At 63.2% G+C, this 56,021-nt stretch carries 53 protein-coding genes (2 of these 53 running past the window's edge); 30 read left to right on the top strand and 23 right to left on the bottom strand.

Going from position 1 to position 56,021, the window contains the following annotated elements; translation table 11 throughout:
- From ACEWQ0_RS09725 to ACEWQ0_RS09695, 7 genes are all read left to right on the top strand, one after another.
- Window positions 1-2,378, top strand: partial view of a TonB-dependent receptor domain-containing protein gene (locus tag ACEWQ0_RS09725; protein WP_476482197.1) — the 3' portion only. The gene continues 679 nt to the left of window position 1, outside the view; only the last 2,378 of its 3,057 coding nucleotides appear in the window; its start codon lies off the left edge, out of view; its stop codon occupies window positions 2,376-2,378.
- Window positions 2,379-2,457: 79 nt separating this feature from the next.
- A complete protein-coding gene (locus tag ACEWQ0_RS09720) occupies window positions 2,458-3,906 on the top strand; it encodes a M20/M25/M40 family metallo-hydrolase (RefSeq protein WP_476485221.1) in 1,449 nt (482 codons plus the stop codon).
- Window positions 3,903-5,186, top strand: a complete 1,284-nt coding sequence (locus ACEWQ0_RS09715; RefSeq protein ID WP_476485220.1) for a M24 family metallopeptidase — start codon at window positions 3,903-3,905, stop codon at window positions 5,184-5,186. The genes ACEWQ0_RS09720 and ACEWQ0_RS09715 overlap by 4 nt, the downstream gene beginning before the upstream one ends.
- A gap of 60 nt (window positions 5,187-5,246) precedes the next feature.
- Entirely contained in the window at window positions 5,247-6,608 is a 1,362-nt protein-coding gene (locus tag ACEWQ0_RS09710; protein ID WP_476485219.1) for a M24 family metallopeptidase, read from the top strand.
- Window positions 6,609-6,641: 33 nt separating this feature from the next.
- Complete coding sequence (locus ACEWQ0_RS09705; protein ID WP_476482193.1) at window positions 6,642-7,901, top strand: M20 family metallopeptidase; 1,260 nt, start codon at window positions 6,642-6,644, stop codon at window positions 7,899-7,901.
- 91 nt (window positions 7,902-7,992) lie between these two features.
- Window positions 7,993-9,312 carry a M24 family metallopeptidase gene (locus ACEWQ0_RS09700; protein ID WP_476485218.1) on the top strand — a complete coding sequence of 440 codons (1,320 nt, stop codon included), beginning with the start codon at window positions 7,993-7,995 and terminating at the stop codon, window positions 9,310-9,312.
- A gap of 112 nt (window positions 9,313-9,424) precedes the next feature.
- Window positions 9,425-10,837, top strand: coding sequence for a M24 family metallopeptidase (locus ACEWQ0_RS09695; protein WP_476485217.1), 1,413 nt, complete (start codon window positions 9,425-9,427; stop codon window positions 10,835-10,837).
- A gap of 158 nt (window positions 10,838-10,995) precedes the next feature.
- Here the strand turns inward: ACEWQ0_RS09695 and ACEWQ0_RS09690 are convergent, their stop codons facing one another.
- Together ACEWQ0_RS09690 and ACEWQ0_RS09685 are read right to left on the bottom strand one after the other, a co-directional pair.
- Entirely contained in the window at window positions 10,996-11,901 is a 906-nt protein-coding gene (locus tag ACEWQ0_RS09690) for a ZIP family metal transporter (protein WP_476485216.1), read from the bottom strand.
- Between the two features lie 15 nt (window positions 11,902-11,916).
- The gene (locus tag ACEWQ0_RS09685) at window positions 11,917-12,555 is read right to left on the bottom strand and encodes a hypothetical protein (protein WP_476482189.1); all 639 of its coding nucleotides are present in this window, start codon (window positions 12,553-12,555) and stop codon (window positions 11,917-11,919) included.
- Between the two features lie 231 nt (window positions 12,556-12,786).
- Here ACEWQ0_RS09685 and ACEWQ0_RS09680 point away from each other — a divergent pair, with 231 nt between their 5' ends.
- The 7 genes from ACEWQ0_RS09680 (at window position 12,787) to ACEWQ0_RS09650 (ending at window position 20,311) form a co-directional block, all read left to right on the top strand.
- Window positions 12,787-13,296, top strand: a complete 510-nt coding sequence (locus ACEWQ0_RS09680) for a YcnI family copper-binding membrane protein (RefSeq protein ID WP_476485215.1) — start codon at window positions 12,787-12,789, stop codon at window positions 13,294-13,296.
- A 92-nt stretch (window positions 13,297-13,388) separates the two neighbouring features.
- The gene (locus ACEWQ0_RS09675; RefSeq protein ID WP_476482187.1) at window positions 13,389-14,987 is read left to right on the top strand and encodes a copper resistance CopC/CopD family protein; all 1,599 of its coding nucleotides are present in this window, start codon (window positions 13,389-13,391) and stop codon (window positions 14,985-14,987) included.
- 68 nt (window positions 14,988-15,055) lie between these two features.
- Complete coding sequence (locus ACEWQ0_RS09670) at window positions 15,056-17,104, top strand: TonB-dependent receptor family protein (protein WP_476485214.1); 2,049 nt, start codon at window positions 15,056-15,058, stop codon at window positions 17,102-17,104.
- Between the two features lie 81 nt (window positions 17,105-17,185).
- Window positions 17,186-18,403 carry a GGDEF domain-containing protein gene (locus ACEWQ0_RS09665; RefSeq protein WP_476485213.1) on the top strand — a complete coding sequence of 406 codons (1,218 nt, stop codon included), beginning with the start codon at window positions 17,186-17,188 and terminating at the stop codon, window positions 18,401-18,403.
- 57 nt (window positions 18,404-18,460) lie between these two features.
- Window positions 18,461-19,264, top strand: coding sequence for an RNA polymerase sigma factor (locus tag ACEWQ0_RS09660; protein WP_476485212.1), 804 nt, complete (start codon window positions 18,461-18,463; stop codon window positions 19,262-19,264).
- Window positions 19,265-19,319: 55 nt separating this feature from the next.
- Window positions 19,320-19,742 (top strand): hypothetical protein, encoded by a 423-nt coding sequence (locus ACEWQ0_RS09655; RefSeq protein ID WP_476483489.1) that lies wholly within the window; start codon window positions 19,320-19,322, stop codon window positions 19,740-19,742.
- Between the two features lie 5 nt (window positions 19,743-19,747).
- Entirely contained in the window at window positions 19,748-20,311 is a 564-nt protein-coding gene (locus ACEWQ0_RS09650; protein ID WP_476485211.1) for a plastocyanin/azurin family copper-binding protein, read from the top strand.
- A 25-nt stretch (window positions 20,312-20,336) separates the two neighbouring features.
- Here ACEWQ0_RS09650 and ACEWQ0_RS09645 read toward each other — a convergent pair whose 3' ends face one another.
- Together ACEWQ0_RS09645 and ACEWQ0_RS09640 are read right to left on the bottom strand one after the other, a co-directional pair.
- Window positions 20,337-20,936 (bottom strand): YceI family protein, encoded by a 600-nt coding sequence (locus tag ACEWQ0_RS09645; protein ID WP_476485210.1) that lies wholly within the window; start codon window positions 20,934-20,936, stop codon window positions 20,337-20,339.
- Entirely contained in the window at window positions 20,933-21,652 is a 720-nt protein-coding gene (locus ACEWQ0_RS09640) for a CDP-alcohol phosphatidyltransferase family protein (RefSeq protein ID WP_476485209.1), read from the bottom strand. Before ACEWQ0_RS09640 ends, ACEWQ0_RS09645 begins: the two co-directional genes overlap by 4 nt.
- Before the next feature lie 128 nt (window positions 21,653-21,780).
- On the opposite strand from ACEWQ0_RS09640, the gene ACEWQ0_RS09635 reads away from it, so the two are divergent.
- From ACEWQ0_RS09635 to ACEWQ0_RS09615, 5 genes are read left to right on the top strand one after another with little or no spacing between them, the layout of a single operon-like run.
- Window positions 21,781-22,806, top strand: a complete 1,026-nt coding sequence (locus tag ACEWQ0_RS09635) for a zinc-dependent alcohol dehydrogenase (RefSeq protein ID WP_476485208.1) — start codon at window positions 21,781-21,783, stop codon at window positions 22,804-22,806.
- A 19-nt stretch (window positions 22,807-22,825) separates the two neighbouring features.
- Window positions 22,826-23,224, top strand: a complete 399-nt coding sequence (locus ACEWQ0_RS09630; protein WP_476485207.1) for a 6-pyruvoyl trahydropterin synthase family protein — start codon at window positions 22,826-22,828, stop codon at window positions 23,222-23,224.
- A complete protein-coding gene (locus tag ACEWQ0_RS09625; protein WP_476485206.1) occupies window positions 23,221-24,297 on the top strand; it encodes a glycosyltransferase family 4 protein in 1,077 nt (358 codons plus the stop codon). The genes ACEWQ0_RS09630 and ACEWQ0_RS09625 overlap by 4 nt, the downstream gene beginning before the upstream one ends.
- On the top strand, window positions 24,297-25,160 hold the full coding sequence (locus ACEWQ0_RS09620; RefSeq protein WP_476485205.1) for a class I SAM-dependent methyltransferase: 864 nt from the start codon (window positions 24,297-24,299) through the stop codon (window positions 25,158-25,160). Before ACEWQ0_RS09625 ends, ACEWQ0_RS09620 begins: the two co-directional genes overlap by 1 nt.
- The gene (locus ACEWQ0_RS09615; protein WP_476483481.1) at window positions 25,153-26,070 is read left to right on the top strand and encodes a lysylphosphatidylglycerol synthase transmembrane domain-containing protein; all 918 of its coding nucleotides are present in this window, start codon (window positions 25,153-25,155) and stop codon (window positions 26,068-26,070) included. The genes ACEWQ0_RS09620 and ACEWQ0_RS09615 overlap by 8 nt, the downstream gene beginning before the upstream one ends.
- Window positions 26,071-26,092: 22 nt before the next feature.
- Here ACEWQ0_RS09615 and ACEWQ0_RS09610 read toward each other — a convergent pair whose 3' ends face one another.
- The gene (locus tag ACEWQ0_RS09610) at window positions 26,093-27,013 is read right to left on the bottom strand and encodes a RibD family protein (protein ID WP_476485204.1); all 921 of its coding nucleotides are present in this window, start codon (window positions 27,011-27,013) and stop codon (window positions 26,093-26,095) included.
- Window positions 27,014-27,046: 33 nt separating this feature from the next.
- Here ACEWQ0_RS09610 and ribA point away from each other — a divergent pair, with 33 nt between their 5' ends.
- Window positions 27,047-28,162: a GTP cyclohydrolase II gene (gene ribA, locus ACEWQ0_RS09605; protein WP_476485203.1), complete on the top strand. Its 1,116-nt coding sequence runs from the start codon at window positions 27,047-27,049 to the stop codon at window positions 28,160-28,162.
- Between the two features lie 24 nt (window positions 28,163-28,186).
- Here ribA and ACEWQ0_RS09600 read toward each other — a convergent pair whose 3' ends face one another.
- Complete coding sequence (locus tag ACEWQ0_RS09600; RefSeq protein ID WP_476485202.1) at window positions 28,187-28,963, bottom strand: creatininase family protein; 777 nt, start codon at window positions 28,961-28,963, stop codon at window positions 28,187-28,189.
- A gap of 330 nt (window positions 28,964-29,293) precedes the next feature.
- Between ACEWQ0_RS09600 and ACEWQ0_RS09595 the strand changes: the two genes are divergently transcribed.
- The 3 genes from ACEWQ0_RS09595 (at window position 29,294) to ACEWQ0_RS09585 (ending at window position 31,387) form a co-directional block, all read left to right on the top strand.
- Entirely contained in the window at window positions 29,294-30,208 is a 915-nt protein-coding gene (locus tag ACEWQ0_RS09595; protein ID WP_476483477.1) for a glycosyltransferase family 2 protein, read from the top strand.
- Window positions 30,209-30,221: 13 nt separating this feature from the next.
- Window positions 30,222-30,998, top strand: coding sequence for a hypothetical protein (locus ACEWQ0_RS09590; protein WP_476483476.1), 777 nt, complete (start codon window positions 30,222-30,224; stop codon window positions 30,996-30,998).
- Window positions 30,999-31,114: 116 nt separating this feature from the next.
- Window positions 31,115-31,387 (top strand): hypothetical protein, encoded by a 273-nt coding sequence (locus ACEWQ0_RS09585; RefSeq protein ID WP_476483475.1) that lies wholly within the window; start codon window positions 31,115-31,117, stop codon window positions 31,385-31,387.
- Here the strand turns inward: ACEWQ0_RS09585 and ACEWQ0_RS09580 are convergent.
- Window positions 31,377-31,940, bottom strand: a complete 564-nt coding sequence (locus ACEWQ0_RS09580) for a SixA phosphatase family protein (protein WP_476485201.1) — start codon at window positions 31,938-31,940, stop codon at window positions 31,377-31,379. The two genes, ACEWQ0_RS09585 and ACEWQ0_RS09580, sit on opposite strands and share 11 nt — an antisense overlap.
- A 99-nt stretch (window positions 31,941-32,039) precedes the next feature.
- Window positions 32,040-33,929 carry a S8 family serine peptidase gene (locus tag ACEWQ0_RS09575; RefSeq protein WP_476485200.1) on the bottom strand — a complete coding sequence of 630 codons (1,890 nt, stop codon included), beginning with the start codon at window positions 33,927-33,929 and terminating at the stop codon, window positions 32,040-32,042.
- Window positions 33,930-34,246: 317 nt separating this feature from the next.
- Between ACEWQ0_RS09575 and ACEWQ0_RS09570 the strand changes: the two genes are divergently transcribed.
- Together ACEWQ0_RS09570 and ACEWQ0_RS09565 are read left to right on the top strand one after the other, a co-directional pair.
- Entirely contained in the window at window positions 34,247-35,632 is a 1,386-nt protein-coding gene (locus ACEWQ0_RS09570) for a tryptophanase (RefSeq protein ID WP_476483472.1), read from the top strand.
- A gap of 27 nt (window positions 35,633-35,659) precedes the next feature.
- Window positions 35,660-37,048 (top strand): aldehyde dehydrogenase family protein, encoded by a 1,389-nt coding sequence (locus tag ACEWQ0_RS09565; RefSeq protein WP_476483471.1) that lies wholly within the window; start codon window positions 35,660-35,662, stop codon window positions 37,046-37,048.
- A gap of 87 nt (window positions 37,049-37,135) precedes the next feature.
- Here the strand turns inward: ACEWQ0_RS09565 and bfr are convergent, their stop codons facing one another.
- Together bfr and ACEWQ0_RS09555 are read right to left on the bottom strand one after the other, a co-directional pair.
- Window positions 37,136-37,621 carry a bacterioferritin gene (gene bfr / locus ACEWQ0_RS09560; RefSeq protein ID WP_476483470.1) on the bottom strand — a complete coding sequence of 162 codons (486 nt, stop codon included), beginning with the start codon at window positions 37,619-37,621 and terminating at the stop codon, window positions 37,136-37,138.
- 73 nt (window positions 37,622-37,694) lie between these two features.
- Entirely contained in the window at window positions 37,695-37,922 is a 228-nt protein-coding gene (locus tag ACEWQ0_RS09555) for a (2Fe-2S)-binding protein (RefSeq protein WP_476483469.1), read from the bottom strand.
- A 129-nt stretch (window positions 37,923-38,051) separates the two neighbouring features.
- Between ACEWQ0_RS09555 and ACEWQ0_RS09550 the strand changes: the two genes are divergently transcribed.
- Window positions 38,052-39,179 carry an EAL domain-containing protein gene (locus tag ACEWQ0_RS09550; protein ID WP_476483468.1) on the top strand — a complete coding sequence of 376 codons (1,128 nt, stop codon included), beginning with the start codon at window positions 38,052-38,054 and terminating at the stop codon, window positions 39,177-39,179.
- On the opposite strand, the gene ACEWQ0_RS09545 is transcribed toward ACEWQ0_RS09550, so the two are convergent.
- From ACEWQ0_RS09545 to ACEWQ0_RS09495, 11 genes are read right to left on the bottom strand one after another with little or no spacing between them, the layout of a single operon-like run.
- Window positions 39,146-40,219, bottom strand: a complete 1,074-nt coding sequence (locus tag ACEWQ0_RS09545; RefSeq protein WP_476485199.1) for a lipid A deacylase LpxR family protein — start codon at window positions 40,217-40,219, stop codon at window positions 39,146-39,148. The two genes, ACEWQ0_RS09550 and ACEWQ0_RS09545, sit on opposite strands and share 34 nt — an antisense overlap.
- Window positions 40,203-41,207, bottom strand: a complete 1,005-nt coding sequence (locus tag ACEWQ0_RS09540; protein ID WP_476483466.1) for a tetratricopeptide repeat protein — start codon at window positions 41,205-41,207, stop codon at window positions 40,203-40,205. The genes ACEWQ0_RS09545 and ACEWQ0_RS09540 overlap by 17 nt, the downstream gene beginning before the upstream one ends.
- Window positions 41,204-41,581 carry a cytochrome c-type biogenesis protein gene (locus ACEWQ0_RS09535; protein WP_476485198.1) on the bottom strand — a complete coding sequence of 126 codons (378 nt, stop codon included), beginning with the start codon at window positions 41,579-41,581 and terminating at the stop codon, window positions 41,204-41,206. Before ACEWQ0_RS09535 ends, ACEWQ0_RS09540 begins: the two co-directional genes overlap by 4 nt.
- 38 nt (window positions 41,582-41,619) lie before the next feature.
- Complete coding sequence (locus tag ACEWQ0_RS09530) at window positions 41,620-42,159, bottom strand: DsbE family thiol:disulfide interchange protein (RefSeq protein WP_476483464.1); 540 nt, start codon at window positions 42,157-42,159, stop codon at window positions 41,620-41,622.
- On the bottom strand, window positions 42,156-44,117 hold the full coding sequence (locus ACEWQ0_RS09525) for a heme lyase CcmF/NrfE family subunit (protein ID WP_476483463.1): 1,962 nt from the start codon (window positions 44,115-44,117) through the stop codon (window positions 42,156-42,158). The genes ACEWQ0_RS09530 and ACEWQ0_RS09525 overlap by 4 nt, the downstream gene beginning before the upstream one ends.
- A complete protein-coding gene (ccmE, locus tag ACEWQ0_RS09520) occupies window positions 44,114-44,563 on the bottom strand; it encodes a cytochrome c maturation protein CcmE (protein WP_476483462.1) in 450 nt (149 codons plus the stop codon). Before ccmE ends, ACEWQ0_RS09525 begins: the two co-directional genes overlap by 4 nt.
- Window positions 44,547-44,717, bottom strand: a complete 171-nt coding sequence (gene ccmD, locus ACEWQ0_RS09515) for a heme exporter protein CcmD (RefSeq protein ID WP_476483461.1) — start codon at window positions 44,715-44,717, stop codon at window positions 44,547-44,549. The genes ccmE and ccmD overlap by 17 nt, the downstream gene beginning before the upstream one ends.
- Window positions 44,714-45,484, bottom strand: coding sequence for a heme ABC transporter permease (locus tag ACEWQ0_RS09510; RefSeq protein WP_476483460.1), 771 nt, complete (start codon window positions 45,482-45,484; stop codon window positions 44,714-44,716). Before ACEWQ0_RS09510 ends, ccmD begins: the two co-directional genes overlap by 4 nt.
- Window positions 45,481-46,149: a heme exporter protein CcmB gene (ccmB, locus tag ACEWQ0_RS09505; protein WP_476483459.1), complete on the bottom strand. Its 669-nt coding sequence runs from the start codon at window positions 46,147-46,149 to the stop codon at window positions 45,481-45,483. Before ccmB ends, ACEWQ0_RS09510 begins: the two co-directional genes overlap by 4 nt.
- Window positions 46,146-46,763 carry a heme ABC exporter ATP-binding protein CcmA gene (gene ccmA / locus ACEWQ0_RS09500; RefSeq protein ID WP_476483458.1) on the bottom strand — a complete coding sequence of 206 codons (618 nt, stop codon included), beginning with the start codon at window positions 46,761-46,763 and terminating at the stop codon, window positions 46,146-46,148. The genes ccmB and ccmA overlap by 4 nt, the downstream gene beginning before the upstream one ends.
- Window positions 46,763-47,236 (bottom strand): DUF3293 domain-containing protein, encoded by a 474-nt coding sequence (locus ACEWQ0_RS09495; protein WP_476483457.1) that lies wholly within the window; start codon window positions 47,234-47,236, stop codon window positions 46,763-46,765. The genes ccmA and ACEWQ0_RS09495 overlap by 1 nt, the downstream gene beginning before the upstream one ends.
- Before the next feature lie 121 nt (window positions 47,237-47,357).
- Here ACEWQ0_RS09495 and gor point away from each other — a divergent pair, with 121 nt between their 5' ends.
- The 4 genes from gor (at window position 47,358) to ACEWQ0_RS09475 (ending at window position 55,290) form a co-directional block, all read left to right on the top strand.
- Window positions 47,358-48,713 (top strand): glutathione-disulfide reductase, encoded by a 1,356-nt coding sequence (gene gor, locus ACEWQ0_RS09490; RefSeq protein WP_476483456.1) that lies wholly within the window; start codon window positions 47,358-47,360, stop codon window positions 48,711-48,713.
- 104 nt (window positions 48,714-48,817) lie between these two features.
- The gene (locus ACEWQ0_RS09485) at window positions 48,818-52,828 is read left to right on the top strand and encodes a S8 family serine peptidase (RefSeq protein WP_476483455.1); all 4,011 of its coding nucleotides are present in this window, start codon (window positions 48,818-48,820) and stop codon (window positions 52,826-52,828) included.
- A 102-nt stretch (window positions 52,829-52,930) separates the two neighbouring features.
- Window positions 52,931-53,644 (top strand): glycosyltransferase family 2 protein, encoded by a 714-nt coding sequence (locus tag ACEWQ0_RS09480; protein ID WP_476485197.1) that lies wholly within the window; start codon window positions 52,931-52,933, stop codon window positions 53,642-53,644.
- Window positions 53,629-55,290, top strand: a complete 1,662-nt coding sequence (locus ACEWQ0_RS09475) for a glycosyltransferase family 39 protein (RefSeq protein WP_476483453.1) — start codon at window positions 53,629-53,631, stop codon at window positions 55,288-55,290. The genes ACEWQ0_RS09480 and ACEWQ0_RS09475 overlap by 16 nt, the downstream gene beginning before the upstream one ends.
- Here the strand turns inward: ACEWQ0_RS09475 and ACEWQ0_RS09470 are convergent.
- Both ACEWQ0_RS09470 and kynU read right to left on the bottom strand, forming a co-directional pair.
- A complete protein-coding gene (locus tag ACEWQ0_RS09470; RefSeq protein ID WP_476483452.1) occupies window positions 55,253-55,960 on the bottom strand; it encodes a TVP38/TMEM64 family protein in 708 nt (235 codons plus the stop codon). The genes ACEWQ0_RS09475 and ACEWQ0_RS09470 overlap by 38 nt on opposite strands.
- A gap of 5 nt (window positions 55,961-55,965) precedes the next feature.
- Window positions 55,966-56,021 carry the 3' end of a kynureninase gene (gene kynU / locus ACEWQ0_RS09465; RefSeq protein ID WP_476483451.1) on the bottom strand. The gene runs 1,213 nt beyond the window's last position, so only the last 56 of its 1,269 coding nucleotides appear in the window; the start codon falls outside the window, past its right edge; it ends in the stop codon at window positions 55,966-55,968.

Below are 56,021 nucleotides of genomic sequence, written 5' to 3'. Positions count from 1 at the left end.
GTGCGGAATACTCTGTTGTCATGGGCACCAATACTGCAGGTGGGCGCGGCAATATCACCGCCTACGCCAGTTATCGCAAAGTGGATCCCATCATCCAGAGTGATAGAGACTATTCCTCCTGCGCCCTGGGCACGACCGGTAGCAGGGGTGAGCAGCTCTCATGTAGCGGATCGGGCTTCGCCCACCCGGCAAACCTCTCCAATTCCCTGGGTATTCCCGATGTGCCGACAGGGTTCCGGGTTAACGATGGTCGGTTTGAAGAAGGCAGCCACGTCTTCAACTTTGCGCCCTTCAACTACTATCAGCGCCCGGATGAACGACGGTCGATGGGTGCGATGGGGCATCTCGAACTGAATGAATATGCCAGACCGTATTTCGAGATGAGCTTCATGGATGACCGCTCGGTAGCCCAGATTGCGCCCGGCACGGTCTCGGGTGGAATTCAGGGAAGAAGAGGTGGCCTCAATTGTGACAACCCATTGCTGAGTGATCAGCAGGCCGATTTCCTGTGCTCGGCTGCCGGCTTTTCCACTGGCAGCAATTATGATGCCGATGGCAACTATCTCGGGCCCGATGATATCGCCCAAGGCATTCTGTTGCGACGCCGCAACCTCGAGGGTGGTCCGCGGCAAGATGACCTCCGCCACCAGACTCACCGTCTTGTGCTTGGCAGTACCGGCAAGTTGTTCGGCAACTTCGAGTATGACTTTTTCGGCTCGTATTCGAACGTTTCATATCGTAGCCGCTTCACTGGGGATGCCAACTTCGAGCGCCTTGGTAACGCCTTGAATGTGGTCACCGACATGCGGCCGTCATCTTCCACCTTCGGGCAGCCGGTGTGCTCGATCAACGCTGATGCCAATCCGAATAACGACGACCCGGCGTGCTTCCCCCTGGACTATTTTGGTCCTAACGGCGCTTCGCAGCAGGCGACCCAGTATGTCCTGGAAAACAAGGGAATTACCGGCGATACGTCTCTCACCAACATCGTATTGTCAGCTAATGGTGACCTGGGTGATTATGGTGTTCAGATGCCATGGAGCGATTACGGGGTCGGTGTTGCGGCAGGCTTTGAATACCGCAAGAACTCGCTCGAGTATGTGCCCGATGAAATCTACCAGAACGCTGGCACCCCGGAGATGCCAGTCGAAGGCGATGTCGATGTGAAGGAGTTCTTTGCAGAGGTCAATGTGCCCCTCGTGACTGACATGCCTTTGATCTATTCACTCGGGTTTGAGGCAGCCTATCGCTATTCGGACTACAGCACTGATTTCACTACTGATACCTACGGCTTCGGTCTGGACTGGTCACCCACGGACTCGCTGCGAGTTCGCGCGAGCTACCAGCGAGCGGTGCGTGCGCCCAACGTGATCGAGCTGTTTTCCAGCCAGAACAAGTTCGAGGTCGAGCTGACAGAATTGCCCAACGGTAGCTTCGACCCCTGCTCAGGCGCAAACCCTTATGCGTCAATGGAAGAGTGCGCGCGCACCGGTGTCACGCCAGCGCAGTACGGGAATATTCAGGACAACCCGGCTGGTCAGTTCAACACCATTGTCGGAGGCAACCCTGATCTGCAGCCGGAAAAAGCAGACACGTATTCCCTGGGATTGGTCTACAGTCCTTATTTTCTCGAGGGCTTGACGTTGTCAGCCGACTACTTTGATATCTCGGTGAGCGACCTCGTTGGTAGCGTCAACCCCAATCTGGCAATGAATAACTGCCTTGAGACTGGCGACCCGTACTTCTGCGGCCTGATTCAACGCGGTCAGGGTGGGTCGCTGTTCCTGTTCGACGACGGATACTTCGAGCGATTCAATATCAACACCGGATCGCTTGACACCACTGGCGTGGACCTTTCAGCCGACTATCGTTTCGGGATCGGGGATATGGGTGATATCGGATTGAACTTCGTAGGCACCTATGTGGATGAGTTCAAGTCGACACCGCTGCCCAACTCCCCCAGCGAGGACGTTTACGACTGTAAGGGATTGTATGGTGGTCTGTGCGGCCGACCACGCCCCGAGTGGCGGCACAAGATCCGCGCCGGATGGACAACGCCAGTTGATCTGTCGGTGTTTCTCACATGGCGCCATACGAGTTCTGTGGATATTGCCCAGACCAGTTCGCAACCTGCACTGGAAGGTAGCTACGCTGAAGTCAACAAGTCCCTGGGTTCCAGGAACTACTTTGATCTTTCCGCGAACTACTACTTCTCGGACCAGGTTTCGCTTGTCCTTGGTGTGAACAATCTGCTGGACCGTGATCCACCGTTGACTACGACGGCGGCTATCGAGGATGGCGGTAACGGCAATACGTATCCGCAGTTCTATGATGCCGTGGGCCGAACCGTGTTCTTCGGTATCACCTATCAACCGTAAGTAGCGGTAACGGTGAGGGAGCGGAGTGTTCATGCACTCCGCTCCCTTGCTTTAATCATCAAGCTTTGGAGGACCCGTCATGCGATTGTCTTGTCGTGCTACAAGCCGGCTTCTGACCCTTGTTGCTCTCGTTTCACTTGCATTGGCACTGCCGACGGCAGGTTTCAGTCAAGTCAGCAAGCAGAAAAAGGATGAAGCGTTATCTTTACTTAAAGATATGATTCCCTATCGCACTGCCAAGGGGTACGGCCAACTTCCTGCCCTGGTAGATCACCTGACGTCCATATTGCGTGAGGCGGGTTTTCCGGAGGAGGACATCATCGAAGTTCCTCTGAACATCGATGGAGAGGATGTCAGTGGTTTGATTGTCCGCTATCGAGCTTTGTCAGAGTCGCCCGAGCTTGATCCCGTTGTTTTCATGGCGCATATGGACGTTGTTGACGCCTTGCCAAAGAACTGGGACACCTCTCCCTATAGCCCGGAGATGATCGATGGCTATCTCTACGGTCGCGGAGCGCAAGACAACAAGTTCGGCGTAGCTTTGCTTGTGTCAACGTTTATCAATCTCAAGCAATCCGGATTCGAGCCCGAACGTGAGCTGGTGCTGGCGTTCTCAGGTGACGAAGAAACCGGGATGTTGACAACCCGCAAGATTCTCGAAAACCCCGTGGTCAAGAGTGCTGATTTTGCGCTCAACTCCGATGCCGGCGGGGGCAGTATATCCGCCGATGGAGAACCCCTGGCGTTTACCATGCAAACCGCAGAGAAGGCATACGCAACTTTCTCCTTGTCAACAACGAACCCGGGTGGACATAGTTCAGCGCCCAAGCCCGAGAATGCTATCTATGACCTTGCGCGTGCTCTGCTCGCAGTTGAGACGCTGCAGTTCCCTGTGCAGTTCAACGAGATCACTCGCTCCATGGCCAAGGCAACGGCAAAGCGCGAGGGGGGCGAGGTCGAGCGTGCACTTGACGCACTGCTGCAGGACCCGGCCGACAAGGGCGCAATCGAAACCATGAAGCGCTATCCGCAGTTTTCCAACATGTTGTGGACAACCTGCGTTGCGACCATGTTGGAGGCAGGGCATGCGGAAAATGCGCTCCCTCAAGACGCTCAAGCAACGGTCAATTGCCGAATCTTGCCCGACACCGGTGGCCTCGATCACGTGCGTTCGGAGCTCGCTCGAGCAATCGATAACCCAGAGGTCAGGATCACCGAGCTTGGTGAAACGGTCGAGAGCCCAGCGTCTCCCATTCGGGCAGATGTGCTGGAAGTTCTCCAGCAAGGCGTAGAGGTGAATTACCCGGGAATGACGCTGCAGCCAGTCATGTCTTCCGGCGGCACCGAGGGCCGAGAGTATCGAGTGGCAGGAATACCGACATATGGCGCTGGCAGTCTGGCTCTGGTTCGACCGGATGACAGCCGTGCCCATGCTCCTAATGAAAGGATCCCGGTTGAGTCCTTTTATCGGGAAATGGACTATTGGGATTACGTCATTCGAACCCTGGGCGGCGGTACAGTCCAATGACTGCTGAATCACGACGAAGATTTCTTAAATCCAGCGCTGTTCTGACGCTGCTGGGTAGCGGCGTAGCCGGTTGGGGAGCGCTGAGGGCAGCAGAGTCCAGCCCGCCAAAGTCGGGCCTGGAAGGGCTCAAGCCGATGACCGATGGCGCCACTTTCATCAGCGGCGCTGAACGAAAAGCACGGCGAAGAAAACTGCGTGCGCTGCTGCGCAAACAAGGCCATGGCATGGCGTTGATTGAACCAGGCAGCACGCTGGAATACTTTACCGGCGTCAAATGGTGGATCAGCGAGAGGCTGACAGCGGCGATCATTCCGGCTGAAGGCGAAATGACGTTCATTACTCCGTCTTTCGAGGAAAGCCGGCTCAAGGAGATGCTACCCGGATCAGCACAAATCATTACCTGGGAAGAGGACCAGGACCCATTCAGGCTGCTGTCTGACTGGCTGAAAAAGCAGTCGCTTTCGGATAGTGATATCGCCCTTGATGAGTCCGTTCGTTATTTCGTCGCTCATCGATTGGCCGCAAGTGCTCCCGATGCGACGCTGACATCGGCCCGTGACGAGGTCAATGCCTGCCGTATGATCAAGTCCAGCGCGGAAATTGCGCTCATGAAACTCGCCAGCGACATAACCATTCGCGCTTATCAGGCCGTATATCCGCTGGTTGAACGCGGTATGACGCGCGAAGACATCATTCGGTTGATGTATCAGGCGCAGACAGCTCTTGGCAGTGACCAACCCGGCGGTGGCGCGCAGATCGGTAAAGGCAGCGCCCTGCCGCATGGTTCCAAGGTGCCCGAGCAGATCGACGATGGCTCAGTCGTCTTGATGGACTTTGGTTGTACGGTAGGCGGATATCATTCCGATATATCCCGCACATTCGTTTTCGGTGAGCCTGACGCGGCGCAGAGAAAGTTATGGAACCATGTGCACCGAGGCCAGCAGATAGCTTTCGAGGCAGCGCAGGCCGGGACCCCGGCAGGGGTCGTGGATGACGCGGTGCGCGAATATTACGAAGAACTTGGTTATGGCCCCGGTTACAAGCTTCCAGGACTTTCTCATAGAACAGGTCATGGCATTGGTCTTGACATCCATGAGCCGATCAACTTTGTTCGCAACGAGAGAACTCCATTGCAGCCGAATATGTGTCTGTCAAACGAGCCGGGGCTCTATATTCCCGGTCGATATGGAGTGCGGCTCGAGGATTGCCTGTATATAACGGAGCAGGGGCCCCGCTGGTTTTCCGAGCCGCCATCGAGTATCGATGATCCAATGAGCTAGCACGCCAGGCTTCAGGACAGCCCCGTTGAGTAAGCATCATTACAACAAGAGATGAAGATTATGAGATTTCGTATTGAACTGGTATTGCTCTGCATCGGCATGGCGTTGGCTTGCAGCGGTGGATACGCTGCAAACTCATCCATGCCCGGGCTGCCCGATCTGCGGGATCGTGCGGAGGTTCAGAACCGGTGGCTGGAACAGAGACTGGACCAACTGGTACCTGAACTGATGCGTGAAAACGGCGTGGATATGTGGATCATCATCGCCCGTGAATATAATGAGGATCCGGTTCTCGAGACCATGTTGCCGGCGACCTGGATGTCGGCACGCAGGCGGATGGTGCTGATCTTTCATGATCGTGGCGAGAGCGGCGGGGTCGAGCGGATGGCGATCGCAAGATATCCCGTAGGCAATATATTCCCATCGGCCTGGGATCCGGATGCGCAGCCGGATCAGTGGGCGCGCGTCGGCGAGATTGTGCGTGAGCGAAACCCGGATCAGATAGCCATCAATGTCTCCGAGACATTTGCTCTCGCTGACGGCCTGTCGGTCAGCCAGTATCGTCAATTGCAATCCGCCCTCGGAGCTGAGTATTCCAGGCGGCTGGTCTCTCATGATGCGCTGGCCATCGGGTGGCTGGAGACACGCATAGCCGCTGAGATGAACACCTATCAAAGCATCATGCGCGTAGCGCATCGCATCGTTGAGCGGGGTCTGTCAGAAGAAGTGATCACGCCCGGGGTCACTAGCACGGACGATGTGGTCTGGTGGTATCGAGAGACATTGGCAGATCTGAAGGTTCAGCCATGGTGCCAGCCCAGCGTGAGTATTCAGCGCCAAGGAAAGTCAACATTCAAGATCGGAGAAATGGTTTTTGACAACACCAACGTGATCCAGCCAGGTGACCTGCTGCACGTTGATTTCTGCATGAGTTATATGGGGCTCAAGACGGACACCCAACAGATGGCCTACGTTCTCAAGCCGCGTGAAAGCGAAGCACCCAAGGGCCTGCGCGAGGGGCTTTACGCGGCAAACAAGGTACAAGACGCGCTGATAAACAACTTCAAAGAAGGTCGCAGCGGTAACGAAATTCTTTTTGCAGCACGCAAGGAAGCGATCGATAACGGCCTTGATCCCACGATCTATACGCATCCGATCGGTTACCACGGCCACGGTGCCGGGCCTGCGATCGGCTCCTGGGAGCAGCAAAATGGCTCGCCGGGGACCGGTGACTATCCGCTGCGTGCAAATACCGCGCATTCCATCGAGCTGAACGCAATCGAACCTGTGCCGGAGTGGGGAAACCAGGAGGTTCGCTTCATGCTGGAAGTGGATGGGTTTTTCACCGGGGAGGACTTCTATTACATCGACGACAGGCAAACAGAATTGTTGCTGATTCCTCGGCTGAACAATACAAGGTAGTTTCCACCAAGAAAACAATGTGAGAATGCAACAATGAGTGCTACTGTCAAGAGTTTACTGTTCACTGCGTTGATGGGTATGCTGCTTGCGGCGCTGCCGCTTGGCGCTGCCGAAAAGACCGTGCTCGATGAGCCGGTCAGCAAGGAAGTGTTGAACGCCGTCGTCGATTGGCGTGACCAAGCGGTGGGCTTGTTGATTGATATCGGCGGCATCGAGTCGCCATCGGGGAAAGAGCTGGAAAGAGCCACGCGCGTGGCTGCTGCAATGCGCGAGATCGGTCTCTCTGACGTGCGTGTGACTGATGCGCCCAATGCCGTCGGCAGGATAGCAGGACGCTCCGGCAAAGCCATCGTATTTGTTTCAACCTTGGATGATCTCAAGACAGTAGCAGAGCATCAACGTGAACGGGGTAGACCGCCGGCAGTGGAGGGCAATCGGGTCGTAGGGCCGGGAACCAACACCTCCTCGACCACCGTAGCGATGCTGACGGCGGCACGTGCTCTGATCAGTTCCGGCGTAGAGCCGGAACATGATCTGATCTTCGCCGCCGTTGCGCAGGAAGAAACCGGAATGGTCGGCATGCGTGAGCTCTACGATGAGTACAAAGGACGGGCCGAAGCATTCGTCGACATTCTCGGCGACGGGCGCAGCATAGCGTACGGCGCGCTTGGAATTCACTGGTGGAGGGTCATCGCTACCGGCCCGCCCGGGCATACGCTCAGAGGGGGCTTGCCGAACGTCAATCTGGGTATTTCACGTGCAGTGGACCGAATCCTCGGACTGCCACAACCGGCGCGCCATGATGATCGCATGACCCGCATCAATATTGCCATGTTGCAAAGCGGCGCGGTGTTTAATCACAAACCCCCAGAAGGCTGGTTCTCACTGGATATACGCTCGCTTGACGCGGCGATAATTTCGGAAATTGAAGACGCCGTCGATGAGATTCTGGATGACGTTGCTCAACAGACCGAGACCCGGTTCAGGCTGGAGCCGGTCAACAAGGTACCCGGTGGGCAAATTCCGGGAGCGCTCGAAAGTGACCTCGTGAGGTGGTCGAAGGCCGTTTCCATGCGGATCGGGGTGTCGCCCGAGTACACGGATGCCGGCTCAGCCAACCTCAATGTTGCCATCGCGGCCGGAACGCCGGCGATCGGTCTGGGCGGCGAGCGCGGCGGGCGTCGCGGATTTGCAGATGAGTGGGCTGATATCGAGACCATGCTCAGATCTGCAAAAAGCGTAGCACTGCTGGGCGTGACCTTGGGCTCCGGAGATTCGGCACCCTCACCTTGAGCGCCGGCTCGGCAGGCCGTTTTTGCGTTGCTGCGCTCACCTGCTGCCTCTAGTAGTCAACATATTTATCTGAAAATCCAGGAGCATGTCCATGAGAATCTTGATAGCTGCACTTTCCATTCTTCTGCTAACCAGCGCAGCAATGGCAGATACCAGAATCAAGGGTGAAGCTCAGTTACGCTGGGAGCGCATGAATCAGATTCGTCAGGACAAGTTTGACCTGGTGCTGCCAGAGGTCATGCGTGAAAATGACGTTGATATGTGGATAACAGTTAACCGTGAGGGTTATGAGGATCCTCTGACGGAAGACTTCGGTCGTGGTTACACGGGTGACTGGGGATACTATATTTTTACCGATCGGGGTGGCGATCGGATCGAACGGGCCGCTTTGGGCATTGGCACCTATCTGGTTGAGGAAAATGGTGCTTATGACATCTACAGTTCTGATTTCGACCTCAAGAAATTTGTCTCCGAGCGTGACCCCCAGACCATTGCTCTGAATTTTGCCGAACACATCGGGGGTGCTGACGGTTTGACCACTACGGCGAAGGCGAAACTGACCAGAGAGTTGGGTGACAAGTATGCAGCCCGTTTTGTGTCGGCACAGAAGCTCGCTTCGGATTTTCGCTCGCGTCGCGTTGCTACCGAGATCGCTGGCTTCGCTACTGCTGGTGAAATGTCGCGCGTGATTGCCGAGCGTGCTTTGTCCAACGAGGTGATCACCGCCGGAAAAACCACGTTGGAGGAGGTGGCCTGGTGGATCCGCGAGCAGCAATTCGCGCAAAATCTCGGTACTTCATTCGGCATGCCGTCTGTATACATAACCGGTCCGGATGGGATTGAAGCGACCTCGACTGGTCGGATCATCCAGCCCGGAGACTTCCTGTCGCTGGATTTCGGCGTCGGCTATCTGAACTTCTATACCGACATGAAACGCCACGCCTACGTGCTCAAGGATGGCGAAACCAGATTGCCTGAAAGTTACCAGAAGGCATTCGATAATGGGCGTCGGGTTCGTGAGGTGATCAGGCGCAACATTCACGTGGGCAAGACAGCTGGGGAAATTTTTGACCTGGTCAACAACGAGATCAACAACGCCGGGTTTTCGGTAATGGCTAAGGCCAACTCGCCAACAGATGACCCTGCTGATATCGATGTGATCATCGGTTGTCACTCAGTCGGCAATCTCGGACATGGTATCGGTCCGTCCATCGCTTGGTTCAACCCCGAGCGCATGACCTATACGATTCAGCCCAACACCTTGTTCGCAATCGAACTGTTTGCCTACACCGCCATTCCTGAATGGGGTGGAAAAAAGCTGCGGATTCCTCTGGAAGACGACGCAATCGTCACTGAGCGTGGTGTCGAGTGGCTTTATCCGATCAATCAGCGGGTTCTGTTGATACGCTGAGAGAGTACTGGTGGCTGACTTGGCAGCTACCTTGGTCGTCGGGCTGACCTTGTTGTTTACCTGCAGCAATCTGGCCAGACCGGCCCTGGTGAGTCATGTGGAGTAGTTCCGAATGCAGAGATTGTTCAGATGGCGTCCGGTTGCCGGGGGCTTGGTAGAAGCCCGCGGCGCGTGGCGCTCGAGACTGTTGGCATGCAAGGCGCTGCGCTTTGGCGTATTGCTGGTTGGCCTCGCACTTATGGTTCCTCAGGCCGTTGAGGCTCAGCTGGCCCAGGAGCGCACGCAGCGTGAGCTGGCTGTCAAGCTGGAAAAGCTGGAGACGACGTTGCAGCCCCTCATGCAGAAGCACGGTGTGGATATGTGGATTATCTATACCAGGGAGAATGACCCGGACCCCCTGATTCAGCTTTTCGGTGACTATATCAATACCGCTTCGGGCCACCGAAACGCCTATATCTTCTACGATCCGGGCACCGGAGAACCCCTGGAAAGGACTGTGCTGGGCACCCATGTGCGCGGTCATGTATTGCCCTTTTTTCCTGATGTCACGGAATCGGGTCACGGTTACGGGCAGGAGGGACTGGCCCCCCACCTCCGGGAGTATGTCAAGAGTCGGGCGCCCGAGACTATTGCGATCAATCGCTCCCGAACCATCACCATGGCCGACGGGCTCTCGTTGGAGGGGTATAAGTACCTGGTGGATGCATTGGGGTCGGAGTACGAAGCGCGGTTTGTCTCCGCCGAGCCGCTGGCGATTGACTATATCTCTCATCGAACACCGGCCGAGCTGGAAATCAGCATCGAAGCCAGCTGGATTACCTGGAATCTTCTCCGCCGCGCGTTTTCCAACGAGGTCATCACTCCCGGCGTCACTACCAACGAAGATGTAATGTTCTGGCTCAACGATCAGGTACAGAAGCAGCAGCTGAGCCTGAACTTCGCAACTTCGGTGACGATCCACAGACAGGGGGTGGAAGGGGGCTTGAGTGAGCATCAGGCAGTGGTTATCCAGCCGGGTGACATGCTGCACACCGATTTCGGTATTCAGCTCATGGGGATTGGTACCGATCAGCAAAAACAGGTTTACGTGCTCCGACCTGGTGAAACCGAGCCCCCGGCAGGGCTGCAGGCTCTTTTCGCGCAGTCAGCGCAGATGGCCGAAATTATCGCCGCGGAGTTGAAGCCCGGTGTGGAGGGGCGGGATGTGAAGGCCAGGGCCGAGGCTCGAGGGCGGGAAGCGGGGATCACCAATCTTGTTTATTCTCACTCTCAAGGCAACTGGGTACACGACGCTGGTGCTTGGGCGATCGCTGATTGGCCCGAGCGGTATGGGAATCACCCTCGGGAACCGGTGCGGCCCACAGAGTTCTGGTCCATTGAGTTTTCAGTCACGGGAGAAATTCCCGAGTGGCAAGGCCAGACCCTCAGCATGGGGCGGGAGGAAGATGGCTGGGTGGACAAGGATGGCACCTTTCGCTGGATGACCGGGCCGCAGACCGAGATCTGGACCGTACGAAGCTATTAACCCGGCATCAAACCAGGTTGCATTCAGCTGCGCTGTGCATCCCGACAGCAAGTTTCGGTAACGCCGTCTGGCGGGATGCACAACGCCGCCTGTCGTTCAATATCAATATGTCAGGCTCACGTGTCGTGAGTATGGTCGAGCGGCTCTCCGGTCCGATTTCAACCCATGGCGGTATCGAGCAGCATCATCAGCACGAATCCGATCATCAGGCCGGTGGTGGCGGCGGCTTCGTGGCCCTTGCGGTGTGATTCGGGAATGATTTCGTGGCTGATGACAAACAGCATGGCCCCGGCCGCCAGGCCCAGGCCCCAGGGCAGCAGCGCCCAGGACAGGCCGATGACGGCGGCGCCGAATACCGCCATGACCGGTTCAGCCAGGCCCGAGAGCATGCCGATACTGATCGCGATGCTGCGACGATAGCCGGCTGCCAGCAGCGCCACGGCCACCACCAGCCCTTCTGGAATGTCCTGGATGGCGATGCCCGCCGCCAGCGCGTGGGCGCTGGCGATGTCCTGTGCGGCGTAGGCCACGCCGATGGCCAGGCCTTCGGGCAGGTTGTGCAGCACAATCGCGATCACGAACAGCCAGGTGCGCCTGAGCTTGCGCGCGCCGGGCACGTCCAGACCCTCGCGCCCCTTGATGAAGTGTTTGTGCGGCAAAAGCTGGTCGAGCAGCATCAGCGCCGCCGCTCCCAGCAGGATCGAGGCACCGATCACCGATCCGGCCGCCCACGGTCCGCCGCCCCACAGGCCCTGCTGCTGTGCCGCCTCCAGGCCGGGCAGAATCAGCGAGAACGAGCTGGCGGCCAGCATGACTCCGGCGCCAAAGCCCAGCAGGGTGTCCTGCAACCGTTCCGACAGGGTCTTTGAAAACAGCGCCGGCACGGTACCCAGGGCGGTGGCGAGCGCTGCAACTGAACCTCCCAGCAGCGCGTTCCAGACCGGCGGTCGTGCCCGCACAAAACTCCAGAACGGGCCGGCCAGCGCCACCAGGGCAATGGCCGCGACGATTGTCACCGGCCAGAACCAGCGGCGGGTGTGCAATGCTGCCGTGCGTGGACTCATGCTTGCGCTACGGCATCACAGCAGTAGCAGCACCAGCCGGTAGGCAAAGTAGAAGCCGATTGTGAATACGGCGGCCGTAGCGATCCGGTTCCTTGTCGTATGGAGATAGCACAGGAGGAAAATGCCGACGTAGACCATGGTCATCTCGACGTTGCGGAACCACGAGTACAGGTTGAAGTCGACAATCCTCAGTATCAGGGCGGCGGCCAGCAACAGGCTGGGAAGGATCAGGATAGCGCCCACTTTTTCAGCAAAGAAGCCCGTGCTTCGGGCCGGGCTGTCGTTGCGGCCGGCGAGCCAGCGCAGGGCGTAAGTCGCGACCACCAGTGGTATGCCGATGGCCAGCACCGACCGCAGGCCGGAAGTGATGTGGCCGAACTTGAACGTCCAGCTGCTGAAACGGGTGACCTGCGCCATGAAGATGTAGACAAAGGTGATGCCCAGAAAGACGCCAAGATTGATCAACCCCAGTCCGAGCGAGGCGCCGTTGTCGCGATGAAAGTACTCATCGGGCTGCATGATCACTTTGCGCACATGGTCGATGTAGGTGTTTGCAGCGTCGGAGCCGCCTGATTCAGGCCCCGCGCTGGCCGGCTTGCTGCCCGGGTCACTCTCCGGCGGCGCGGTCTGGTCTTCGTGTTCTGGTCTGTTCATTTTCAACCACCTCCCGATTGAATCATGGATTCCTGCTCCATCGATACTAACCCGGCCACTGAAGGGAATGGGTTGCGCGGCTCCGGACGGGGTCTTCTCCCTGAGAACGGTTCGCTATAATGATGGCACTTGCGCCCGCAAGGTCATTTGCGAGATGTCGAGCAGGTCCTGAGGTTCGATTCTGCACCGCCCGGTGCGCCAGGGCAAACTCACCAGAAGCAGGAAGCCGAAATGCAAGCGAAGATTTTTTTGCAGGCGGGCCTGGCGGCTGTCGCCATGGTCGTGATGCACACGGCATCAGCACATGTGACGCTCGAGACGGCTCAGGCAGCAGCCGGGAGCTACCACAAGACGGTTCTGCGTGTTCCGCACGGCTGTGGCGGTTCGGCCACGGTCAAGCTGCGCGTGCAGATCCCCGAAGGCATGATTTCGGTCAAGCCGCAGCCCAAGCCCGGGTGGCAGCTGGACATGGTGCAGGGCGACTACGATCAGGCCTATCATCTGCACGGTGCCCGCATCACTTCGGGCGTCAGGGAAGTTGTCTGGACCGGCGGGCCGCTGCCTGATGACCAGTTCGACGAGTTCGCCTTCATGGTTTATCTGGCCGAAGATCTGGCCGAACAAGAGCGGGTGTATCTGCCCGTGGTGCAGGAATGCGAGCAAGGCGTCGAGCGTTGGATCGACAAGGATGAAAACTCCGACTCGCCCGCGCCCCTGCTGCGCATCGAATCCGGCGCGTGACCGGCGCGGCGCGCCTGCCGCCAGCCCCTGAATGCAAATGTTCAGAGCGATTCCCCGCCCATGGCCCGAGGTTGCTGGGCTGGAAGCTGCTGATGCTGGCCACCGGCCTGCTTGGCCTGGTGTCGGCTTTGTCGTGGGCGCCGCCGGCACTGGCGCACGCGGGGCTGATCGAATCGCAACCCGCGCACGACGCGCGACTGGCCGCTTTTCCGGAACAGGTTGTTCTGCGCTTCAACGAACCGGTTTCACCGCTGAAGGTCAACTTGCTCACGCCGGCGGGTCAGAGCATCGAGCTTGCAGATATCGCCCATGAGCAGGCAACCGTGCTGGTTTCACTGCCCGAGAGCCTGGATGAGCGCGGAACCTACGCGCTGAGTTGGCGCGTGGTGTCGGCCGATGGTCATCCGATCGGCGGCAGCCTGCTTTTCTCGGTCGGCGCGCCAACCACGGCAGTGGAGGTTTCAGAACAGAGCAGCACCGCTCGGGGGTTCGCGATCTGGCTGAGCCGGCTGCTGTTGTATGTCGGTCTTTTCCTTGGCCTGGGCGGCGCAGTTTTTTTCGCGTTGTTTGACCTCGACGATGCTGCCGCCCACAAGGCATCGCGCCTGACAAGCGTGCTGATCTGTCTGGGCGCTGGGGCGGTGGGGTGTTCTCTCGGGCTGTTCGGTCTGGATGCGCTCGACCTGCCGCTGAGCGAGGTTCATCGCTGGCAGGTCTGGCGCATCGCCGTCGGATCCGGCCCCGGTGCCTCGGCGGGCCTGGCCCTGCTTGCCCTGGGGCTGGCCCTGAGTGCGCGGCTGGGCGGGCGGCGCTGGCAAGTCCTGGCCGTGCTGATGGCACTTGCCCTGGCCGGGTTTTCGCTGGCTGTCAGCGGCCATGCCAGCATCGCACCGCCGCAGTGGCTGGCGCGTCCGGCGGTCTGGCTGCACGGGGTGGCGGTGGTGTTATGGGCCGGCGCGCTGCTCCCGCTCGGGCGGCGACTGGCCTCGCATCATGGCGGCCGCAGGTCGGCGTTGGCCCGGTTCTCTGGTGTCATCCCCTGGGTACTGGTGGTGCTGGTGGCCAGCGGTGTGGTTCTCGCTTTTCTGCAGGTCGATCATCTGCGCTCGCTGGTGAGCACGCCTTACGGGTGGATACTGCTGGGCAAGCTCGCCCTGGTAGGTCTGCTGATGGGCCTGGGAGCGTTCAATCGTTACCGCCTGACGGCGGGCGTGGTGCGCGGTGACACGGGTTACCAAGTGCGAATGCGACGCGTTATCATGTTGGAAGTCATGGTGGTGGTGCTGGTGCTTGCGTTGGTGGCGCTGTGGCGCTTTACCCCGCCGCCGCGCAACCTGGCGCCGGCGCTGCCCGTGACGACCATGGCCAGCCACCTCCACAGTGCTGGAACCAGCGCTGAAATCGAGATTCGTCCGGGCGACGGCGATGCCGCCGGAACGCTTCGCCTGCAACTGTTTGGCGAAGACGGTTCACCCCTGGAGGCGCAGGAAGTACAGGTCGCTTTCTCCAACGAAAGGGCCGGCCTGGAGCGCTTGCGCTTCAAGGCTCATCCAGGCGCCGACAAGGGAAGCTGGCAGGTGCCCGAGCTCAAGCTGCCGGCGCTGCCGGAGTGGCAGGTCGAAGTCGAGGTGCTTGTCACGGACTTCGAGCGTACGCGGATATCGGGCGAGGTTTCCATGCCAATGAACTAAAAAGGAGCAGCGTGTCAGTGAATCAGCCAGTGAGTCGCGCAACCGGCGGCCGTTGTATCAGCCCAACGGTGACCAGTGTTTTCCCGGCCGTCATTTTGGTCGTAGCGTCTTCAGCCTTGTGGGCCGCCGAAGGGCTGGATGAGGGCGACACGCTGGACCGCATCGAGGTCGAGGGTCGGCAAGGCTCGTCCCTGACCGTACAGAGCACGCAGCAGGCGCGGGAGGCCATCGAGCGCATTCCCGGTGGTGTGGCGCTGGTCTCCGATCTGGAGTGGCGCGAAACCCAGGCCGCCACCATGAAGGACATGCTGGATTTCACCCCCGGCGTATTCGTGCAGCCCAAGTGGGCCGGCGACTCCCGTTTGTCGATTCGTGGTTCGGGCCTGTCGCGCTATTATCATTTGCGCGGGATCAGCCTGTATCAGGACGGCGTTCCCATGAACAACGCTGACGGCAGCAGCGACTTTTCCTGGGTGGATCCGACGGCATATCGCTATACCGAAGTCTACAAGGGCGCCAACGGCATGCGCTATGGCTCGGGTACGCTGGGTGGCGCAATCAACTTCGTCACTCCCGGCGGCGCCGACGCTGAGCGTTTCCGCGGCCGCGTGGATATTGGCAGCTTCGGCTGGCTGCGGACCCATGCCAGTTCGGGCATGGAGTTCGACGGGGGAGATGGTTTCATTACTGCCTCGGCCCAGCGACAGGACGGCTTTCGTGACCACAGCCGCGGAGATTCACAGCGCCTCAGCGGCAATATCGGCTGGCAGCTGGGTTTGCAGGCCGAGACCCGGTTCTATCTTTCCGGGCTGCGGGCCCGCCAGGAATTGCCCGGCTCGCTGACGCGCAGGCAGGCGCTGGCGCACCCCGAGCAGGCCGCAGCTGTCAACATCGTCGACGACTGGCAACACAATGTCGATGGTGCCCGCCTGGCAAACCGAACCGTGATGGAGCGCGGCAATACCCGCTATGAGCTCGGCGGCTGGCTGTCGTATAGCGAGCTCGATCATCCGATCTATGAGTACCTGGACCACGACCGGACCGACTATGGCCTGTATGCGCGCCTGGAAAATCAGTCTTCATGGGCCGGCCGTGAAAATCATGCCGTGCTCGGGCTGACTCTGTCGGGCGGCGATGTTGAAGCCCGGCAGTTCGAGAATCACGGTGGCGTCAAGGCTGCGCCTACCGACCGCGTGCGCAACAAGGCTGCCAGCGCCACACTGTATGGCGAAAACCGGCTCGAGCTGGCGCATGATCTGTCTCTGATTGCCGGCCTGCAGTATCTGCATACCCGACGCAAACGCACCGATCAGTTCAAGCCGGTGCCCGAGTCCGGCAGCAAGAGTTATGCGTTGTTCAATCCGAAGCTCGGCATGTTGTGGCAGCCGAACCAATCGCTTGCCGTGTACGGCAATATCTCGCGCAGCGGTGAGCCGCCCACGTTCGACGATATGCAGTTTGACAGTCGGGCGGCGCTCGAACGCCTGAAGGTTCAGCGCGCCACCACGTTCGAGCTGGGTACTCGCGGGGGCAACGACCGCCTGTCGTGGGATGTCTCCGTGTATCACGCGCGCATCAGCAACGAGTTTCAGTGTGTGTCGACGGCCTGGAACATCTGTGACCGAACCACCAACCTCGACCGGACCGTGCACCAGGGCGCAGAGGCCGGTCTGGGCTGGAAGCTGGCGGAGAGTCTACTCACCCCGGCCGACGGCCTGGAGCTGCAGCTGGCCTATACCTATAACGATTTTTACTTCGACAGTGACCCCGTCTGGGGCAATAACAGAATTCCGGGCGTTCCGCGTCATTATCTGCGCAGCGAATTGCTGTATACCCATACCAGCGGGCTGTTCATCGGCCCCGGACTCGAGTGGGTGCCGAAGCCCTTCCATGTGGACAACGCCAACAGCCTGCAAACCGCCAGCTATACGCTGCTCAACGCCCGGGCAGGCTGGCGCTCGGACGCGCTGTCGCTGTTCATCGAGGGGCGCAATCTCGCTGACAGGAACTACATAGCGAGCGCCAGCATCACCGATGTGGCTGCACCCGATGCCGCCCTGTTCGAACCCGGAAGCGGCCGCAGCGTTTATGTAGGCATCGAGCTGACGTATGATTGATCCGGTGCGAATCTGAACCACATTCTTGCCGGGCCAGCAGTCCGGTGGCCTTGACCCGGACGTCGGATGGAATATGCCTTGATGACCCTGCCGTCGATCGATGTGCCGACGCTTGCGGTGGCGAGAGCCATTATTCAGATAACGCTGGCCGGCCTGATAGTCTGGACGGGCAATCGTCAGGAGCACCGATCAGGGACGCACTGGTGGGCCTGGGGCCTCGCCTTGCACGGTCTGGGGTTGTTGCTGTTCATCGTTGTCACCGAGCATGGCGTGCTCGACAGCATGCTCATTGTCGGCAATCACCTGTGTTTCGCGTTCAGCTCGGTCTGTATTCTGGTCGGCTTCTGGCGTTTTGCGCAGCAATCGCCGCACCGGTGGCTGATTGCCTTGATCATCGGCATTTCGGTCGCCAGCCTGCTGTTGTGGGAGTGGGCTTATCCGAACGCGCGCTGGCGAGTGGTGACGACGGCGTTCGGGCAGGCGGTTTTCCTCGTCGCCCTGCTTGCTGCCCTGGCAAGGCCGCCGCGCCGGGAAATGGCCGGCATCTATCGCGCCCTGCGATGGGTTGCCGCGGCGTACCTGCCGCTGCTGCTGTGGGCCTACGGCAGCGCCGTCGAGCTTCTGCCGACCACGGCAAGAATACCGGCAACCTATCATGGGGTGACCTTCAGCGTCGGCTCCATGCTGTTCATGCTCGCGTTGGCCGTCGGTTTTCTGGCGCTGCAGTATTCATTGCTGGCCTGCCGACACGTTGATCAGGCTCGGCGGGACCCACTGACTGGCCTGCTTAATCGACGCGGCATCAGAGAGGTTGTCGACGACTGGGCCGAGCAGGGCACGCAACAGCCAGTGCTGGGCGTCATTGCGGTCGATATCGATCACTTCAAGTCGATCAACGACCGCTGGGGGCATGAGGCCGGCGACGCTGTGCTCTCCGAGCTGGCCGGTGAGCTGGAGCGACTGGCGGATGCCGCAGCTGTTGTTGGCCGCGTCGGCGGGGAAGAGTTTCTGGTGCTGCTGCCTGCCGCCGATGAACAAGCCGTGCGTCTGGGAGCTGAGCGCCTGCGCCGCGAAAGCGAACACTTTTCGATTCACGTTCCCAATGATGTCATCAGCGTGACCATCAGCGTCGGTTACGCTGCCGGATGCCGTGGCGAAGCCTTTGAAGCAATCTTGCAGCGCGCCGATGCAGCACTCTACAGGGCCAAAAGCGAGGGCAGGAATCGTGTTGTCGCAGCTGATGGTTTTGACCGACGCGGCAGCGGAGGCCGCGGCGCGTTAGCGCGTAAGTGGCGCTGACCAGCGGACGCAGACCGCGTTGGCAGCGCCCTGCCACCAGCAGCATCTGAACAGCTTTTGACGCTCGACGGGCAAGTGTCCGCAGAAGTGTACGCTGAGTTGCGGGAACCCTTTTGCCTGCAGCTGCATCAATGGGGTGTCAAATACGAGCCTGGAAGCATAGCGATGCCTCGGACAAAGATGGATTCTTCCAAACCCCGGCCCAGCCTGGACTGCCTGTCCGACGTTGAAGTCGTGGCGCGCATCCGTGCCGGTGAGCAGGCGTTGTTTGAGCTGATCATGCGGCGTTACAACCAACGACTTTTCCGCGTGGCGCGCAGCATTCTCAGAAACCCTCCGGAGGCCGAGGATGCCGTTCAGAACGGCTATATCCGTGCTTTTCAGTCTCTTGCCCAGTTCCGGGGGCCGCATGGCTTCGGTGCCTGGCTTTCGCGAATCGTTGCAAATGAGGCGCTGATGACGATCAGGAAGAATGGAAACAAGGTGGTCCGATTCGATGATGAGCGAACGCCGTCAGGCCACTCGGCCGATGAGCGGAGCGTCGAGACAAGAACGCCTGAACACAGCGTTCATGAACGCGAGCTTCGGCGTTTGCTTGAAAAGGCTGTTGACACACTGCCGGATAACTTTCGCGCCGCCTTTGTGCTGCGCGAGATCGAGCAGCTCTCGGTGGCGGAAACTGCCGAAGTTCTGGAAATTGTGCCGGCTACCGTCAAGACGCGGGTTTACCGGGCGCGACAGCTTATCAAGAAGAGTATTTCCCATGATCTCGAAGACGTTCTGGGATCGACTTTCAGCTTTGCCGGACACGACTGCGACCGAATGGTGCGGGTCGTGTTCGAAAAGCTGAACATTGCCTGACGCAAGTAATCAAGGGCCACTCACAGCAAGCCGATACATACTTTCCAAGGAGAACATGATGAAAAACAATCTGATCATTGCCACTTTTGCAGCTGCGCTTCTGGGCTTTGCTGTTCAGGCTGGCGCAGACGAAAGCCCGGTTTCGGATACGGATCTGCGTGCCGATTATGACCAGGTAAGCGACCTGGTGCCGCTGCCGGATTTCATTCCCGGGATGGGCGCGCTTTATGTTCAGCCCGAGACGCTTCCGGCGGGGCCTTTTCTGGCCTATGACCGCGACGACAGGCTGGTGTCCACCATTTACATGATTCCCCTGGATGATCTGAATGAGCACGCAGCGTTCGATTCTCTGGCAACGCCCGGGCGGGTGGTGGCCGAGACCGATATTCAGTACAACGCTGGCCATCCGGGAGTTGCCGAGCCGCACTATCACATTGTTCTCTGGCACGTCGACTCCGACACCGCCAAGTTGGACTGAAGACGATGAAGCGGCGGCAGTTTCTCGTTTACTCCGGACTTTCCATGCTGGTTGCCTCCGGGGCGGCCGGGGTGGTTCGGGCTGGCGGCGCTGACGCTGGTGACCACGTTACCATCCGGATAACAAGCGATCGCTCGGGTGCGACGGTGGCTTACTCGCCAATCGGCTTGTTTGTGCGGCCAGGTCAGACCGTGCGCTGGCTCAACGAGTCGGGCGTGCATACCGTCACCGCCTATCACCCCGCCAACGGCTCGCGCCCCTTGCGCATCCCCGCTTCAGCCGAGCCCTGGGATTCCGGTTATCTGGTCAATCCCGGAGACGCTTTCGAGCGCCGCTTCGATGTACCCGGTGTGTATGACTATTTCTGCATCCCGCACGAAGGCGCCGGCATGGTCGGGCGCCTGGTGGTGGGCGAGATCAGCGGGCCGGGCGCTGAAGCGTTCGGACATTTCCAGGAAGCGCATCCCGACACCTCATGGCGAGTGATTCCCGCTGCCGCCAGAGAGAACTTTCCCGATCCCCACCGGATTCTGCGTGACGGCGTGGTACTACGGCCTCATCAGGGCTGACACCACACACGCACACGCAGATGCTTCATTGCCGGTTGGCCTCGAACTCGAACATCAGTTCGACCTCGTCGCCGACCAGGTTCTTGTCGACGCCGTAGGTCATGCCCCACTCGCTGCGCTCGATGGTGGTGCGTGCGGAGATGCCCAGGGTGTATTCGCCGTGGCCGAAGGGATATTCGGCGGCCTTGTTGATGGTCACCTCCAGCGCGACGGGGCGGGTCTTGCCCAGCAGGGTCAGTTCGCCTTCGAGCGTGCCGCGCTCGGGGTTGTCTTCGGACGGCTGCCAGTCGGTGGCCTCGAAGCGAATGCTGTCGTGATCGCCGGCGTCGAGAAAATCGCCGCCGCGCAGATGCTCGTCGCGGCGCTCGTGGTTGGTGAACACGCTGTCGGCCTCGATGGTGACTTCGCCGCTTTTCAGTTCGTTGGCCGACTCGTCGTAGACGAAATGGCCCTCGGCTTCGAGAAACTGCCCGAGGGTGTCAGCATAGCCGACGTGCTCGACCAGAAAGCCGATCGAGAAGTGTTCCGCGTCGATTTCGAAGGTAGCGGGTTCGGCCGCCGCGGCGGTGGCCAGTCCCAGCGCCAGCGCGGTCGGGATACAGCGAAGCTCTGCAATGGTTTTCATGGTGTCCTCCATTCGGGGGTTGCGGATAGTCGATGCCGACGCAGCAGCCAAGTCGTGTCGATGGCAAACGATGCGATCAGGGCGAGCAGGGCGCCGGCCAGCGCCGTCAGGCGCAGCGCCTCGGGCGGGCCGGGCAGCAGGGCGACCGGCAGGGCGCCGATCTGCACGACGCAGACCAGTTTGCGGCGGAAGCTCTCGGGCAGAGGCTGCGACAGCGCGGGGTGGATCAGACCGGCGGCCAGGAAAGCCGGACGCATCAGGCCGATGGCCAGCACCCAGGCCGGCGCCAGGCCCGAAAGCCACAGGCCGGCGCACAGTACCAGGATCAGGGCGGCGTCGGTTTCCATGTCGAAGCGCGCGCCGAAGGCGCTGGACTCCTCCAGCCGCCGTGCCAGCCAGCCGTCAAGGCCGTCGAGCGTCAGCACGAGCACGACCAGCGCGACGATGGCTTGCGCGCGATCGACAAACAGCGCCGGCTCGGCCAGCGTGCCGGCCAGGGCGCACACGATGGCCGCGCGCAGCAGGGTCACGCGGTTGGCCCAGCCCAGCGCGGCGTCATCGCGCCGGGCGATGACCAGCCACACCGAGACCGCCAGATAAACGCTCAGGGCGGTGATTACGGCCGCCGCGGCCTCTGGGGCGGCCAGCAGCAGCGCCAGTGCTCCGGTGAGCCCGGCACCGACGGCCAGGTCGACCACAATCGCGGGTTTGCGCATTGCCGTGCCTCCACACTGTGGTGTGCATCACGTCTACATACTCGCACATCACGCCGAACGGGCACGTCAACGCGGGCATCACTGGGTTATCGTGATGATCGACCAATGGACGAAGCGAGCCCCGCCAGATGACCGACATCGCCCGAGCGTTCTGGACCATCGCGCCCGGCCGCGGCGAGATCCGGCCCGAGACCCTGCCGGCGCTCGCTGCTGGGGACGTGCGCGTTAGCAGCCTGCATTCGGGCATCAGCCGCGGCAGCGAGGCGCTGGTGTTTCACGGCCGGGTGCCGGCCTCGGAGCATCAGCGCATGCGCGCGCCCTTTCAGCAGGGCGACTTCCCGGCGCCGGTCAAGTACGGCTACAGCGCGGTGGGCGTGGTCGAGGCCGGGCCGGGCCCGCTTATCGGCCGGCAGGTGTTTTGTCTGCATCCGCACCAGGATCGCTTTGTCGTTCCCGCCGCGGCCGTCTTGCCGCTGCCCAAGGGCGTGCCCGCGGCGCGCGCGGTGCTCGCGGCCAATCTGGAAACCGCCATCAACGGCGTGTGGGATGCCGGCATCGGGCCCGGTGATCGCGTGGCCGTGGTCGGGGCGGGTGCGGTCGGGGCCCTGGCAGCCTGGCTGGCCGGGCGCATGCCGGGAACGGAGGTCGCGCTGGTGGATATTCTGCCCCGGCGCGAGCGCCTGGCTGCTGCCCTGGGGGTGGGGTTTTCCCTGCCTGAACAGGCCGCTGCCGAGCGCGACGTGGTCATCCACGCCAGCGGCAGCGAGGCCGGTCTGGGCACCGCGCTGGGCCTGGCCGGCAATCAGGCCCGGGTCGTGGAGATGAGCTGGTACGGCGACAGCCGGCCGGCGGTGCCGCTGGGCGCGGCGTTCCATTCGCGCCGTTTGCGCCTGATCGGCAGCCAGGTCGGGCAACTGCCGCCCAAGCGGCAGCCGCGCTGGAGTCACCGCCGGCGGCTGGCGCTGGCGCTGACGCTGCTGGCCGATCCGGCGCTCGATCAGCTGATCTCCGGCGCCAGTGCTTTCGAAACCCTGCCCGAAGACCTGCCGCCGCTGTTGCAGGGCCCGGGAGAGGTGCTTTGCCACCGGGTCGACTACGGCGAGCCGCCCGGCCAATCCAATGACCATTGCAATGACACTTGCGATGACACCTGACGAGGAGAGGGAATCCGCGATGTACTCACTGACCGTCCGCGATCACTTCATGATCGCCCACAGTTTCGACGGCGAGGCCTTCGGGCCCGCTCAGCGCCTGCACGGCGCCACCTACGTGGTCGAGGCCAGCTTCATGCGCCCCGAACTCGACGCCAACGATCTCGTCGTCGATATCGGCCTGGCCGGCGAGGTGCTCGGCGAGATCCTGGCCGAGTTCAATTATCGCAATCTCGACGAGATCGACGAGTTTTCCGGCCGCAACACGACGACCGAGTTCATGGCGCGGGTGATCTTCGAGCGCCTGGCCAGCGCCATCGCAACAGGCCGGCTGGGGCCGGCGGCAACGGGTTTGACGCGGCTGAGGGTCGAGCTCAGTGAATCTCACCTTGCGCGGGCGGCCTGGGAGGCGGCGATTTGAGCGAGGCGCTGACCTGGATCGTGCCGGGCGACCCCGACCAGCGTACCGGCGGTTTTCTCTACGATGCACGGATCGTGCGCGAGCTTCGCCGACTGGGCTGGTCGGTCGAAGTCGTCGGACTTGCCGGGCGCTTTCCCGACGCCGATACCCAGGCCCGCGAGTCGATGGACGCCGCCCTGCGGCGGCTGCCTGACGGCGCGCACGTGGTCATCGACGGCCTGGCCCTCGGCGGCCTGCCCGACGCCTTGGCCGGGCAGTCTCAACGCCTCGATATCAGCGCGCTGGTTCATCATCCGCTGGCCGACGAGACCGGCCTGGACGCGGCCGCGCGCGCGCGTTTTCTGGCGCTCGAGCAACGGGCGCTGGCAGCCTGTGATCGGGTGATCGTCACCAGCGCGTTCACGGCCCGGCGCCTGCAGGTTCTGGGGCTCGACGACCGGGCCGCGGACGTGATCGAGCCCGGCGTCGATGCCGCGCCGCTGGCCGATCGTGCCGCCGCGCGCCTGGAAGGGCGCGAGAACAGCGGCCGCCAGCGGCTGCTGTGCGTGGCCGCCCTGACGCCGCGCAAGGGGCACGACGTGCTGATCGGGGCGCTGGCGGGGCTCGCTGATCGCGACTGGCACTGCGTGCTGGCCGGGTCGATGCAGCGCGATACCGCCTGGGCCGAACAGATGGTTGCCGCCATCGGCAAGGCCGGGCTGGCCGACCGCATCGAGTACCTTGGCGAGTGCGAGGCCGAGATCCTGGCCGCCGAGTATCACCGGGCTTCGGCCTGCGTTCTTCCATCGCACTACGAGGGCTACGGCATGGTAGTGAGCGAGTCGTTTGCCCGCGGGCTGCCGATGATTACCACCACCGGCGGCGCGCTGGCCGCTACCGCTCCGGACGACTGCTGCCTGAAAGTGGCCCCGGGCGATGCCGACGGCCTTCGCGAAGCGCTTGGCAGGTGGCTCGACGACGCCGATCTTCGTCACGCCCTGACGCAGCGGGCCGCAGCCCGGCGCGAGGGCCTGCGCGACTGGCCGGCGGCCGGGCGGGCGTTCGCCGCTGCGCTGAAGGCGTCGCCGGTCTGATGGCTGAAGGCAGCGCGGTGTTCGACAGCGGCTGGCTGGCGCTGCGCGAGCCAGCCGACGCCGCCGCACGTTCGCGGAAGCTGGCCACTCTCGCCTCGCGCTGGCTGGCCGGGCGGGGCGCGCTCGAGGTCGTCGATCTGGGCGCGGGCACGGGCAGCAACTTGCGCTGGCTGGCGCCGCGCCTGCTCGAAAATCAGCACTGGCGACTGCTCGATCGTGACCCGACGCTGCTTGCAACCGCGCGTCGAGCCGCGGTCGATGGCGCGCGTGATCGGCCGGCCGTGACGGTCGAGACACGCTGCCTCGATCTGGCCGAACTGGCCGACGATGACCTGGCCGGCGCCGATCTGGTCACGGCCTCGGCGCTGTTCGATCTGGTCTCGCGCGAGTGGACCGAGGCGCTGGCGCAGCGGCTGGCCAGCAGCGGCGCGCTCGGCCTTTTCGCGCTGACGGTCGATGGCTGCCGCGGGTTCGTCGATGCGCAGGGACGGGCAACCGATAGTGCCGAAGACAAGACCATGGTCGAGTTGTTCAACCGCCATCAGCGGCAAGACAAGCGCCTGGGCCAGGCGCTGGGCCCGGATGCCGCGCACTGTCTGCCGCAGGCGCTGGAGCGCGCCGGGCTGCAGGTTCGGATGGAGCGCTCGGACTGGTGGCTCGAAGCCGGCGGTGAACGAACGGTGGAACTCGGCTGCGCGCTGGTTGCCGACTGGGCCGGCGCTGCGCTGGCGGTTGCCGCGGGACAGACAAGGGGCTGGATCGAGCGCTGGCAGCGCGGGCGCCTGGCCGCGCTGCGCGACGGCGCCGTCGGGCTCCGCATCGGCCATGTGGATGTCCTTGCCCTGCCGACGAGCGATGGCTGAACTGCGCCGCTTCGCTGTCGGGCTGCGCTGGGCCGTCAGCCTGGCGATCCTGGCCGGCCTGGCCTGGTGGCTGGATCCGGTCGCCATCGTGGCGGGGGTGGCCGATATCTCGCCAGCCTGGTTGATTGCTGCGCTGGCGATGACCGTCGTCCAGACGCTGGTTTCGGCCTGGCGCTGGCGATTCACCAGCGCGCGTCTGGGGCTGTCGCTGCCGTGGTCGCGGGCGGTGGGTGACTACTACCTGGCGCTGTTCGTCAACCAGACGCTGCCCGGCGGCGTGGCCGGCGATGCGCTGCGCGCGCACCGGCATGCGCGCCACAGCGACGCAGCCGGCCCGGCCTGGCAGGCGGTGGTCATCGAACGGGCTTCCGGTCAGGTGGTGGCGGTGCTGGCCACGCTGTCGGTCCTGGTGCTGGTGCCCGCCTGGCGCGATCTGCTGGTCGCGCTGTGGCAGTGGGCAGGCGAAATCCGGCTCTGGGCGGTGCTCGTGCTGCTGCTGGTCGCGGTGGCCGCCGGTGCCGCAATGTGTCGCTGGCCGCATCACTGGCGCGTGCTGCGCCGGGCCGTGCAGCGGGCGCTGCTCTCGCCCGGCGCCTGGCCGCGGCAGCTCGCTGCATCAGTGGTGATCGTGTTCAGCTATGCGCTGGTTTTTGCGCTGATCGGCCGTGGTCTGGGTATCGATGTCGGCTTCGGCCTGCTGCTGGCCGTGGCCCTGCCGATTCTGCTGACCATGGTGATACCGCTGTCGGTGGCCGGCTGGGGTTTCCGGGAGGCGGCCGCCGCCTCGGTCTGGCTGGCACTGGGGCTGCCGGCGCAGCAGGGTGCGGCGCTGGCGATCGCCTACGGCATCGTGGTGCTCATCGGGTCGCTGCCCGGTGCCGTCGTGTTGCTGTTGCGGCCGCGCACCTGACCCCGTCCGGGCGCTGCCCGGATCAGCGCAGCGGCGCGTCGACCAGCAGCTCCTCTCCCAGCAGCTCCTCTCCCAGCGCGAAGCTGCGAGCGGGCGGCCGGCGGGCGTCGTCGAGCCGGTCGATGGCGGGCAGGTCGAGCCCGCTGCGTCCCGAGCCGATGATCAGCGGTGCGATCAGCAGGTGCAGCCGGTCGAGCGCGTCGGCGGCCATGAAGCGCGAGACGGTATCGCCGCCGCCTTCGACCAGAAGCCGCCGCAGCCCGCGCGCTTCGAGCGCGGCCACGATCGCCGCCGGCCTGAACGCGCCGTCGCTGGCCGCAAGCCGAACGCGCTCGACGTGATCGGGTGCCGGTGCCGGTTCGGCGTGCTCGGCAATCAGATGAAGCACCGGACGCGAACGCGACGTGTCGTCGAAGAGCGGACCTTCGGCCGGCACCCGGCCGCGCGGGTCGATGATGACGGGCGTCGGATCCGGGCCGTCGATGTGGCGCACGGTCAGGCGAGGCCGGTCGGCGCAGGCCGTGCCGGCGCCGACAATCACCGCGTCGACCAGCGCTCGAAGCCGATGCAGATGCTCCAGTGCCACCGGCCCGTTGATGTAGTGCGAGTGCCCCGTTCGCGTGGCGATGCGCCCGTCCAGGCTCTGCCCGAGCTGGGCGATGACGATCCGCTCAGCGCTGACGATCGGGGCGAAAACGTCGAGCAGCGCGCCCGAGCCGCCGTCGAGCCGGGTTTCGGCATGCCAGTCGCCCGAGCGATGAATCGCCACCTCGCCATGGGGCAGGGCGGCGCGCAGCGTCGAATGGTGCGCCCAGTCGTGATGCCGGGCTTCGATCAGCAGCCGCCAGATGCGGTCGCAATGATCGCCTGCGGCGCGCTTGGCGGTGGGATAAGCTGGCAATTCACGCAATCGAGCCCCATTTGAAGTAAGTTCATCGCTCATGCAAGACATCATGGCACAGGCCGCGAGAAACCCATGCATCAAGTAGAACGAGCCATCTTTGATCTGCGCCGCGGTCTGCCGGTCGTCATCCGGGCCCGCGACGAACAGCCGGACTCCGATCTGCTGGTCTACCCGATGGAGTCGATCGGGGATGCCGAGCTGACCGATATTTTCGCGACTGCCGGCAGCGCGCCGGCGCTGACGCTGACTGGCCATCGCCTGCAGGCGATGGGGTTTGCCCGGCAGACTGAGCCCGCCTCGCTGCCGCTGAAACGGGGCGATGGCTTGAGCTCCGAAAGCCTCTACTGCGCTGCTGCCGCCGCTGGTGGAGCGCACGACGAGCTGTTCGATGCGCTGCGGCCGGCCGGCCCGGGCGAGCGCGCCGCGCTGGCGCTGATGCGGCGGGCCCTGCTGGTGCCGGCTGTGCTCACCGCGCGGGTCGACAGCAGCAGGCAGGTGGCGGTGGATCAGGCCGTGGCCGACGGCAGCCTGCTGCGCGTGCCCGCGGGCGTGGCCGAGCGCTGCTTCGAGTCGGGTGTCGGGATGTTGCGCCGGATCAGCGAGGCCGACGTGCCGCTGGGTGAATCCGGTCGGTCGCGTTTCGTGCTCTTTCGCGAGCCCGACGGCCTGCGCGAGCACGTGGCCGTGCTGATCGGCGAGGCGAGTGAGTGGGCCGACGCGGTACCGGTGCGAATGCACTCGGCCTGCCTGACCGGCGATCTGTTCGGCAGCCTGCGCTGCGACTGCGGCGAGCAGCTGCAAAACGCCGTGCGCGCCATCGAAAAGCTCGGCGGCGGGGTGCTGCTCTATCTGGCGCAGGAGGGGCGGGGCATCGGCCTGGCCAACAAGCTGCGCGCCTATGAACTGCAGGACGCCGGGCTGGACACGGTCGAGGCCGACCGGGTGCTCGGTTTCGGCGACGACAATCGCCGCTATCGCGTGGCGGTGGACATCCTGACCGATCTGTCAATCAGCCGCGTACGCTTGCTGACCAACAACCCGGCCAAGGTTCGCGCGCTGGATGAAGGCGGCATCGACGTGGTGGCTCGCGAGGGGCTCTACGGACGGGTCACGCCCCAGAATCGCCGCTATCTCAAGGCCAAGGCCAGCCGCTCGGGGCACCTGCTCGACGAGGTGCTGGGCGAGTAGCCTCCCGGCGAGCCGCACGGCCAGCTATACGTTCGGGGGCGGCCAGTTCTTGTTGCGACAGGCAGCAAGGATGTCGGCCAGCCTTCCGGAATAGTGGGCCACCAGACTCTTGCCCAGATCCGTGGTCGCGGCTGCGGCGTTGCCGACCACGCCGTCAGGGTGCAGATCCTCGGCCAGCCAGGCCCATGAGGCTTCGCCTTCGGGCGGCAGCGGGTCGCCGTGTGCATGGCGGGGGGTAAAGTTTCGCGCTCGGCTCATGTCGACCAGCTCGGGTGCCAGATGCAGCATCATGGCCGTTTCGGCCTGTCCGCCGTGAAGGCCATCGCGCAGTTCGTCGCCGCCGACCAGCCCGGCCGGCGCGTTGAATTGCATGTAGCTGGCCTTGACGACCAGCAGCCGGTGCTGGCGCCTGAGCGCGAGGGCAGCATCTTCCATCCAGCCGATGTTGCCGCCGTGGGCGTTGATCAGCACCAGCCGCTGCAGTCCGGCGCGCGCCAGGCCTTCGCCGATGGCTCTGACCTGGTGTTTCATCTGGTCGGCCGGCAGGCTCAGGGTGCCGGTAAAGCCGGCGTGTTCGTCGCTGGCGCCAAGCTCGAGCGTGGGCAGGGCGATCAGCGGAAAGTCTTCGGGCAGCGTTGCGGCTGCGGCGGCCAGCAGGCCCTCGCCGATGATCGAGTCGGTGGCCAGCGGCAGGTGCGGGCCGTGCTGCTCGATCGCGCCGAGCACCAGCACGGCCACCGGCCGCCGCGCCGTCATTGTCGCCAGTGTTTCGCTGGTCAGTTCGCCCCATTGCTGAATCATGCGGTCGGGTCCCTGGTGCGTTCCTGCGGTTCTGGAGTACGTCGCCATTCGGTGAGTCATGTACGGGGGTGTGGTATTTCCCTGTGCTCACTGATGGCTCCGGCATGCTCCGGGAACGATATTGTAGCGGTTGCCTGCGGAGTCGCCGGCATGATCCAGAGTGGTCACGGTCGGGCCTGGCACGGTTCCGTCAGCGACGAGGGTTTGCCATGATGACGCTCCACGATTAGTCTATGAGCGTTCCGGTTGCCGACGACATCATGCTTTCATTGAACGACTCGAGATTCTTTCCATCACGGATCCCTTGCTGCGGCCTTCGGGAGTGTGCCCATGTCTGAAAGCATTGCTCCGGCAGGGGGGCTGGGGTATCGACTTCGTCTGGCCGCCATCTGGTTGGCGGTCAGCCTGAAACTGCCGGCGCGCTGGTTTCAGAAACCGGCGCCGCCGGCATCCGAACGGACTGCGCGCAAGGGGCGGCTGCACATCGAGATCGTCAGCCACTGCTGGGGTTATGCCCACCTGCTGGCCTATCAGCTCAGCTCTCTGGTCAACGATCCGCCGCAGGAGATCGACGTGACCATGACGGTGTTCTACGCGACCGAAGATGCCGATACCGTGGCTCTGCTGAAGCTGTTTGGCGGCATGGAAGTACCCAATGTGACCTGGAACTGGCAGGCGGTGGACCCGCCGCGGCTGTTTCGCCGTGCCATTGGCCGCAACCGGGCCGCACTCGACAGCAAGGCCGACTGGGTCTGGTTCAATGACTGTGACGTGCTGTTTCGCGACGGCTGCCTGGATGCCATGGGTTATGCCCTTCAAGGACGGCGCGACGTTCTGGTCTACCCCACTCATGAATTTGTCTCACCGGTCTACGAGCCCGGCGATCCGGTGCTCGAGGCCGCGCGTGAACCGCGGCTGGTGGATATCGATCCGGCCGCCTTTTCACGCCGCGACTACACGCGCGCGGTGGGCGCCATGCAGATCACTCATGGCGATGTCGCCCGAACCTGCGGCTATTGTCGCGATATTGCGGTCTATCAGCAGCCCACCGACCGCTTTGCCAAGGCGCGTGAGGACCGCGCCTTCCGCTGGCTGTTGGGCAGCGAAGGCATGCCGGTACCGGTGGCCGGCATCTACCGGATTCGTCATCAGGCCAAGGGGCGCTATCACAAACCGGGCTGGAACACGCGGATGCGAACCTGGGTGCGCGGCGTTCAGCTGCGCTACCGCGAGGGCAGCAAATAGTCGACTCTCCGGAATGACCCGTATCCGCTTCCATATTGGCGCACACAAGACCGCCAGTACCCACCTGCAGATGACGCTGGCGGGGTGCCGGCTTGCCAGGGGTAGCCGTTATGTGCCGCTCAAGCGACTGCGGCGCCTTCTGATTTCTCCGGTTCGCAAGGGGCGTCCTTTCCTGCCGTGGCATCGCTTTCATCGGGGCACCTGGCTGTTTTCGGACGAAAACATTCTGGGCAACTCGGCCAATGTCATGCGCATGTACCAGAAGCCGGCCGCCGCCCTGAAGTATTTCGCCGACTGCGACCTCGAGCTGTTCATGGCTATTCGCTCCTACGATACCTTCCTGCCTTCGGCCTGGGGAGAGCGCCTCTGGCGCCACCCGTTCGAGCCGTTCGAGCCGCACCTTCCCGCTCGTCGCTGGACTGACGTGGTAGTTGATCTTCAGGCTGCGCTGCCCGGTGTGCCGATTCACCTGTGGCGCTACGAAGACTACCGCGACCACGCCGAAGACATCATTTGCTTCTACGCTGGTGGTGCGGTCGAGTCCTTCCCGCCGCCGCTTGTTTCACCTCCCAAATCCGGTTTTTCGGCCCGAGCGATTGCCGAGCTGAGTCGATATGCCGGCGTCCGCCCGGGGCGGCGACGGATTCGACGCGCCCGCGAGCGCTATCCGGTGGGGTCGGAGTATCCACGCTTCGACCCCTGGTCGGATGAGCAGAAGAGACGATTGCAGGCGATGTATGCCGAGGATATCGAGGAGCTGAAAGGCCGCGTCGATTTCTGGCTGCCCTGAGGTTGCAGTCGGGGAGTGCCCCGGCAGTGGCGCCAGCGCCGCCGCGGGTGATTCAGCCGCCGCTCAGCTGCCGCATGCTAAGCTGCTTCGCCACTGGGTCATAAAGGGTGGAAGTCATGCGTGTGCTGCTTTTCGTGGTCGTTCTGGTGCTGGCGCCGGTCACCGAGGCCAGCTGTGAGCTTTCATCGGCCCGCCTGGGCAACGAGTTGCTCAAGGTCGGTGATTCGGAGCGCAAGGTGCTGCGTCACGAGCCCGATCGGGTGATCCGGCTGGAAAACCGCCATGGCGGAGCAGCAGGGTTGCGCTACGACTTCTACCTGCGGCAGAAGACCATCCAGGTCTACGTACGCGGTGGCAAGATCTCGCTCATATGTCACGTCAACGGCTGATGCTTGCCGCCTCCCCTGGTGGCGCTGCTGTGCCGTATCGTGCGGTCACGACCGTCATGCCTGAGCCGGTCGGCAGCAGGACGTACATTCGGTCGTAGTCGGTTTCGTCCAGCGGCGGGACCGATTGCCCGCTCAACGCCTCGACGATGGCGGGCACGGTATTGGAGTGACCCGCGATGACCAGCAGGCCCGCCGCGTGAATGCTCTTGACCTGCGAGACAATTTCGGCGACGTGTGCATCCGTTTCACCTGCTTGTGCCGGTACCGTGATGATGTCCAGCCCCGTACGTTCAGCCAGGCCGGATAGCGTTTGCTGTGTGCGCCGGTATTGCGTGGCGATCAGGCCGGCGATTTCAGCCTGCCGAAGAGATCGGGAAAGTGCGCGCGTGCGCTCGCGTCCGGCTGCATTCAGCGCCGGGTCGCTCGTACCGTTGTCAGCCTTTTCGGCGTGGCGCACAACAACCACCCCGTCTGGTGCCGCGAGTGCCGACAAGTTCATGGCCAGCGTGACCAGCAGCAAAAGCGCTCTCGTCAGCTTGTCGTGATTGAGCATGCGCATGCGTCGATCCGTGGTGTGGTCGACTCGACACTATAAAAGAAAACGCCCCGGGGAGCCGGGGCGTTTTCACTTCAGGTCGATTGACCTTTCAGCTTACGGGGTATCGAGCCACAGGCTGTAGCTGCCGCTGCCCGAGTAGGACTCCACGCGCCAGTAGTAGTAACCGGACGTGCCGTTGTAGCTGATCTGCTCTTCGCTCGAGGCGCTGCGCGACTGGGCGACGCGAGTCCAGTCCCAGCCGTTCCAGCGATACAGAGCGAGGTCGAAGTCGGCGCTCGACGGGCCCGAGAGCCAGCCGTTGTGTGTGCCGGCCGCGGCATAGTAGTAGTCGCCGTTGGGTTCGATGGCCGCACCACCGCTCGACAGTGAGCCGGTGTATTCGGTGCAGTTGCTGCAGGGCGCGCCACCGCCGCCGCCGCCACCGCCGCCGCCGGCTTGATCAAAGCTGGCAACGAGGTTCACGCCGGAGTAGCTGCGGTAGCCACGGAGCATGACGTAGTAGCTGCCGGCCTGCGGGCTCGCGGCAGTGCACGATTCGCTGTTGCCGTTGCGGTAGGGGCGGCAGTCGTAGGTCGAGGTGGTCGCCTTGGAACCGATACGCACGTACAGGTCGACATCGCCCGAGCCACCGCTGGTGGCGATTTCCAGATTGCTGGCGCCGGACGGCACGTCGATGACGAAATGCGATTCCGAGTTCTGGCTGCCGGAAAGGTTGGTTTCCGGGACGCCGTTGGACAGCTCGGTGGTGCCACCACCGCCGCCGCCACCGCCGCCGCCGCCGCCGCCGCCATCGCCGTCAAACAGCGAGTAGACGAGGAGGTTGGGCGAGCCGGAACCGATGCCGCTGAGCTTGTTGCTCGAGGCGTTCGAGTAAATGGCGTTTTCGACCTGGCTCGGCGAAGCGCTGGGGTTGTCGGCCAGATAGAGTGCGGCAACACCGGCCACGTGCGGCGAGGCCATCGAGGTGCCACTGATGGTGTTGGTGGCCGAGCGGCTCGTGTGCCAGGCCGAGGTAATGCTCGAACCCGGTGCGAACACGTCGACACAGCTGCCGTAGTTGGAGAAGCTCGAGCGCGAGTCGGAGCTCGTGGTCGAACCAACGGTGATCGCGTCCGACGAGCGCGCCGGCGAACCGTAGCAGGCGTTCTGACTTTCATTGCCCGCGGCAACCACCACGGTCACGCCGGCATTGCGCATGCGGGTCACGGCGTTGTCGGTTGCCTGCGAGGCGCCCCCGCCCAGGCTCATGTTGGCCACGGCCGGGAACTGCGCATTGCCGGCAACCCAGTCCATTCCGGCAACGACGCCGGAGTTGGAACCGGAGCCGTCACAGCCCAGAACGCGAACGGCGTGCAAGGTGGATTGCTTGGCTACGCCATAAGTGGTGCCGGCCACCGTGCCACCGACGTGCGTGCCGTGACCGTTACAGTCGGTCCAGCCGCGGCCGTCGTTGATGGCGGAATAGCCGTTACCCACGCGACCGCTGAATTCGTTGTGCGAGCCGAGCAAGCCGGTATCGATGATGTAGCTGTGCACGTTGCTGGCAGTGGTGGTGTAGGTGTAGGTTCCGCTCAAGGGACGGCTACGCTGATCGATACGATCCAGGCCCCAGGTCGCGTTGTTCTGGGTGGCGCTGATCGAGACGATGCCGTCTTCCTCGATGTAGGCGACACGGTCGTCTTCAAGCAGCTTGGCTATGGACCTCGGGCCGGCCTTGATGACGAAACCGGGCAGCACGTGCTCGTAGGTCATCTGGACCTTTGCACCGTATGTGCGCGCCATGCTGGCGGCCGCTGAAGCGACGGAAACGCCATTGGCGTTGTTTTCTCCGAACGCAGTGACTCCGTCTTTGAGAACCACGATGTACTGGCCCTCGATCGGATTTGCGGTGGAGTAGAGTTGCGCGGCTTGCGCGGTGGAGAGGAAGGTTGCGGCCAGCAGTAAGGCACCGGCCAGTTGGACTAGCGATAGTCTTCGTAACATGTTGGATTGTCTCCCATTAGGATCAATTTATGATTCCCCTTGATCGCTAAGCGGCTGCGGGTCGTCCCGAAACCGCGTGAGAGGTATACCTGATCGCGCCGGGTAAAAGCCAGCGGAAACCGCGATGGATTTGCAATAATGTGACGCATATCACATAGATTGTGCTCAGTTGATCACATTCTGTACACAATTGTGCCGGCTCGCATGAACGTCATTTGCCCGGCGGCTGTATCGGCCCCCGGGCAGCGCGGGTGACGTCGCCCTTCTGTGTCGCTATCATCCAACGTTGTTTCCAGATTATGAGAGTCGAGCCAGCCATGCCTGAAGCGTTCCGCACGGTCATCGAGCCGTTCCGCATCAAGACCGTCGAACCCATCGCCATGACCACCCGCAAGCAGCGGACAGCGTACCTTGAACAAGCTCACTACAATCCGTTCAAGCTTCAGTCCGAGCAGGTCATCATCGACTTGCTGACCGACAGCGGCACCTCGGCGATGAGCGCCGAGCAGTGGGGTGGCATGATGCGTGGCGATGAGTCGTACGCCGGATCCACCAGTTGGCAACGCCTGGAGCGGATCGTGAAGGATCTGACCGGCTATTCGCATATCCTGCCCACGCACCAGGGGCGCGCGGCCGAGCGCATTCTCTACAGCCACCTGGGCGGCGAAGGAAAGACGTTCCTGAGCAACACGCATTTTGATACCACCCGCGCCAACGTCGAATACAGCGGGGCCGAAGCCATCGACTGCGTCACGCCGGAGGCGAGTCGGGCCGAGAGCGATTTCGCGTTCAAGGGCAATGCCGATGTCGAGCGCATGGCCGCGCTGATCGACGACCGGGGGGCGGGCAATATCGGCGCGATCATTCTGACGGTGACCAACAACTCCGGCGGGGGTCAGGCCGTGAGCATGGCCAATGCACGGGCGGTGCGTGATCTGTGCCGCAGGCACGGCATTCTGTTCATTCTCGACGCCTGCCGAATTGCCGAAAATGCCTGGTTCATCAAGCAGGACGAAGATGGCTACGGCAGCAAGAGCTGCCGCGAGATCGCCAGCGAGATGTTTGCGCTGGCCGACGGCTGCGTGTTCAGCGCCAAGAAGGACGCGCTGGTGAACATGGGCGGTTTTCTTGCGCTCAAGGATGGCGAACTGGCCGAGCACTGCACCAGCGTGCTGATCATTACCGAGGGCTATACAACCTACGGCGGTCTGTCCGGCCGCGATATGGAGGCGATTGCCATCGGCCTCGAAGAGATCTTCAACGAAGACTACCTGCGTTATCGCACGCGCTCGACGGCTTACCTGGGCGAACATCTCGATCGTCTGGGGATTCCGGTGATCAAGCCGATCGGCGGTCACGCCGTATATGTCGACGCCGGCAAGCTCTACGATCATCTACCGGTCGAACAGTACCCCGGCCAGTCTCTGGTGTGCGAGCTCTACAGGATCGGCGGCATCCGTTCGGTCGAGATCGGTTCGGTGATGTTCGGCAAGTATGACGGTAACGGTCAGCTGATTCCCGCTCCGCGCGAGCTGGTACGCCTGGCCATTCCGCGCCGCGTCTACACTCAAAGCCACGTCGACTACCTGATCGAGGCCTTCGAGCACGTTCGTGACCAGCGCCGCAAGGCACCGGGTTATCGAATCATCCGCGAGCCGCGATTCTTGCGGCACTTCACTGCGGACTTCGAGCCGATCGCATGATGTCGACCCGGTGGAGACCGCATCGTCATGAGCGAGATCACTGAGGTCGCGCAATATCCGCAGCTGCTCGAGGCACTGCGCGCCGGCTTCGAGCAGGGCCTGACGCGCCCGCTGGCGTGGCGACGCCAGCAGCTGGCGGCGATTGGGCGCATGCTGGAAGAAAACGAGCAGCGCGTCAGCAAGGCCCTTGCGCAGGATCTGGGCAAGCCGTATCAGGAGGTGCTGCTGGGCGAGACGGCGCTGATTTTCAGTGAAATCCGGCACGCCCGCAAAGGCCTCAGGCGCTGGGCCAGACGACGCCGGGTGAGAACCCCGCTGGTTGGCCAGCCCGGGCGCAGCTGGGTGCAGCCCGAGCCCCTTGGCGTGGTGCTGATCATTGGCGCCTGGAACTACCCGATTCAGCTGGTGCTCGGCCCGCTGGTTGCGGCACTGGCCGCCGGCAACTGCGCCGTGCTCAAGCCTTCCGAGGTGGCTGCGGCCACATCGCAGCTGTTCGCCGAGTTGGTGCCACGGTATCTTGATTGCCGCGCCGTCAGCGTGGTCGAAGGCGCGGTCGAGGAAACGACCGCGCTGCTCGAGCAGCGCTTTGATCACATCTTCTATACCGGCGGCGCGGCAGTGGGCCGGATCATCATGCAGGCGGCGGCACGGCACCTCACGCCGGTCACGCTTGAGCTGGGGGGCAAGAGCCCGTGCGTGATCGATCCCGGTGCTGATATCCCATCGGCCGCGCGCCGACTTGTCTGGGGCAAGTGTCTCAATGCCGGGCAGACCTGCATTGCGCCTGATTACGTGCTGGTTACCGCCGCCGATCGTGATCGGCTGATCGACGCCATCGACCAGGAGCTGTCAGCAATGTACGGCCCGGATCGTCTCGGCAGCGCGGACTATTGCAAGATCATCAATCGTCGACATTTCGATCGCCTCGAGCGGCTGCTCGACAATGGTGAGGTAGTCATCGGCGGCCGCGTGGATCAGGCGCGCTGTCGCATCGAGCCGACGGTCATGACCGGGGTCAGCTCAAGCTCGCCGCTGATGCAGGATGAAATCTTCGGGCCCATCCTGCCGCTGATCGAAGTCGATGGCCTGGAAGACGCCATTGCCTTCATCCGTCGGCGCGACAAGCCGCTGTCGTCGTATCTGTTTACGCGTTCGAGCGAGTCCGAACGCCGCTTCTCGGAAGCGGTGTCGACCGGCAACCTGTGCATCAATGACACGCTGATGTTCATGTCCGTGCCGGGGCTGCCCTTCGGCGGGGTGGGGGGGAGCGGCATGGGCCAATATCACGGCAAGGCGGGCTTTGAGCGGCTGTCTCACCTGAAAGCGGTGATGAAGCGCGGCCGCTTCCCCGAGGTTTCCATCCGTTTTCCGCCCTACAGCCGGCTCAAGGCGCGTTTGCTCAAGTGGATTGCCTGAACGCGCTACGGCAAGTCGCGCGTCGTGTTCTTTCGCAGGCGCCTTGAGCGTGGTGCGCGGGCACCATCGGGCTGAAGCGATCGTGGGTCAGTGCCCGGCTTCCTGCTCTCCCATCTGCGACTGCAGATAACGCTGCTCGCCAATGCGCTCGATCAGCTCCAGCTGGGTTTCGAGGAAGTCGGCATGGCCTTCCTCGTCGTGAATCAGCTCTGAAAACAGGTCGCGGGTGGCATAGTCGGCAGCGGCTTCGCATTCCTTGACTGCTGTTTTGTACATCTCGAGCGCTTCGTATTCCAGCTTGAGGTCGTTGCGGATGCATTCGACCGGGTTTTCGCCGATCAGCAGGTGGCCCAGGTCCTGCAGGTTGGGCAGGCCACCGAGAAACAGAATGCGCTGGATGATGCGATCGGCGTGCTTCATCTCGTCGATCGATTCCTGGTACTCCAGCTCGGCGAGCTTGTTCAGGCCCCAGTCCTGAAACATGCGGGAGTGCAGAAAATACTGATTGATGGCGGTCAACTCGGCTTTCAGCGCCTGGTTGAGCAGATCGATGATCTTCTTGTCGCCTTTCATGGTTCGTGCTCTCAGCGATTGGACTGTCACTAGCATAACGTCCGTGGCTGAAAGTGGCCAGTGACGGCAGTGTTCAGGCCGTGCGCAGGGGCGAGGGGTTGCCGCCGGGGCCGAGCACGGGGAGTGAGGGCTGAGCGGGTCTGAGGGCAGCCGCGATCACGGCTTCGGCATGTTCACGGCAGCGACCACAGGTGCCGGAACAGCCGGTCAAGGCCTGGATTTCATTGAGGCTGTGGTAGCCATCCGCCACCAGTTCACGAATCGTGCGCTCGGTGACGGCATTGCAGATACAAACGTACATAAGCGCATGTTTGCATGAATGCGAATCATTGTCAATATCATTTTCCTGCCGCGGCCCCGTGAAGTGGCCTTGCGCTGTTGAGGCAATACGCGGATACTGCTCTTGTTCCGCATTCTCGCAGGGGGGTTGATGCCTCAGCGCTTCTACCTGGAGAGTTCCGGCAAGGACGCCTACCTGCCGCGCCATATCCATCTCGACGAATTTCCGGTGACGGTGGGAAGACACTCGGAGTGTGGCGTTCAGCTCGCGGTTGCTCGCCTGTCGAGAATGCACGCTCGCTTTGATCTCGATGGCCGGGTGCTTTGGGTACGTGACCTGGGCAGCACCAACGGCACCTTCGTCAACCATCAGCGGGTGGTCGAGCCCACCGCTTTGCAAGTGGGTGACGTGCTCCATCTGGCCGATCACGAGTTCCGGGTCATGGTCGACTCGATCGGGCGGGAGGCATCCGGTGCCGGGCGCACCGGTGAGGAGACCGTGGTTGGCATGACGTCGCTGCCGCAGGATTTTTCGCTGCAGATGCCCGCGTTCTTTCAGCTGCTTGCCGGTGAACAGGTCACCGGATACGGTCAACCGATCGTCACCGCGGCGGGTGAACCCTGCGCCGTCGAGCTGCTCGGCCGCAGCGAGCATCCCGATCTGGAAGACGGGCCGGCGCAGTTGTTTGCGCTGGCTGCCACGCTGGATGCCGAAATGCGCCTGAGCCGCATGCTGCGTCGTCGCTGCTTCGAGCAGGCCGATCGCGCCGGCCTGCGGATGCCCCTGTTTTTCAACAACCACCCCGCCGAATGCGAGGATATGGGGGGCTTGTTGGAGGAAATACAGCGATTGCGGCGCGCGTATCCGGACCTCAGCCTGGTCTTCGAAGTGCACGAGTCGGTTGTCACCGATCTGGGCGCGATGGCCGAGGTCAAGCAGGAGTTGGCGCGCATGAATATTGCCCTGGCCTACGATGATTTCGGCGCCGGGCAGGCACGATTGCTCGAGCTGGTTGAAGTGCCGCCGGACTATCTCAAGTTCGATCGCGGGCTCATTCAGGATGTGACCGGGCGGGATTCGCCACGCTATCGCCTTCTGGCCGAGCTCAGCCGGATGATTTCTTCAATGGGTGTGCGCACGCTGATCGAAGGCGTAGAGCAGGAAACAACGGCCGAACTCTGCCGCGAAGTCGGTATTGACTACATGCAGGGGTTTCTGTTCGGCCGCCCCCGGCCGCTGGCTGACTACCACCACAGCGAGAATGACAGCGCGCCATAGCTTTGCCCTTCACGCTGCCCGACGAACTCGCGCGAGCGCCAGACCTGTGTATAGGTCATGCGGAAGGGCCCACGCGTATAGACGAGGCCGCCATAGACTTCGCCGACGTGCCGCTTGCGGCTGACGCCGTCGACGCCGCCGAACGTGTTTCCCTCGATGAACATGTCGCGAAAGACTCGCCGTCCTTCCATGCCGATATACACATACCAGGAAGCGGCGCGGGTGGGCATGAAGTAATTCTCGCCCGACAGGGCCGGGGTGATTCGCGGCGGTCCGTATCCGCGCGGCAGGTTATGGCCTGCCCGCAGATAACCACCGGCGGCAACGTGGGTGTGGGCGTTGCCGAGCATGGCGCCGCCCATCCAGGATGCGTCAATGGCGGCACCGCCGGGGTTGCCCAGGCTTGCAAACCGGCGGACGCGGTCGTAGCCGAGCTGCAGGGTGGGTTCGTTTCTGATCTGCTCATCCCAACCCACGGGCTCGGGCGAGCCGATGGCCGAATGGATGACTTTCTGAATCTCTTCACCGAAGGCCAGGGGGCCGGTAACGCCGACGCCGACGGAGACTCGATCGGCGCCTTTTTCGCTGGCGGTGCCGGTAGCGAACTGCACGTTGAACCAGGCAGCATAAGGCCGGTCATCGGGCGGAAACTGCGGGTTTTCGATATCGCGCGGGGTATAAAGGTTGTGGCTGATGGACAAGCGATAGGGCAGCGCGTCAGCTTCATCGATGCCGGGAAACTTCCGGGCCACCCGCGCCAGCCAGGAGGGCGGCGTACGAACCTGCCCCACCCGTGAAAGTCGAATGCCGTTGGTGTAGTAACGGTCTTCGTTGGCGAAGATGTCGTTTTCGTATTCCACGACCCAGATGGCGCGCTCTTCGAGTTCACGACGATCGGGTTCCTCACGATCGGTTTCCTGACGGTCGGGTTCCCGACCGTTGCCGTGATTGTCGCTGTCTGCGGCTTGGGCCGCGAATGCTGTGCAGAGAAGAAATGTTGCCGCAAGCCCCCGAATTGCGGTCTCAAAGGACCTCTTCAATGAGCACCTCCACGTTGGTGTTGTTGTTGTTGATCGTGAGCCTGTCGCTACGGCCTTCCAGATCGCCTGATCGGGGCGCTGCGTCGCCGCTGAAAGATACCCGGGCGATCACCATGATGGACTCGGCCGAAGACAGGCTGTTGCCGGCCATCATGGCGTCATCGTCGTCGACCGTCAGCTCCACGGGGAAAGGGCCGCTTTGCAGGCGACGGGCGGCCAGCGGCGGCCCGCCGGAACCGGAGCGAACCGCTACGAAGAGCGTTTCATCTCCATTGAGCCTGCCGGCGAGTTCGTCGGTGATGTCTATCGAAACCGACAGGGAGGTTGCCGGCTCTGCGTCGGCCGGGCCGACAGTTCGATCGTCGGGTCCCCCGGCTCGGGCAGTCGCCAGATAGCGCTCGATGGTTGTCCTGACGTCGCTGGTCTCGGGCACCAGAGTCAACAGGCGCTCGAAGCGGCGAACGGCGGCTGGGTAATCTTCGCGCTGAAAAGCCGCAAGGCCAAGAAACCATAACGCCTTCTGGTTGCCGCCATCGGCCGCTTCTCGCAGCAGGCGGTGCGCCTCATCGGGCAGGCGGCGCTCGCCGGAGGCGTACAGCAGGGTTTCGGCCAGCTCCGTCTTGATTCGGGCATCTTCCCGGTTGATGAAGAGCGCGCGACGGAAGGCGTGCTCGGCCGAGCTGAATTCTTCCAGGCTCTTGTAGGCCAGCCCGAGACGAGCCCAGTGTTCGGCGATATCCGGTTCACGCATCGCGCGTTGGGCCAGCTCGGTCACTGCCGTGCGAATTTCACCGGTCTGGCCGGTATCGGGTTTGATTGCCGCCGGGTGGCCTACAGACAAGTAGACGGCAAGGGTTGCAGCGGGCACGAAAATCACCGCGCCAATCAGCGTCATGCGTTGCCGGCTGCCCAGCAGGGGGGCGATGACGAATGCCAACGCCAGCAGCACCGCCGCGACGGTGATGAAGAGAAACACCGGATTGCTCAAAGCACCGATCTCCGTTTGCGAATGACGAGGACCGCGGCCGTCAGGCCGATCAGCAGCAGAATGACCGGGCCACCCCACAGCAGAAAGGTCTGTGCGGCCAGTGGCGGACGGTAGAGTACATAGTTGCCGTAGCGCTCGACCATGAAGTTGCGGATCTCCTGGTCGCTGCGGTCGTCCTGCAGCATGCGCAGCACTTCACTCCGCAGATCCTGAGCCAGTGGTGCGTCCGAATCTGCCAGCGACTGGTTCTGGCACACCGTGCAGCGCAGTTCCTCGACCAGTGAGCGGAACCGCTGGCGCTGCAGTTCACTTTGAAAATCGTAAGGCTCGATTGCCGAGCCCAGCGCCAGCAGGGGCAAAAGGGCCAGGATCAAAAGCCACCTGCCGCATATCACTGGTTGCAACTGAAGTTTCATTTTGTGGTTTCCGCCTGCAACTGCATGGCGCGTCGCATCAGGTCCTGAAACACGTTGGCGTCGACCGGACCGATGTGTTTGTGGCGAATGATCCCCTCGTGATCGACCAGGAAGGTCTCCGGGGCACCATAAACGCCCAGATCGATGGCGACCTGGCCTTCATGGTCGACCAGGTGCCGATCCCAGGCGCTGCCGAAGCGATCGATCCAGGCCAGCGCGTCCTCGCGATCGTCCTTCCAGTTGAAGCCCACCAGATCGATCGGGGCTTCCTTGCCGAGGCGCTCCATGAATGGGTGCTCGGCGCGGCAAGCCCAGCACCAGCTGCCCCAGACATTGAGAATATACGGCTGGCCGAGCAGATCATCGCGGCTGGTGAGTGTTTGCGGGTCGTACAGGCCGGGCAGGCTGAACTGCGGCACCGGTTTGCCGATCAGCGGCGACTGCACCAGTTTGCGTTCATCGCCGGTCTGGAGGCCGGCGATGAGCAGGCCGAGCAGACCCAGGAAGACAGCGAGCGGAATCAGCATGCGAATCATGCCGGCGCCTCGGCACCGGTGGCAGTGGCATCGCTCGCCTTGTGTCTGCGGCGTTTGCGGTAGCGACGATCGGAGGCCGAGATCAGGCCGCCGATGCCGATCAGCACGGCACCTCCCCAGATCCAGCGCACGAAAGGTTTGACGTGCAGGCGCATGCTCCAGGCGCCGCTGTCGTCGAGTCGGTCGCCCATGGCGATATAAAGATCGCGGAACACGCCGGGCTTGAGCGCTACCTGGGTCATGGTCTGGCCGCCGCGGTGGTAGAGGCGTTTCTGAGGCGTCATGTGCGCTACCTGACGGTCGCCGCGGTGGATGGTGATCCGGGCTTCATCCGCGCGCCAGTTGGGGCCCTTGACCTGGGCGACTTCGTGCAGAGTGAAACTGTAGCCCGCTGCCTCGATGGTCTCGCCGGGCGCAATGCGCACGTCGCGTTCAAAAGTGTGTGCTTCGACCATGGCCGCGCCGATGAGAAACACGCCAACGCCGGCATGGGCCAGCACCATGCCCCATTGATGACGGGGCAGGCCAGAGCGGCTGGCGCGGGCCGTGCGGAAGGCGTACGCGGCAGCGCCACCGATCAGCCAGAAGCCGCCGATCCAGCCGCTGGCTGCGCGCAGGCTCCAGGTATCGAGCCAGGCGCACACCGCCAGCGCAGCCGCGACCGACCCGATCGCGGTCAACGCCAGCGGGCGTACGACGCGCATGAATGCGTCACGCTTCCAGCGCGTGAACGGTCCCAGCGGCAGCAGCAGCACCACCGGCGTCATCAGCAGAATGAACATGGCCCCGAAGTAGGGCGGGCCGACCGAGATCTGGCCCCAGTCCATGAAGTCGATGATCAGCGGGTAGAGCGTGCCCAGCAAGACCATGGCCGCCGAGACGGTGAAGAAGACGTTGTTGAGCAGCAGCAGGGATTCGCGGCTGAGCCAGTCGAAGCCCTGGCCAACCATGATGCGCGGCGCGCGCAGCGCGTACAGCGTGAGCGCACCGCCGACGATCAGGGCCATGAAGGCGAGTATGAACAGGCCGCGCTCAGGATCGTTGGCGAAGGCGTGTACCGAGGTCAACACGCCCGAGCGCACCAGGAAGGTGCCCAGCAGCGACATCGAGAAGGCGGCGATGGAAAGCAATACGGTCCACGCCGGGAAGGCGCCGCGCTTTTCGGTCACTGCCTGTGAGTGAATCAGCGCGGTGCCAATCAGCCAGGGGATGAAAGAGGCATTTTCGACCGGATCCCAGAACCACCAGCCACCCCAGCCGAGCTCGTAATAAGCCCACCATGAGCCCAGCGCAATGCCGAAAGTGAGAAACGACCAGGCCGCCAGGGTCCAGGGGCGAGACCAGCGCACCCAGTCGCGCTCGACGCGTCCGCCAATCAGCCCGGCAATGGCGAAGGCGAAGGCGACCGCAAAGCCGACGTAGCCCATATACAGCAGCGGCGGATGAAAGATCATGCCGGGATCCTGCAGCAGCGGATTGAGGTCGCGACCGTCGATCGGGCCGGGCAGGATGCGCTCGAATGGGTTGGACGTGAACAGGATGAACAACAGAAAGCCGACCGAGATCATGCCCATCACCGCGAGCACGCGCGCGGTGAAGTACCGCGGCACGGAGCGCGAGAAGGCGGCCACGGCCAGCATCCAGCCACCCAGCAGCAGCATCCACAGCAGCAGCGAACCCTCGTGGCTGCCCCACACCGCGGTGACACGGTAGAACCAGGGCAGCAGCAGGTTGGAGTGCATGGCCACGTAGGTGACGGTAAAGTCGTGCTGCAGGAATGCCATGGTCAGCGCCGCGAAGGCGCCGGCGAGAAACACGAATTGTCCGATCGCAAGCGACGGCGCGAGTTTCATCAGCGCCTCGTTGTTGCGCTGGGCGCCAACCATCGGCAGAACCGCCAGCAGCGCGGCCAGCACCAGGGCCAGGATCAGCGAGATCTGTCCGAGCTCGGCGCTCATCGCGTCGACGCCTCCGCCGGGTGGCCGGCGGCCTCCAGCGACTTCATCACTTCCGGCGGCATGTAGGTCTCGTCGTGGCGGGCCAGAACTTCGTTGGCGTGGAAGTGCCCGGCCGCGTCGAGCTGGCCGTGCGCGATCACTCCCTGGCCTTCGCGAAACAGGTCGGGCAGGATGCCTTCAAAGCTGACCGGTACGTCGTGGAGGCCGTCGGTAACGGTGAACTCGACCTTGAGGCTGTCGGGGTCGCGACTGACCGAATTGGCAGCCACCAGACCGCCGAGGCGAATCTGGCGGTCGGCGGGTGCCGCGGCGGCATGTACATCGGTGGGACTGACGAAATAAAGCATGTTGTCATTGAGTGCAGTGATGGCCACGGCGGTGGCAGCGCCCACGCCGAGGACGATCAACGCCACCAGGGCCAGTCTTTTCTTACGCGTCGGTGTCATCGTAGTTTCCGGTCTGTAGTGCTTGTTCCTCGCGCAGTTCGGCGATGAGCTGCCGCCTGCGCACGCGCGGCTGCAGGAATTGCCAGGCCATGATCACGGCGAACAGGCCGTAGCTGCTCCAAACGTAGAAGGCGTAGTCGAGTTGCGGGATCATGTCTTTCCTTTCGCTGTGTCCTGTCCGATCACGCGGCCAATCCAGTTCTTGCGTCGGTCCTGCTCGATCAGATCGTTGCGGGCACGGTCGAGCAGCGCCCCTCCGAACATCAGTTTGACGCCCACGGTCATCCAGATCAGCGGCGACAGCATGCTCGAGTGCATTCGTGATTCGCCCAGCAGGCGGATCGTCGCGCCCTGGTGCAGGGTGGTCCACCATTCTACCGAGAAGTGGATCAGCGGGATATTGACCAGCCCCACCAGCACGAGGATGCAGGCCACGCGGGCGCCCTTGCGCCGATCCTCGAAGGCGGCGTAGAGCCCCATGATGCCCAGATAGATGAACAGCAGCACCAGCATCGACGTCAGGCGCGCATCCCAGGCCCACCAGGTGCCCCACATGGGCTTGCCCCACAGCGAGCCGGTGGCCAGGCAGAGCGCCGTGAGCCCGGCGCCGATCGGAGCGGCTGCCATGGCCATGATCTCGACGGTGCGAATGCGCCAGATCAGCGCGATGGCGGCCAGAACCGCCATGATGAGATAGCTGGCGAGCGCTTGCCACGCCGCTGGCACGTGAATGAACAGGATGCGATAGCTGTCGCCTTGCTGATAATCGGGCGGCACGATGTAAAGCGCCTGGTAGAGGCCGATGGCGGCGCAGACCAGGAAACCAGCCCACAGCCAGGGCGACAGAACGCGACAGAGCCGGTAGAAGGTTGGCGGTGAGCCCAGGCGGTGAAAGCCGACTTTCAGACGCTGAAAAATCATTCGATGTTCAACCTCAGTGCAGCGGTGGTGGCAAACGGGACCAGGGTCACGGCAAGAATCAGCAGCGCCGACAGCAGGCCCAGGTGCGCTCGCGCCGACAAGCCTTCCGCAGCAGCCGTCACGCCGCCGGTTGCGAAGATCAGTACAGGCACCACCATCGGGAACACCAGGATGGACAACAGAACGCTGCCGCGGTTCGTTCCCAGGGTCAGTGCACTGGCCAGACCGCCGACCAGGCTGAGAATCGGCGTGCCGATGAGCAGGGTCAGCATCAGCGTGGGCAGGGCGCGGTCCGGCAGATACAGCATTTGCGCCGCCAGCGGGGCGAATACGATCACCGGTACACCGGTGATCAACCAGTGGCTGAACAGGCGAGTGGCGACTAGCGGGCCGGGCGACGACGCGCCCACCCACCACTGCTCCAGGGTGCCGTCTTCAAGATCGGGCCGGAACAGCTGCTCCAGGGCGAGCAGGCTGGCCAGCAGCGCCGCGACCCAGATCATTCCCGGTGCGATGCTGGCCAGCAGGTTTGGCCCGGGGCCGACGCCCAGCGGCACCAGAATGATGACAGCAAACAGAAAGATCAGCGGCATCAGTGATTCGCCGCCGTGGCGCAGAGCCAGGCGCAGGTCGCGGCGCAGCAGGGCGTTCATGCGTCCGATCATGCCGTCTGTTCCGATTGTGGTTGCGTGTGTCGCCGAATCGTGAGCAGTACCGGCTCGCGTTGGATCAGCGGCTGGCGCTGGTGCGTGGAGAGTACGGCTGAACCATCGCGGCCGAGCTGCTCCTGCAACAGCGCATCGACCAGCGCGCAGCCGTCGTCATCCAGGCTGGCGTAGGGCTCATCGAGCAGCCACACGGCCGCCGGTGCCACCAGCAGGGCGGCCAGGCCGAGGCGGCGTTTCTGGCCGGCTGACAGCGCGCGCGCCGGGCGCAGGCCCAGGCCGGCCAGGCCCACCCGGGCCAGCGCGCGGCTGTTGCTCATGCCGCTGGTCGTGCCCCGGAAGCGACGCTGGAACTGAAGGTTCTCCCGACAGCTGAGTTCACCCTTGATCGCCGCCTGGTGCCCGAGAAAAGCTATCGGCGCCCGCCGCTGGATGTCCCCGCACGACGGCGACAGGATGCCGGCCAGCAGTCTCAAGAGCGTGGTTTTGCCGGACCCGTTGGCGCCGCGTACCACCAGCGCCTGACCACCCCCGAGCGCCAGGTCGACGGGCTCGAACACCAGCTCGCCGGCGCGCGCAAAGCCGGCCTGTTTGGCCTCGAGCAGGGCGCGCATCAGTGGGCTCGTCCGGCCCAGAAGGGCAGGGTATGCGGCCAGCATGGCCCGTACAGCCGCAGTTCGGCCGGCTGGCTGGCACGTCCGGTGACGATTGCGGCCTGCCCGAATGTCTCCGCCATGCGATCCAGGGTGGCCGGCTCGGCGTCGATGAACAGCAGGCCGCTTTCGTCCGGCCAGTCACCGTCCGGGGCGCGGTTGACGGCGGGGTGGTGTTCCCGTCCCAGGTTCGCAGCCTTTGTCAGCAACTGCCGATGGCGCGCCAGGTTGGTACGCTCGCCCAGCTGTCTTGCGCCCGGGTTGAATGCTGTCACGATCGCCCAGGGTCGGTCGTGAAGCGCTTGATCGAGGGCGCTGTGAGTCTGCCCGACTCGAATGCTGTATTCGTGCCGATCGATGGTCACCCGGTAATCGGTGCGCGAGAATGCCTGCAGGAGCGCTTCGGGCGAGTGCTGGTCGGTCTGGTTCTTCATCGACTTCGGGCGGTTGTCCGGATATGACGACTGACAACGTAGTATTTTAGCGTGTGAGACAGCTCGGGCATGACCTGAGTTAAATCCATTGCAATTATTCGAGGGGTCTACTGAAATCGCGATGCCCAGCTTTGATTATGACCTGTTCGTGCTCGGTGCCGGCTCCGGCGGAGTGCGAGCATCCCGAATTGCCGCCGGCCACGGTGCCCGCGTGGCCGTCTGCGAGGAGTCACGCGTTGGCGGAACCTGCGTGATTCGCGGCTGCGTGCCCAAGAAACTGCTGGTGTATGCATCGCAGTTCTCCGAGTATTTCGAGGACGCAGCCGGCCACGGCTGGAGTGTGGGCGATACAGCGTTCTCCTGGCCCGATCTGATTGCGGCCAAGGACCAGGAGATCGACCGTCTCAACGGCATCTACCACAAGCTGCTCGACAACGCCGGGGTCACGCTTCACGAAGGCCGGGGGCGCTTGATCGACCGACACACCGTGGAGGTGGACGGGCGCCGCTGGAGTGCCGAAAAGATTCTCATTGCCACCGGCGGACGACCCTGGGTGCCGGACATCCCCGGTGCCGGGCTGGGAATCACCTCCGACGAGGCTTTCCATCTGGACACTCTGCCCAAGCGCGTTCTGGTTGCCGGTGCCGGCTACATCGCCGTCGAGTTTGCCGGCATTTTCCAGGGCATGGGCAGCGACGTCACGCTGGCCTATCGGCGTGACCTGATTCTGCGCGGGTTCGACGACGACGTGCGTCAGGCCGTGGAGGCCGGCATGCGCGGTCGCGGCATCGCTGTTCAGTATCACAGCTCGCCTGCGCGCCTGGAGCGGTGCGATGACGGCATCGCCGTGACCTTTTCCGACGATCGCCGCCAGGTCTTCGACTGCGTCATGTTCGCAACCGGCCGTTCTCCCTACACCTGGGATCTGGGCCTGGAAGAGGTGGGCGTGCATACGGGCGCGGAAAATCGCATCGAGGTCGACCACTACAGCCGCACCAATGTCGACAACATCTTCGCCGTTGGCGATGTCACCGACCGGCTCAATCTCACGCCGGTGGCGCTGATGGAAGGCCACGCCTTTGCCGATACGCAGTTTGGCGGCATGGATCGACCGGTGGACCATGCCGCTACGCCGGCGGCCGTGTTCAGTCAACCGCCGGTCGGCACCGTGGGGTTGTCCGAAGCGGAGGCAAGGGAGCAGTACGAACAGGTTCGCATTTTCCGGTCGTCCTTTACGCCGATGAAATACACCCTCAGCGAACGGCAGGAAAAAAGCATGATGAAGCTGGTGGTGGATGCCGGCAGCGATCGAGTGCTCGGCTGTCACGTAGTCGGCCCGGATGCGCCGGAAATCATCCAGGGCTTTGCCGTGGCGGTTAGGGCACAATTGACCAAGGCGGATTTCGACCGCACTATCGGAATCCACCCCAGTAGCGCCGAGGAGCTGGTGACCCTTCGTCAGCCCGTCGCGTCATGACACAGTCTGGATCAGGCAGGGAAAAGTCGATGAAGTCAGGGATCGGATTTTTTATCGTTGGGGTTTTCACGGCGCTGGGACTCGCCTTTTCGAGTTCGGCACCGGTGTCAGCTGCTCAGGCCAGCTTTGTCGTTCCCGGCAAGTGGATCGTGGAACTGGAAGCGCCACCGGCGGTGGCCTATGAAGGCGGACCGGTTGCCGTGCTGCACGATGAGGGTGGCGGGAGCACCGGCAAGCGCCTGGCGCCGACCTCGCCGCGCGCGACGGGGCGACAGCGTTACGATGCGCACACGGCGGAAGTGGCAGCGTATACCGCTTACCTGGGCCAGCAGCGCGACAGCGTACTGGAGCGGGCCAGCGATCGGCTGGGCCGCACGGTTACGGCCAGGCGCGTGTATGCGCATGTCTTCAACGGCTTTGAGGCGAGCTTGAGCGCCGAAGAGGCCGATGAGGTGGCCCGCTTGCCCGGCGTTCGCAGCGTCCAGCCGGTCATGGCCTACAAGATGCAGCTGGATGCCGGCCCGGAGCTGATCGGCGCGCGGCGCGTGCACGCGGGGCTGGCCGGCATGCCCGCCAACGGCGGCGAGGGGACGGTCGTGGGCATCATCGACAGCGGCATCAACTGGGAGCACCTGTATTTCTCGGACGACGACCTGGCTTCCGGGCACGTCTTTTCGAACCCGTATGGCCGGCAGCTCGGTGAGTGCTCGAAAGCAAATGTCGAGTGCAACGACAAGCTGGTGGGGGTCTACGACTTCACCATCGAGGGCACCGACGGCAAGGACCCAGAGGGCCATGGCACGCACGTAGCGTCGATAGCGGCCGGCGTGCCGTGGAGCTTTACGCTGACGGACTCGGGCAGCTACCTGTATGACACCACCGGGGTGGCGCCGCATGCCAACATCATTTCCTACAAGGTCTGCTACAAGGAGCATCCCAGCAACGAGGATCTGAACGAAAGCTGTGAAAGCAGCGCCATCAGAGAAGCCTGGGAGCAAGCGGTGATCGACGGCGTCGATGTGGTCAACTACTCCATCGGAAGCGACGCGGCTGACCCCTGGGCCAGTGCGATACCGCTTCTGAACCTGTGGGACGCCGGAATTCCTTTCGTGACCTCGGCCGGCAACGCCGGCCCGGGCAGCGAAACGATCGGCTCGCCGGCCAATGCGCCCTGGGCCTTTGCCGTGGGCAGTACGACGCATGGACGTCAGGTCGGCTCAAGGGCCACGGTCGCGGGTCTGCGCGACCTGGTGGTGACCTACGGCAGCGGCCCGCCCCTGTCGTCGGCGCTGACCGCCCCACTGATTGCCGCCGATGACGTAGCCAGCAACAATCTGGGCTGCAATGCCTTCCCCGCCGCTTCGCTGCAACAGGCGATCGTGCTGATCGAGCGCGGCAACTGCACGTTTGCCGACAAGGTCAGGCATGCGGCCAACGCCGGTGCAGCCGGCGTCCTGGTCTACAACAGTGTCTCCGGTCCGCCCATCATCATGGGGGGGCTCGAAGGCAGCACCATTCCGGCAGCGATGATGAGCCGCCCGGACGGCCTGGCGGTTCGCGCGGCGATGGCCGAGCAGAGCTATCCGGGAGCGACGCTGAGCACCGAGGGCTTTGCCTCCATCAATGAAGGCCTTCAGGATTTCATGTCGGACTTCAGCTCCCGCGGGCCGAACGTCTTTCCGCCGGGCGTGATGAAGCCCAACGTCGTGGCGCCGGGATCCAACATCGTGGCCGGCTGGTATGACGGCGCCAATTCCGTTGCGACGGCCAGCGGCACCTCGATGGCGAGCCCGCATGTGGCCGGCTCGGTGGCGCTGTTGAAGTCGATTCACCCGGACTGGACCCCGGCCATGCTGCAGTCAGCGCTGGAGACAACGGCCGAGACCGTGCCGCTGCGCAATGGAGAAGATGCCGCCGGCATGCCCGACCGCGGCAGCGGCCGGGTTCGCGTTGACCTGGCGGCGCGTGCCGGGCTGTACCTGCCCATCTCGCGGCGAGACTTCGAGCGCGCCAACCCCGCCATTGGCGGTGATCCGGCAAAGCTCAATCTGCCCGGGGTCTGGGGTCCTGACTGCCTCTCGACGTGTTCGTTTACCCGCAAGGTCCGCGCCATCGAAGCTGGTGCCTGGGAGGTGAAGACGACCGGAGACGTCGAGATTTCGGTGACCCCGCAGCGCTTCGAACTGGCGGCGGGTGAAACCCGGACGCTGCAGATCGAGGTCGAGACCGGCGCCTTGTTTGCCGGCGCGCTGGGGCACGGGCAGGTTGAACTTCGGCCCACCCGGGGAGACTTCGTTTCGCAACAGCTGAGAGTCGGTGTGCAGGTGGCCGCGATCGAGCTGCCCTCGACGGTCGAGTTCGAGGTCGACAGCAACCGCGGGCGACGCAGCCAGCGCGTCACCTCCGGGCCGCTGCCTGAGCCGGTTTTCCGGACCAGCGACCTGGTCGCGGTGACCAGAGAGGCATTCCTGCTGCCCCAGGACAGCACCCGTGACGACCCTTATTCCGGCAACGATGGTCGCAAGACATTTCTGATCGATGTGCCGCAGGATGCGCTGCTGCTGATGGCCGAGATTGTCTCTTCGGCGGCAGTGGATATCGATCTGTACGTTGGTCGTGACGACAACGGCAACGGTCGCGCCGATGAGTCCGAGGAGGTTTGCAAATCCACTACTCCGGGTGAGCTGGAGCAGTGCCTGATCGAGTCACCGGCTGCCGGGACCTGGTGGGTGCTGGTGCAGAACTGGCGATCGTCTGTGACCGGTCGACGCGACCCGGTTGAACTGGAGATGGCCGCCCTGGGGGTCAGCGACGAACCCGGATTCAGCGTCACCGGCCCGGGGTTCCACCCGGGCGGCGAGCTGGAGCTCGGGTTCTCCTGGGATGAGCCGACCATGCTCAGAGATCAGCGTCGGGTGGCTGCCGTGGAGCTGAGCAGCTCACCGGACGCGCTCGGAGACCAGGGAATCGTGCCGGTCTACGTGACGCGAACGGCTGCCAATGCTCCGCAGCCGACCGCCCTGTTTCACGGTGAGACCCGCGCCGTCGTTCTTCCGGGCACAAGCCGGCACGATCTGCTGTTTGTCGACGTGCCGCCCTCGGCACGCCGGCTGGAAGTGACAATCAAGGGCGACAGTCGCGTTGAAGGTGAACTCCATCGACTGGATTTTGCACGGATCAAGGGCCATGCCCCGGCCACGCCGCCGGCCCCGACCGGAGCTCCGCTGAGCAGCGGCAAAGCGTCATCCGCGGGCTTTACGCTCAAGCAGGCGGCTTCCGGCGGCAGCACGTTGACTGCCGGCCGCTACTATGTAGTGCTGAAAAATGACGCGGCCGACGAGCGCCGGGTCGAGGTCAGCGTAAACCTCACCGAATCAGCCGCCGCCGGGCTGCCGCGCTTCGGCCTGTGGAGCGCGCGCGACCGCGACACCTATCAGGGTTTCGAATGGGCTGAGGGCGGTGCCGGTCTGATTGTCTGGTACAGCTACGATGACGCCGGGCTGCCGGTGTTCTACAACGCCATCGGTCCGGTCGCACCGGATCGCTCGACCTGGTCGGCAGACCTGCTGCGAACCACCAGCATTGGTGTGCGCAACAACATCAGTACGGTCGGACAGCTCGGAGTGACGGCCATCGACGACGATGACATGATCGTTTCCTGGCGGCTCAACGGTACTCACGGCTCCGAGCGCCTGTCGCCCGACAGCCCCATGACCTGTCCGCAGGTTGGCGGTCAAATGGTTGACTACAGCGGCCACTGGAGCGTGCCCGGCGAGGCTCAGGGCGGTACCACCATGATCGTTACCGCGTCGACGCAGGCTCAGGTACGCTATTATTTTGATCAGCTGGGCGTGGGGCGCTGGGTGATTACCAGCGACTCTGCCGGCGCCGGGCCGCTGGCCGAACAGCTTGATGTGCTGGATGTGCGCGGGTTCTGCCCCGGCTGTGAACCGGTTGAGGTCAGCTGGGAGACGGTCGGCAGCTATTCACGCGTGTTCGAAGATGAATATACCGCGACTGAAATCCTGGAATTCAAGTCGAGTCCGCCGCTGAACCAGCCGTATGCAACCGAGGTGGACATCAAGCGGCTGACGGCGCCCCGGAACTGTCCGTAGGAGCATTGACACACCGCATCGGCCTGGTGAATCCAGGCCGATGCGATCGGTCTCATCCAAAGCCCTGTCGATATGATCAGAGATCACAAGGTCGTGGTAGTCATGCCCGCCTACAATGCGGCGCGAACGCTGGAGCAGACGCTGGCGGAGGTGTCGCGTGAGGTGGTCGATGAGGTCATTCTGGTCGACGACGCCAGCCAGGACGATACTGCCGAGCTGGCGCGGGAGCTGGGAATAGAGCAGGTCATACGGCATGACCGCAATCGCGGCTACGGTGGCAATCAGAAAACCTGCTATCGGGCCGCGCTGGCGCGCGGGGCCGATATCGTGATCATGCTGCACCCGGACTACCAATACAATCCGCGTCTGATTCCGGCCATGGCGGAGCTGGTGGCCAGCGGTCTGTTTCCGGTCGTGCTGGGCTCGCGCATTCTCGGCGGCGGCGCCCTCAGCGGCGGCATGCCGGTCTACAAGTACATTGCCAACCGGTTTCTTACCGCCTTCCAGAACCTGTGCACGGGTGCCAAGCTGTCGGAGTATCACACCGGTTACCGCGCTTTTTCTGCGCACATCCTCGAGCAGCTCGATCTCGACGGCAACTCGGACGACTTCATTTTCGACAACCAGATGCTGGCTCAAGTCCTGGCGCGCGGGCATCGCATAGGCGAGATCAGCTGCCCGACGCACTATTTCAGCGACGCCTCTTCGATCAACTTCAGGCGCTCGGTAACCTACGGCCTGGGCGTGCTCGGGATCTCCCTGCAGCATCTGCTCGCCCGCAGCCGGTTGTATCGACCGCGATGGTGGCGGACATAGTCGCCTCGCGGCGCATGACCGGCCGCTTCTGGTTTGTGCTGCTGTGGCTTGCGGTCGTCGTTGCCGCCGCCTGGCTCAGGCTGTGGCAGATCGATTTGCAGATTCTGCTCGATGACGAGTGGCATGCACTGCATCGGCTGATGCACGCCAGCTACGGCGAGATCTTTCTCAGTTTCGGTCACGCTGACTACTGTATTCCGCTCACGCTGATGTTCAAGGCCCTGGCCGAGACCGTCGGCCTGCATGCATGGCAGATGCGGGCGCTGCCGATGCTGTCTGGACTGGCGGCGGTGGTGCTGCTGCCCTGGCTGTTGCGTACCTGGCTGCGGCCCGGTGAGCGTCTGTGCCTGGGTGCGTTGATCGCGATCTCGCCGCTGCTGGTGCATTTTTCGCGCTATGCGCGCCCTTATGCGCTGGTTGTTCTGCTGGGCTTTGCGGCCATCATCCTGTTGTGGCACTGGTGGCATCACGGCGGCCGTGGGCGCGCTGCCGGTTTTCTGGCCTGCGCCGTGGCCGCGGCCTGGCTGCACCCGCTGACCACGCTCTACACCGGCGCGGCGCTGAGCTGGTTTGCGGTGGCGGGGCTGTGGCGCTGGCGCCAGGGGCAGGGCGCAGCGACTTTCTGGAAGACTGTCGCGCTCGGCGCGACCACCACGCTTGCCTGCAGCGCGCTGATTCTGCCGCCACTGCTGGCTGATACCGGCGCCATTGCGGTCAAGGCCGGCAAGCATTCGATCGAGCTCGAGACCCTGGCACGGAGCTGGGAAATGGTCCTTGGCCTGGGGCGTCCCTGGCTGGCGGCGCTGCTGGCGGTGCCGGTGGCCGTGGGAGGGCACCTGCTCTGGCGCCGCGATCGGGCGTTCCTCATCTTCTGGCTGGTGTTGAGCGCCGCGGTCGGTGGTGTCCTCCAGGTCCTGGGGCCGGAGTGGATCCGCCATGCTCTCGTGCTGGTGCGCTACATGGCGATTTCGGTTCCTGTTGTCCTGGCGCTGCTAGCGATCGGCCTGGTGCATATCGTGCTGGTGATCATCCGTTGGGCCGGACGCGCCGGGCAGCCCGCGGCAGCCGTGGCCCTGTTGCTGGTCGGCGGCCTTTATCTTGCCGGTCCGCTGCCGGCGGTCTACAGCGGTATCAACCAGTTCACCAACGCGGTGCGTTACCAGGTTGACTACAATTTTCAGCGCAGCGTCTACCATGGCATCATGGCGCCGCTCGAGACGCCGCCGTTCTACCGTGAGATTGCCGCCGCTGAGGAAGAATGGATCGTAGTCGAGGCTGCCTGGTATTTCGAGACGAACTTCACCCCGATTTCGGAATTTCAGCGTGAGCATCAGCTCGAGGTCGAGATCGGCATGATCAGCGGGCTGTGCACCGACTGGGTCGCAGGCGAGCTCGATCCGGATGACGGTCTCGAAATCGAGCTGCGGCAGTTTGTCCATCTCAGCGATGTGCTTGCCGAGCCGGGCTCCGTCAATCGCCTGGTGGTTTTCCACCTGGGCAACCCGTTCGACCACCCGACCAGACCCTTACCCGATCTCTCACCTTGTATCGAGGCCTTTCGCGAGCAGGTCGGGCCGCCCTGGTACGAAAGCGAAGACCACGTCGTGTTCAGGCTTCCGGCGTCAGGCCGGGGAGACGACGCCTGAGCAGCCACGACGCACAGACCAGAAGCACCACACCGAGCATGGGCAGGCCGATTTCGGGTTCCAGCAGCAGCGCCGGCGACATCAGGCCGCGGGCGTCGAGCAGGGCGTCGAGACCGGAGCCGACGCCGGCGTAGACGATGGCCGACGGCGTCAGCCCGATCAATGAGGCGATCAGAAAGCGACTGAGATCGATGCGGGTAAAGGCAGAGCCGGCATTGACCGCAAAACAGGGCGCGACCGGAACGATGCGCAGCAGGGTGACGTAGAAAAACGCGTTTCTGTCCATCAGCGCGAATATCTTCCGCGCGCGTCCCTCGCGCAGAAAGGCGCTGTCCTCGCGCACGCCGAGCAGCCGCATCAGCGTGAAGGTCAGTACCGCTCCTGCGGTCATGCCGGCGAGCGCTGCCGCTGCCCCCACGCCGGCCCCGAACAGAAAGCCGCCGGCCACCGTGAACACGGTCGCCGCCGGCAGCGTCAGCGTGATCAATACGGCAAAAGCCAGGATATAGATGGCCACGCCGGGCCAGTAGTGGGTGGCAACCATGCCTTCGAGCTGCCCGACCAGCCTGAGCACAGAGGCCTGGCCGATATCGGTCAGCGCCACGGCAAAGGCAAGCACGATCGACAGCGCCAGGGCGGCCAGGGCCAGCTTGAAAGGTTTGTGTCGCATGGTATTCAGCGCTTGTCGACGGCCAGCATCCGGCCGGTCAGGTCGACAAAGCGCTCGACGT

It is taken from the genome of Wenzhouxiangella sp. YN9 (assembly GCF_056324165.1).
Note: the sequence above shows the minus strand (reverse complement) of the source record. Positions and strands in the feature narration are given on the sequence as shown.

Excerpts from the sequence above, each read along its gene's own strand:
- ACEWQ0_RS09720 (WP_476485221.1), top strand. The coding sequence starts at position 2,458 with ATGCGATTGTCTTGTCGTGCTACAAGCCGGCTTCTGACCCTTGTTGCT.
- ACEWQ0_RS09715 (WP_476485220.1), top strand. The coding sequence starts at position 3,903 with ATGACTGCTGAATCACGACGAAGATTTCTTAAATCCAGCGCTGTTCTG.
- ACEWQ0_RS09710 (WP_476485219.1), top strand. The coding sequence starts at position 5,247 with ATGAGATTTCGTATTGAACTGGTATTGCTCTGCATCGGCATGGCGTTG.
- ACEWQ0_RS09705 (WP_476482193.1), top strand. The coding sequence starts at position 6,642 with ATGAGTGCTACTGTCAAGAGTTTACTGTTCACTGCGTTGATGGGTATG.
- ACEWQ0_RS09700 (WP_476485218.1), top strand. The coding sequence starts at position 7,993 with ATGAGAATCTTGATAGCTGCACTTTCCATTCTTCTGCTAACCAGCGCA.
- ACEWQ0_RS09695 (WP_476485217.1), top strand. The coding sequence starts at position 9,425 with ATGCAGAGATTGTTCAGATGGCGTCCGGTTGCCGGGGGCTTGGTAGAA.
- ACEWQ0_RS09690 (WP_476485216.1), bottom strand. The coding sequence starts at position 11,901 with ATGAGTCCACGCACGGCAGCATTGCACACCCGCCGCTGGTTCTGGCCG.
- ACEWQ0_RS09685 (WP_476482189.1), bottom strand. The coding sequence starts at position 12,555 with ATGAACAGACCAGAACACGAAGACCAGACCGCGCCGCCGGAGAGTGAC.
- ACEWQ0_RS09680 (WP_476485215.1), top strand. The coding sequence starts at position 12,787 with ATGCAAGCGAAGATTTTTTTGCAGGCGGGCCTGGCGGCTGTCGCCATG.
- ACEWQ0_RS09675 (WP_476482187.1), top strand. The coding sequence starts at position 13,389 with ATGCTGGCCACCGGCCTGCTTGGCCTGGTGTCGGCTTTGTCGTGGGCG.
- ACEWQ0_RS09665 (WP_476485213.1), top strand. The coding sequence starts at position 17,186 with ATGACCCTGCCGTCGATCGATGTGCCGACGCTTGCGGTGGCGAGAGCC.
- ACEWQ0_RS09655 (WP_476483489.1), top strand. The coding sequence starts at position 19,320 with ATGATGAAAAACAATCTGATCATTGCCACTTTTGCAGCTGCGCTTCTG.
- ACEWQ0_RS09650 (WP_476485211.1), top strand. The coding sequence starts at position 19,748 with ATGAAGCGGCGGCAGTTTCTCGTTTACTCCGGACTTTCCATGCTGGTT.
- ACEWQ0_RS09645 (WP_476485210.1), bottom strand. The coding sequence starts at position 20,936 with ATGAAAACCATTGCAGAGCTTCGCTGTATCCCGACCGCGCTGGCGCTG.
- ACEWQ0_RS09640 (WP_476485209.1), bottom strand. The coding sequence starts at position 21,652 with ATGCGCAAACCCGCGATTGTGGTCGACCTGGCCGTCGGTGCCGGGCTC.
- ACEWQ0_RS09635 (WP_476485208.1), top strand. The coding sequence starts at position 21,781 with ATGACCGACATCGCCCGAGCGTTCTGGACCATCGCGCCCGGCCGCGGC.
- ACEWQ0_RS09630 (WP_476485207.1), top strand. The coding sequence starts at position 22,826 with ATGTACTCACTGACCGTCCGCGATCACTTCATGATCGCCCACAGTTTC.
- ACEWQ0_RS09620 (WP_476485205.1), top strand. The coding sequence starts at position 24,297 with ATGGCTGAAGGCAGCGCGGTGTTCGACAGCGGCTGGCTGGCGCTGCGC.
- ACEWQ0_RS09615 (WP_476483481.1), top strand. The coding sequence starts at position 25,153 with ATGGCTGAACTGCGCCGCTTCGCTGTCGGGCTGCGCTGGGCCGTCAGC.
- ACEWQ0_RS09610 (WP_476485204.1), bottom strand. The coding sequence starts at position 27,013 with ATGAGCGATGAACTTACTTCAAATGGGGCTCGATTGCGTGAATTGCCA.
- ribA (WP_476485203.1), top strand. The coding sequence starts at position 27,047 with ATGCATCAAGTAGAACGAGCCATCTTTGATCTGCGCCGCGGTCTGCCG.
- ACEWQ0_RS09600 (WP_476485202.1), bottom strand. The coding sequence starts at position 28,963 with ATGATTCAGCAATGGGGCGAACTGACCAGCGAAACACTGGCGACAATG.
- ACEWQ0_RS09595 (WP_476483477.1), top strand. The coding sequence starts at position 29,294 with ATGTCTGAAAGCATTGCTCCGGCAGGGGGGCTGGGGTATCGACTTCGT.
- ACEWQ0_RS09590 (WP_476483476.1), top strand. The coding sequence starts at position 30,222 with ATGACCCGTATCCGCTTCCATATTGGCGCACACAAGACCGCCAGTACC.
- ACEWQ0_RS09585 (WP_476483475.1), top strand. The coding sequence starts at position 31,115 with ATGCGTGTGCTGCTTTTCGTGGTCGTTCTGGTGCTGGCGCCGGTCACC.
- ACEWQ0_RS09580 (WP_476485201.1), bottom strand. The coding sequence starts at position 31,940 with ATGCTCAATCACGACAAGCTGACGAGAGCGCTTTTGCTGCTGGTCACG.
- ACEWQ0_RS09575 (WP_476485200.1), bottom strand. The coding sequence starts at position 33,929 with ATGTTACGAAGACTATCGCTAGTCCAACTGGCCGGTGCCTTACTGCTG.
- ACEWQ0_RS09570 (WP_476483472.1), top strand. The coding sequence starts at position 34,247 with ATGCCTGAAGCGTTCCGCACGGTCATCGAGCCGTTCCGCATCAAGACC.
- ACEWQ0_RS09565 (WP_476483471.1), top strand. The coding sequence starts at position 35,660 with ATGAGCGAGATCACTGAGGTCGCGCAATATCCGCAGCTGCTCGAGGCA.
- bfr (WP_476483470.1), bottom strand. The coding sequence starts at position 37,621 with ATGAAAGGCGACAAGAAGATCATCGATCTGCTCAACCAGGCGCTGAAA.
- ACEWQ0_RS09555 (WP_476483469.1), bottom strand. The coding sequence starts at position 37,922 with ATGTACGTTTGTATCTGCAATGCCGTCACCGAGCGCACGATTCGTGAA.
- ACEWQ0_RS09550 (WP_476483468.1), top strand. The coding sequence starts at position 38,052 with ATGCCTCAGCGCTTCTACCTGGAGAGTTCCGGCAAGGACGCCTACCTG.
- ACEWQ0_RS09530 (WP_476483464.1), bottom strand. The coding sequence starts at position 42,159 with ATGATTCGCATGCTGATTCCGCTCGCTGTCTTCCTGGGTCTGCTCGGC.
- ACEWQ0_RS09525 (WP_476483463.1), bottom strand. The coding sequence starts at position 44,117 with ATGAGCGCCGAGCTCGGACAGATCTCGCTGATCCTGGCCCTGGTGCTG.
- ccmE (WP_476483462.1), bottom strand. The coding sequence starts at position 44,563 with ATGACACCGACGCGTAAGAAAAGACTGGCCCTGGTGGCGTTGATCGTC.
- ccmD (WP_476483461.1), bottom strand. The coding sequence starts at position 44,717 with ATGATCCCGCAACTCGACTACGCCTTCTACGTTTGGAGCAGCTACGGC.
- ACEWQ0_RS09510 (WP_476483460.1), bottom strand. The coding sequence starts at position 45,484 with ATGATTTTTCAGCGTCTGAAAGTCGGCTTTCACCGCCTGGGCTCACCG.
- ccmB (WP_476483459.1), bottom strand. The coding sequence starts at position 46,149 with ATGATCGGACGCATGAACGCCCTGCTGCGCCGCGACCTGCGCCTGGCT.
- ccmA (WP_476483458.1), bottom strand. The coding sequence starts at position 46,763 with ATGCGCGCCCTGCTCGAGGCCAAACAGGCCGGCTTTGCGCGCGCCGGC.
- ACEWQ0_RS09495 (WP_476483457.1), bottom strand. The coding sequence starts at position 47,236 with ATGAAGAACCAGACCGACCAGCACTCGCCCGAAGCGCTCCTGCAGGCA.
- gor (WP_476483456.1), top strand. The coding sequence starts at position 47,358 with ATGCCCAGCTTTGATTATGACCTGTTCGTGCTCGGTGCCGGCTCCGGC.
- ACEWQ0_RS09480 (WP_476485197.1), top strand. The coding sequence starts at position 52,931 with ATGCCCGCCTACAATGCGGCGCGAACGCTGGAGCAGACGCTGGCGGAG.
- ACEWQ0_RS09475 (WP_476483453.1), top strand. The coding sequence starts at position 53,629 with ATGGTGGCGGACATAGTCGCCTCGCGGCGCATGACCGGCCGCTTCTGG.
- ACEWQ0_RS09470 (WP_476483452.1), bottom strand. The coding sequence starts at position 55,960 with ATGCGACACAAACCTTTCAAGCTGGCCCTGGCCGCCCTGGCGCTGTCG.